At 59.9% G+C, this 57,671-nt stretch carries 45 protein-coding genes and 1 pseudogene; 26 read left to right on the top strand and 20 right to left on the bottom strand.

The window, feature by feature from the left end:
* Positions 1 to 49: 49 nt before the first annotated feature.
* Positions 50 to 1,207 carry a formimidoylglutamase gene (locus tag JKL48_RS14570; RefSeq protein WP_201983702.1) on the bottom strand — a complete coding sequence of 386 codons (1,158 nt, stop codon included), beginning with the start codon at positions 1,205 to 1,207 and terminating at the stop codon, positions 50 to 52.
* Positions 1,208 to 1,406: 199 nt separating this feature from the next.
* On the opposite strand from JKL48_RS14570, the gene JKL48_RS14565 reads away from it, so the two are divergent.
* The 7 genes and pseudogenes from JKL48_RS14565 to JKL48_RS23775 all read left to right on the top strand — a co-directional run.
* Positions 1,407 to 3,206 carry an AMP-dependent synthetase/ligase gene (locus JKL48_RS14565; RefSeq protein WP_201983700.1) on the top strand — a complete coding sequence of 600 codons (1,800 nt, stop codon included), beginning with the start codon at positions 1,407 to 1,409 and terminating at the stop codon, positions 3,204 to 3,206.
* Positions 3,207 to 3,341: 135 nt separating this feature from the next.
* Positions 3,342 to 3,821 (top strand): MarR family winged helix-turn-helix transcriptional regulator, encoded by a 480-nt coding sequence (locus JKL48_RS14560; protein ID WP_201983699.1) that lies wholly within the window; start codon positions 3,342 to 3,344, stop codon positions 3,819 to 3,821.
* 150 nt (positions 3,822 to 3,971) lie between these two features.
* Positions 3,972 to 6,377, top strand: coding sequence for a 3-hydroxyacyl-CoA dehydrogenase/enoyl-CoA hydratase family protein (locus tag JKL48_RS14555; RefSeq protein WP_201983697.1), 2,406 nt, complete (start codon positions 3,972 to 3,974; stop codon positions 6,375 to 6,377).
* A gap of 364 nt (positions 6,378 to 6,741) precedes the next feature.
* Positions 6,742 to 7,926: a thiolase family protein gene (locus tag JKL48_RS14550; protein ID WP_201983696.1), complete on the top strand. Its 1,185-nt coding sequence runs from the start codon at positions 6,742 to 6,744 to the stop codon at positions 7,924 to 7,926.
* 92 nt (positions 7,927 to 8,018) lie between these two features.
* Entirely contained in the window at positions 8,019 to 8,327 is a 309-nt protein-coding gene (locus tag JKL48_RS14545) for a hypothetical protein (RefSeq protein ID WP_201983695.1), read from the top strand.
* Between the two features lie 155 nt (positions 8,328 to 8,482).
* Positions 8,483 to 10,273, top strand: coding sequence for an acyl-CoA dehydrogenase family protein (locus JKL48_RS14540; protein ID WP_201983694.1), 1,791 nt, complete (start codon positions 8,483 to 8,485; stop codon positions 10,271 to 10,273).
* 257 nt (positions 10,274 to 10,530) lie between these two features.
* Positions 10,531 to 10,797 (top strand): annotated as a pseudogene (locus JKL48_RS23775) (fibronectin type III domain-containing protein); the annotation flags it as partial.
* 2 nt (positions 10,798 to 10,799) lie between these two features.
* Here JKL48_RS23775 and JKL48_RS23170 read toward each other — a convergent pair.
* A complete protein-coding gene (locus tag JKL48_RS23170) occupies positions 10,800 to 10,955 on the bottom strand; it encodes a hypothetical protein (RefSeq protein ID WP_236668814.1) in 156 nt (51 codons plus the stop codon).
* Between the two features lie 163 nt (positions 10,956 to 11,118).
* On the opposite strand from JKL48_RS23170, the gene JKL48_RS23165 reads away from it, so the two are divergent.
* Positions 11,119 to 11,727 (top strand): fibronectin type III domain-containing protein, encoded by a 609-nt coding sequence (locus JKL48_RS23165; protein ID WP_236668813.1) that lies wholly within the window; start codon positions 11,119 to 11,121, stop codon positions 11,725 to 11,727.
* A gap of 74 nt (positions 11,728 to 11,801) precedes the next feature.
* Here the strand turns inward: JKL48_RS23165 and JKL48_RS14530 are convergent, their stop codons facing one another.
* Positions 11,802 to 13,247: a hypothetical protein gene (locus tag JKL48_RS14530; protein ID WP_201983688.1), complete on the bottom strand. Its 1,446-nt coding sequence runs from the start codon at positions 13,245 to 13,247 to the stop codon at positions 11,802 to 11,804.
* A 355-nt stretch (positions 13,248 to 13,602) separates the two neighbouring features.
* Here JKL48_RS14530 and JKL48_RS14525 point away from each other — a divergent pair, with 355 nt between their 5' ends.
* A complete protein-coding gene (locus tag JKL48_RS14525) occupies positions 13,603 to 13,821 on the top strand; it encodes a hypothetical protein (protein ID WP_201983687.1) in 219 nt (72 codons plus the stop codon).
* A 68-nt stretch (positions 13,822 to 13,889) separates the two neighbouring features.
* Here JKL48_RS14525 and recG read toward each other — a convergent pair whose 3' ends face one another.
* From recG to mutY, 4 genes are all read right to left on the bottom strand, one after another.
* On the bottom strand, positions 13,890 to 15,989 hold the full coding sequence (gene recG, locus JKL48_RS14520; protein WP_201983686.1) for an ATP-dependent DNA helicase RecG: 2,100 nt from the start codon (positions 15,987 to 15,989) through the stop codon (positions 13,890 to 13,892).
* Between the two features lie 97 nt (positions 15,990 to 16,086).
* On the bottom strand, positions 16,087 to 16,647 hold the full coding sequence (gene gldD / locus JKL48_RS14515) for a gliding motility lipoprotein GldD (RefSeq protein WP_201983786.1): 561 nt from the start codon (positions 16,645 to 16,647) through the stop codon (positions 16,087 to 16,089).
* A gap of 168 nt (positions 16,648 to 16,815) precedes the next feature.
* On the bottom strand, positions 16,816 to 17,250 hold the full coding sequence (locus tag JKL48_RS14510) for a single-stranded DNA-binding protein (RefSeq protein WP_201983685.1): 435 nt from the start codon (positions 17,248 to 17,250) through the stop codon (positions 16,816 to 16,818).
* A 142-nt stretch (positions 17,251 to 17,392) separates the two neighbouring features.
* Positions 17,393 to 18,475 (bottom strand): A/G-specific adenine glycosylase, encoded by a 1,083-nt coding sequence (gene mutY, locus JKL48_RS14505; protein WP_201983682.1) that lies wholly within the window; start codon positions 18,473 to 18,475, stop codon positions 17,393 to 17,395.
* A gap of 189 nt (positions 18,476 to 18,664) precedes the next feature.
* On the opposite strand from mutY, the gene JKL48_RS14500 reads away from it, so the two are divergent.
* From JKL48_RS14500 to JKL48_RS14490, 3 genes are all read left to right on the top strand, one after another.
* Positions 18,665 to 18,973 carry an HU family DNA-binding protein gene (locus JKL48_RS14500; RefSeq protein ID WP_190928317.1) on the top strand — a complete coding sequence of 103 codons (309 nt, stop codon included), beginning with the start codon at positions 18,665 to 18,667 and terminating at the stop codon, positions 18,971 to 18,973.
* A gap of 157 nt (positions 18,974 to 19,130) precedes the next feature.
* On the top strand, positions 19,131 to 20,057 hold the full coding sequence (locus JKL48_RS14495) for a tetratricopeptide repeat protein (RefSeq protein WP_201983680.1): 927 nt from the start codon (positions 19,131 to 19,133) through the stop codon (positions 20,055 to 20,057).
* Positions 20,058 to 20,399: 342 nt separating this feature from the next.
* Positions 20,400 to 22,007: an Rne/Rng family ribonuclease gene (locus JKL48_RS14490; protein ID WP_201983676.1), complete on the top strand. Its 1,608-nt coding sequence runs from the start codon at positions 20,400 to 20,402 to the stop codon at positions 22,005 to 22,007.
* 128 nt (positions 22,008 to 22,135) lie between these two features.
* On the opposite strand, the gene JKL48_RS14485 is transcribed toward JKL48_RS14490, so the two are convergent.
* Positions 22,136 to 22,810, bottom strand: coding sequence for a porin family protein (locus tag JKL48_RS14485; protein ID WP_201983675.1), 675 nt, complete (start codon positions 22,808 to 22,810; stop codon positions 22,136 to 22,138).
* A 76-nt stretch (positions 22,811 to 22,886) separates the two neighbouring features.
* Between JKL48_RS14485 and JKL48_RS14480 the strand changes: the two genes are divergently transcribed.
* On the top strand, positions 22,887 to 23,909 hold the full coding sequence (locus tag JKL48_RS14480; protein ID WP_449555694.1) for a gliding motility protein GldB-related protein: 1,023 nt from the start codon (positions 22,887 to 22,889) through the stop codon (positions 23,907 to 23,909).
* Positions 23,910 to 24,003: 94 nt separating this feature from the next.
* Positions 24,004 to 25,206 (top strand): glycosyltransferase family 4 protein, encoded by a 1,203-nt coding sequence (locus JKL48_RS14475; RefSeq protein ID WP_201983672.1) that lies wholly within the window; start codon positions 24,004 to 24,006, stop codon positions 25,204 to 25,206.
* 95 nt (positions 25,207 to 25,301) lie between these two features.
* On the opposite strand, the gene nth is transcribed toward JKL48_RS14475, so the two are convergent.
* Positions 25,302 to 25,979 carry an endonuclease III gene (gene nth / locus JKL48_RS14470; RefSeq protein ID WP_201983670.1) on the bottom strand — a complete coding sequence of 226 codons (678 nt, stop codon included), beginning with the start codon at positions 25,977 to 25,979 and terminating at the stop codon, positions 25,302 to 25,304.
* Between the two features lie 375 nt (positions 25,980 to 26,354).
* Positions 26,355 to 26,990: an RNA polymerase sigma factor gene (locus JKL48_RS14465; protein WP_201983669.1), complete on the bottom strand. Its 636-nt coding sequence runs from the start codon at positions 26,988 to 26,990 to the stop codon at positions 26,355 to 26,357.
* Positions 26,991 to 27,368: 378 nt separating this feature from the next.
* On the opposite strand from JKL48_RS14465, the gene JKL48_RS14460 reads away from it, so the two are divergent.
* Positions 27,369 to 28,658 (top strand): MFS transporter, encoded by a 1,290-nt coding sequence (locus tag JKL48_RS14460; RefSeq protein ID WP_201983668.1) that lies wholly within the window; start codon positions 27,369 to 27,371, stop codon positions 28,656 to 28,658.
* Between the two features lie 71 nt (positions 28,659 to 28,729).
* Here the strand turns inward: JKL48_RS14460 and JKL48_RS14455 are convergent, their stop codons facing one another.
* From JKL48_RS14455 to JKL48_RS14430, 6 genes are all read right to left on the bottom strand, one after another.
* Positions 28,730 to 29,893 (bottom strand): alpha/beta hydrolase family protein, encoded by a 1,164-nt coding sequence (locus tag JKL48_RS14455; protein ID WP_201983667.1) that lies wholly within the window; start codon positions 29,891 to 29,893, stop codon positions 28,730 to 28,732.
* A 36-nt stretch (positions 29,894 to 29,929) separates the two neighbouring features.
* Positions 29,930 to 32,800: a TonB-dependent receptor gene (locus JKL48_RS14450; RefSeq protein ID WP_201983666.1), complete on the bottom strand. Its 2,871-nt coding sequence runs from the start codon at positions 32,798 to 32,800 to the stop codon at positions 29,930 to 29,932.
* 140 nt (positions 32,801 to 32,940) lie between these two features.
* Entirely contained in the window at positions 32,941 to 33,603 is a 663-nt protein-coding gene (locus tag JKL48_RS14445; RefSeq protein ID WP_201983665.1) for a nucleotidyltransferase family protein, read from the bottom strand.
* A gap of 139 nt (positions 33,604 to 33,742) precedes the next feature.
* Positions 33,743 to 36,073 carry a xanthine dehydrogenase family protein molybdopterin-binding subunit gene (locus JKL48_RS14440; protein ID WP_201983664.1) on the bottom strand — a complete coding sequence of 777 codons (2,331 nt, stop codon included), beginning with the start codon at positions 36,071 to 36,073 and terminating at the stop codon, positions 33,743 to 33,745.
* Positions 36,074 to 36,209: 136 nt separating this feature from the next.
* Positions 36,210 to 37,193 carry an FAD binding domain-containing protein gene (locus tag JKL48_RS14435; RefSeq protein WP_201983663.1) on the bottom strand — a complete coding sequence of 328 codons (984 nt, stop codon included), beginning with the start codon at positions 37,191 to 37,193 and terminating at the stop codon, positions 36,210 to 36,212.
* 124 nt (positions 37,194 to 37,317) lie between these two features.
* On the bottom strand, positions 37,318 to 37,956 hold the full coding sequence (locus JKL48_RS14430; protein WP_201983661.1) for a (2Fe-2S)-binding protein: 639 nt from the start codon (positions 37,954 to 37,956) through the stop codon (positions 37,318 to 37,320).
* Positions 37,957 to 38,231: 275 nt separating this feature from the next.
* On the opposite strand from JKL48_RS14430, the gene JKL48_RS14425 reads away from it, so the two are divergent.
* A complete protein-coding gene (locus JKL48_RS14425; RefSeq protein WP_201983659.1) occupies positions 38,232 to 40,070 on the top strand; it encodes a tetratricopeptide repeat-containing sensor histidine kinase in 1,839 nt (612 codons plus the stop codon).
* 175 nt (positions 40,071 to 40,245) lie between these two features.
* On the opposite strand, the gene JKL48_RS14420 is transcribed toward JKL48_RS14425, so the two are convergent.
* From JKL48_RS14420 to JKL48_RS14410, 3 genes are all read right to left on the bottom strand, one after another.
* Complete coding sequence (locus tag JKL48_RS14420) at positions 40,246 to 41,292, bottom strand: ComEA family DNA-binding protein (RefSeq protein ID WP_201983658.1); 1,047 nt, start codon at positions 41,290 to 41,292, stop codon at positions 40,246 to 40,248.
* A gap of 143 nt (positions 41,293 to 41,435) precedes the next feature.
* Entirely contained in the window at positions 41,436 to 42,920 is a 1,485-nt protein-coding gene (locus tag JKL48_RS14415) for an alpha/beta hydrolase family protein (RefSeq protein WP_201983655.1), read from the bottom strand.
* 155 nt (positions 42,921 to 43,075) lie between these two features.
* Entirely contained in the window at positions 43,076 to 44,476 is a 1,401-nt protein-coding gene (locus JKL48_RS14410; protein WP_201983654.1) for an alpha/beta hydrolase family protein, read from the bottom strand.
* A gap of 385 nt (positions 44,477 to 44,861) precedes the next feature.
* Here JKL48_RS14410 and JKL48_RS14405 point away from each other — a divergent pair, with 385 nt between their 5' ends.
* The 9 genes from JKL48_RS14405 to JKL48_RS14365 all read left to right on the top strand — a co-directional run bounded on the left by JKL48_RS14405 (position 44,862) and on the right by JKL48_RS14365 (position 54,287).
* Positions 44,862 to 45,110, top strand: coding sequence for an AbrB/MazE/SpoVT family DNA-binding domain-containing protein (locus JKL48_RS14405; protein ID WP_201983652.1), 249 nt, complete (start codon positions 44,862 to 44,864; stop codon positions 45,108 to 45,110).
* Positions 45,104 to 45,439 (top strand): type II toxin-antitoxin system PemK/MazF family toxin, encoded by a 336-nt coding sequence (locus tag JKL48_RS14400; RefSeq protein ID WP_201983650.1) that lies wholly within the window; start codon positions 45,104 to 45,106, stop codon positions 45,437 to 45,439. Before JKL48_RS14405 ends, JKL48_RS14400 begins: the two co-directional genes overlap by 7 nt.
* A 27-nt stretch (positions 45,440 to 45,466) precedes the next feature.
* Positions 45,467 to 46,051, top strand: a complete 585-nt coding sequence (locus tag JKL48_RS14395; RefSeq protein WP_201983648.1) for a hypothetical protein — start codon at positions 45,467 to 45,469, stop codon at positions 46,049 to 46,051.
* Positions 46,052 to 46,153: 102 nt separating this feature from the next.
* A complete protein-coding gene (gene uvrA, locus JKL48_RS14390) occupies positions 46,154 to 49,048 on the top strand; it encodes an excinuclease ABC subunit UvrA (RefSeq protein ID WP_201983645.1) in 2,895 nt (964 codons plus the stop codon).
* Between the two features lie 125 nt (positions 49,049 to 49,173).
* Positions 49,174 to 50,052: a hypothetical protein gene (locus JKL48_RS14385; RefSeq protein WP_201983644.1), complete on the top strand. Its 879-nt coding sequence runs from the start codon at positions 49,174 to 49,176 to the stop codon at positions 50,050 to 50,052.
* 78 nt (positions 50,053 to 50,130) lie between these two features.
* Positions 50,131 to 50,898: a triose-phosphate isomerase gene (gene tpiA / locus JKL48_RS14380; RefSeq protein ID WP_201983643.1), complete on the top strand. Its 768-nt coding sequence runs from the start codon at positions 50,131 to 50,133 to the stop codon at positions 50,896 to 50,898.
* A gap of 82 nt (positions 50,899 to 50,980) precedes the next feature.
* Entirely contained in the window at positions 50,981 to 51,367 is a 387-nt protein-coding gene (locus JKL48_RS14375; RefSeq protein WP_201983642.1) for a hypothetical protein, read from the top strand.
* A gap of 125 nt (positions 51,368 to 51,492) precedes the next feature.
* A complete protein-coding gene (gene prmA, locus JKL48_RS14370; RefSeq protein ID WP_201983640.1) occupies positions 51,493 to 52,323 on the top strand; it encodes a 50S ribosomal protein L11 methyltransferase in 831 nt (276 codons plus the stop codon).
* Between the two features lie 176 nt (positions 52,324 to 52,499).
* The gene (locus JKL48_RS14365) at positions 52,500 to 54,287 is read left to right on the top strand and encodes a T9SS type A sorting domain-containing protein (protein ID WP_201983638.1); all 1,788 of its coding nucleotides are present in this window, start codon (positions 52,500 to 52,502) and stop codon (positions 54,285 to 54,287) included.
* Positions 54,288 to 54,417: 130 nt separating this feature from the next.
* Here JKL48_RS14365 and JKL48_RS14360 read toward each other — a convergent pair whose 3' ends face one another.
* Entirely contained in the window at positions 54,418 to 55,449 is a 1,032-nt protein-coding gene (locus tag JKL48_RS14360) for a LacI family DNA-binding transcriptional regulator (protein WP_201983632.1), read from the bottom strand.
* Positions 55,450 to 55,843: 394 nt separating this feature from the next.
* On the opposite strand from JKL48_RS14360, the gene JKL48_RS14355 reads away from it, so the two are divergent.
* A partial coding sequence (locus tag JKL48_RS14355; protein ID WP_394368859.1) for an MG2 domain-containing protein occupies positions 55,844 to 57,671 on the top strand: 1,828 nt, incomplete at its 3' end.

Raw genomic sequence — 57,671 nt, 5'->3', positions numbered from 1 at the left:
TGCTTCGCTGCGCTCCGCATGACGTTCTGGATAATCTTTCCAACAAAATCTAACTCAGCAGTGCCTGCAAGCGAATCCAGCGCTGGGGCAGGTCGCCCTGCGAGGCGTTCAGGTAATCTTCGTAGGTGCACGGCACTACGCGCTTGGTGGCGTTGTCGCCGAGGCGCTCTACTTCCATCCACCACTTTTCGGCGCGGCGCGACTTGTAGAACACCAGCTTGTCGGGGTTGCCAGGTAGTACCACGGTGTAAGTAAGGAAGCGGAAGGTGCCGAAGCCGGTTTCGGGCCGGCGGTGGTAGAAGCCTTCCACGAAATACCAGAGCATGGTGGCAATGGTGGCGGCCGCCAGCCCATTCGGGTCCACGTCGGCGCGGTAGCCGTAGAGGCCGAAGGAGCTGAGCTGCTCGTTGTGGCCGGCGTACCAGCACAGTTGCGTGGCTTCCTCGTTGCCCAAGCCGAAGGGGTTGGCCGGGTAGTAGCCCGGCGAGTCCTGCCAGCGAATGGCGGCAATGTCGACGCTCATAAAGTCGGCCTGGCGCACCAGCGGCTCGGCCAGGCGGCGGTCGGCGCGCACCTCGCCCACGCTCATGGTGTCGAAGTGCAGCTTTTCGAGGACCACCATTACCTCGGGTGGCGTGAGGTACTGCTGGTGGCCGAGGTGGGCCAGGCTGAACACAATGTTGGGCTCGTGCACCAGCAGGCGGCGCAGGTGGCTTTCTTCGGGCGGCGTGCCGGGGCCGGGCTCGGCCATGTCGGGCCGCGAGTCCACCACGGTCACGTTCACGGTGCGGTTCTGCACCTCGTAGGCGAGGAATTGGCCGTAGTCTAGGTCGTGGCTGCCACCCAGCAGGATGGGCACCGTATTTTCTTCCAGCAGCGCCCCAATGATTTCGCGCAGGCGCTGGTAGGTGTCTTCCAGCGTGAGGCCGGGGCGCAGGTTGCCCAAGTCGACCAAACGGAGCAATCCACTGCCTTTTTGCAGCTGGTAGAAACGCTGGCGCACTTCGTTGGGGCCGTGGCGGCGGGCGTTGGGCGGGCCGGCCGCGCTGCCACGCCACTCGTCGAGGCCGATGAGGGCCAGGTCGGCGGTGCGCCAGTCGGGGAAGGTTTCGGTGAAGCGGGTGGCGTAGGCGGCCAGCGTGGTAGGCGCGGGCGCTGCTTCGGTCAGCGTTTCCGGCAGCGGGTCAAAAAACAGGGCCAGATTCATTGGGAGCGAGAATGCAAGGGGCCAAAATTACGTAGGAAACAGCCGGGTTTTCGGGGTTTTTGACCGTTTTCGCTACGCATTTGGTTTTTACCCGTAGGAAGCACGCTACCGTTCGGGTTGACCCCCTGTGGCCCAGCCCCGAAAAAAGCGCTTTATTTAAGCACAAATTCCCCCGCAACGCCTTACCCCACCCCACCCAATGGACGTTCGTCGCGCCTTCGATATCCTTCCGCATCAAATTGCCACCGCGCCCAAACCCGACGCCCTGGCCTCCAAAATTGATGGTCAATGGGTGCCCATCAGCAGCCAGCAACTGCTCGACCAAGCCAACCTGGTTTCGCTCGGCCTCGTGGCGCTCGGCCTCAAGCGCGGCGATAAAGTGGCCATTATCAGCATGAACCGCCCCGAGTGGATGCTGGCCGACTTCGGCATCTCCCAAATCGGGGCCACCAGCGTGCCGATGTACCCGAGCATCACGGTGGAGGACTACAAGTATATTTTCACCGACGCCGGCGTGCGGGCCGTTTTCGTGGCCGATAAAAAGCTGTTCGACAAGGTAAAAGAGGCTACGCAGGGCCTCGACATTCCGGCCGAAAATATCTTCACCTTCGATAAGATTGAGGGCGCCCGCCATTTCAGCGAGCTGCTGGAAATCGGTAAAAAAGGCAACGCGGCGGATTTGGAGCCGCTAAAAGCCGCCGTTGAGCCCGACGATTTGCTTACGCTCATCTACACCAGCGGCACCACCGGGCAGCCCAAGGGCGTGATGCTCACGCACGATAACATCTTGAGCAACTGCCGCAACTCGCAGCGCTTCGTGCCCGTCACGAAAAACGACAAGGCCCTGAGCTTCCTGCCGCTCTGCCACATTTTCGAGCGCATGGTGACCTACCTGTACATGATAAACAGCGTGAGCATCTACTACGCCGAAAACATGGACGTCATCGCCGACAACCTGCGCGAGGTGAAGCCCGAGATTTTCACCACCGTGCCGCGCTTGCTGGAAAAAGTGTATGACAAAATCGTGGCGAAAGGCCACGAACTGGACGGCATCAAGAAAAACCTGTTCTTCTGGGCCTTGGATTTGGGCCTGAAATACGACACCCAGAAGGACCAGGGCTTCTTCTATAACACGCAGCTGGCGTTGGCCAATAAACTTATTTTCAATAAGTGGCGTGAGGCGCTGGGCGGCAACCTGCGTTGCATTGTGAGCGGCGGCGGGGCCTTGCAGCCGCGGCTGGCGCGGGTGTTCTGGGCGGCCGGCATCCGGGTGATGGAGGGCTATGGCCTGACGGAAACCTCGCCCGTGATTGCCGTGGGCGGCTACGAGCCGGAAAACAACATGATTGGCACGGTGGGCCCGCTCATCGACAACATGCAGGTGAAAATCGCCCCCGACGGCGAAATCCTCACCAAATCGGCTTCCGTGATGAAGGGCTACTACAACCAGCCCGAACTCACGGCCAAGGAGTTTGACGAGGAGGGCTGGTTCCACACCGGCGACATTGGCGAGCTGGTGAACGGCAAGTTCCTGAAAATCACCGACCGCAAGAAGGAGATGTTCAAGACCTCGGGCGGCAAGTACATTGCTCCGCAGGTCATCGAGGGCAAGCTGAAGGAAGACCCGCTCATCGAACAGGCCATGGTGGTGGGGGCCGACCAGAAGTTCGCCTCCGCGCTGGTCGTCCCGTCCTTCCCCGACCTAAAAGGCTGGTGCAAGCGCAACGGCGTGCCCGATGCATCCAACGAGGAGCTGGTGAAGAATGAGAAGGTAGTGAAGCTCTACAAAGACCTGATTGAGAAGTATAACAAAGGCTTTGCGCAGTGGGAGCAGGTGAAGCGGCACGTGCTGCTGCCCACGCAGTGGACCGTAGAAAGCGGCGAAATGACGCCCACCATGAAGGTGAAACGCAAGGTCATCACCGAGCACAACAAGGACCTGATTGCCGACATCTACGAGCGGGCCGAGAAGGAGCCGCACGAGCGCGCGGCGCACTAAGTCAGCGGTAGCGCGGACTTTTAGTCCGCGAGTGGCACCATCCATTCGCGGACTAAAAGTCCGCGCTACTTTTTTGCTAACTGTTATGCAAGCCTAATATATTTTTCGTAAGTTTACCGCACTTACCCCCTGCCCATGAAACCCGAAGAAACCGTCGATTATAACATCAAAGTAGCCTGGCATGCCATCTCGCGGATGTATAACACGCAGGCGGCGCAGAACGACATTACCACGAGCATCGGCTTCGTGCTGCTGAACATCGACCAGGAGAAAGGCACGCCGGCCACTAAAATTGCCCCGCTGCTGGGCCTCGAAACGCGCAGCCTGACGCGCATTTTGCGCAGCATGGAGGAGAAAGGCCTCATCTACAAGCAGGCCGACTCGGTGGACAAACGCTCGGTCCGCATTTTCCTGACACCGCTGGGCCTGGAGAAAAAGGAGGTTTCGCGCCAGACGGTGCGGCACTTTAATTTGAAAATCCGCGAGAAAATCCCGCAGAATCAATTGGATGTCTTCTTCAAGGTAGCGGCTCAGATTACGAGCATGATTGAAGGGAAGACCTTGTTTGAAGAATTCGTGCTCAAGCCGTTGCGGACGGAAGCGTCAGCTTCCTGAGCTTCTGTTAAATCGTTGTCATGCTGACGAAGGAAGCATCTTATCACGGCTGCTTTCGTCAGATTCATTATTCACTACGGTGCGGACGTGATAAGGTCCTTCGTCGCCGCTTCATCCGCGGAATGCTCAGGATGACAGTTTAAAACCACTATGAACCGAACCATCAAGAAAGTGGCCGTGCTCGGCTCCGGCGTTATGGGCTCGCGCATTGCCTGCCACTTCGCCAACATCGGCGTGCAGGTGCTGCTGCTCGACATCGCCCCCAAAGAGCTGCTGCCCGACGAAGAGAAAAAGGGCCTGAAACTGGATGCCCCGGCCGTGCGCAACCGCATTGTGAATGCTGCGCTGCAAGCCGCAATCGTTGCCAATCCCTCGCCGCTCTACCGCAAGGCCGATGCGGCCAAAATCAAAACCGGCAACTTTGATGATAATCTCAAGGATATCGCCACCTGCGATTGGACGATTGAGGTGGTTATCGAGCGGCTCGACATCAAAAAGAGCCTCTACGAGCGGGTGGAGCAGTTCCGCAAGAAGGGTACGCTGATTACCAGCAACACCAGCGGCATCCCGATTCACCTGCTGGCCGAGGGTCGTTCGGAAGATTTTAAGCAGCATTTTGCCGGCACGCACTTCTTCAACCCGCCGCGCTATTTGAAGCTGCTGGAAATTATCCCGACGCCGGACACCAAGCCGGACGTGCTGGATTTCCTGCAACACTACGGCGACCTGTACCTGGGCAAAACCGTGGTTTTGGCCAAGGACACGCCCGGCTTCATTGCCAACCGCGTGGGCGTGTGGGCCCTGCTCGACGCCATGCAGACCATGCAGAAGCTGGGCCTGACCGTGGAGGAAACCGACAAGCTGACCGGCCCGGTAATTGGCCACGCGAAATCGGCCACGCTGCGCACTTCCGACGTGGTGGGCCTGGATACGACCATCAATGTGGCCAACGGCCTGGCCCAGGGCCTGCCGGATGACGAGGCCAAGGACGTATTCGTGCTGCCCGATTTCGTGAAGAAAATGGGCGAGAGCAAGTGGCTGGGCGACAAAACCGGCCAGGGCTTCTACAAGAAAGTGAAAGGCGAGGGCGGTAAGTCGGAAATCCACGCGCTGGACCTTAACACGCTGGAATATAAGCCGAGCCAGAAGGTGAAATTCGCCACGCTGGAAATGACCAAAACCATCGAGAAGCTGGCTGACCGCTTCAAGGTGCTGGTTTCAGGCAAGGACAAGGCTGGCGAGTTTTACCGCCTGAGCTTCGGCGGGTTGTTTGCCTACGTAAGCAACCGGGTGCCGGAAATCTCCGACCAACTCTACAAAATTGATGACGCGCTGCGCGCCGGTTTCGGCTGGGAACTGGGCCCGTTTGAAACCTGGGACGCGCTGGGCGTGCAGGCTGGGGTTGACCTAGCCAAAGCTGCCGGCCGCACCGTGGCTGCGTGGGTGGAGGAAATGCTGGCCGCCGGCAATGCGACCTTTTATAAGGTAGAAGACGGCGTGCGGAAGTTCTACGACCAAGCCAGCAAGAGCTATCAGGCCATTCCGGGTGTAGAGAATTTCATTATTCTCGACAACCTACGGGCCAGCGGCAAAGTGCTGTGGAAAAACTCGGGCGCGTCAGTTATCGACCTCGGCGACGGCATTCTGAACGTGGAGTTCCATTCCAAGATGAACTCATTGGGCACCGACGTTATCCAAGGCCTGTTGAAAGGCGTGGAGATGGCCGAAGCCGGCTACCGCGGCCTCGTGGTGGGCAACGACGCGCCGAACTTCTCGGCCGGCGCCAACCTGGGCCTCGTGTACATGCAGGCGCTCGACCAGGATTTTGACGAGCTGAACATGATGATTCAGCAGTTCCAGCAGGCCATGATGCGGATGCGCTACAGCAGCATTCCGGTGGTGGGCACCCCGCACGGCCTCACGCTGGGCGGCGGTTGCGAGCTAAACCTGCACTGCGACCGCGTGGTAGCAGCCGCCGAATCCTACATCGGCCTCGTAGAATTCGGCGTGGGTCTGATTCCCGGCGGCGGCGGTACCAAGGAAATGACCCTGCGCACCGCCCTCAAATACGAAGACGGTGAGCCCGAATTCAATCTGCTGCGCAACACTTATATGACCATCAGCACGGCTAAAGTCTCGACCTCGGCCGCTGAGGCCTTCGACCTGGGCTTCCTGCGTCGGGGTGATGAAGTGGTGCTGAACAGCAACCGCGTAATTGCCGCCGCGAAATCGGCTGCTCTCGACCTGGCCGATGCCGGCTACACTCAGCCGATGCAGAAAACCAACATCAAGGTGCACGGCAAAGGCGCGCTGGCCATGTTTAAGACCGGCGTGTATGCCATGCAGCAGGGCAACTACATCTCGACCCACGACCAGCTCATTGCTGATAAACTGGCCTACGTGATGTGCGGCGGGGACTTGTCGTCGCCCACCGAAGTGAGTGAGCAGTACCTGCTGGATTTGGAGCGCGAGGCGTTCCTGTCGCTCTGCGGCGAGCGCAAGACGCTGGAGCGGATTCAGTCGATTCTGACCACGGGCAAGCCGCTGCGCAACTAGCCGTTTGTCATGCTGACGAAGGAAGCATCTTTTTACGCCAAATCAACTTAGCCAAAAGCTATGGGTACGAATAAGCACCGGGGCGGTAAAGATTACCTCGCCATGTATCCTAAGCTTCAAAAGTGGCTTCAGCAATGCCGGTTCTGCCAAAGCGAAGGATACAAGCCCGAAATGCCTGATTTGATTGGTGTGAGTCCGTTTGCCCCGGCAAACATTCGAAGCATGTTTCCTCCGCTGGCACTTGATGAAGAAGGCATCTGCGACCAGTGCCGCGCTGCTCAAATAAATCATTAACACTCAATTTGACCGAAGCTGTGGACGTGATAAGGTCCTTCGCTACGCTCAGGATGACAATAAAAAGACCATGTCTAACACCGCATATATCGTAGCAGGCTACCGCACGGCCGTGGGCAAAGCCCCCCGTGGCGGCCTCCGTTTCACCCGGCCCGACGACCTCGCTGCTGCCGTTATTAAACACCTCGTAGCCCAGGTGCCGGCCCTTGACCCCACGCGCATTGACGATGTAATCGTCGGCAATGCCGTGCCCGAGGCGGAACAGGGCCTGCAAATGGGCCGCCTGATTTCGCTGCTGGCGCTGCCCATCAACGTATCCGGCCTCATCGTGAACCGCTACTGCGGCTCCGGCGTCGAAACCATCGCCATGGCGGTGGGCAAAATCTCTTCGGGCATGGCCGACTGCATCATCGCGGGCGGCACCGAGAGCATGAGCATGGTGCCCACCGTGGGCTGGAAAACCGTGCCCAACTACAAGCTGGCGATGGCGCATCCCGACTACTACATGGGCATGGGCCTCACCGCCGAAGCCGTGGCCAACGACTACAAAATCAGCCGCCAGGACCAGGACGAATTCTCTTACAACTCGCACCAGAAGGCCATCAAAGCCATTGCCGCCGGCAAGTTTGCCAAGAGCATTGTGCCCATCACGGTAGAGGAAACTTACGTGGACCAAGCCACCGGCAAGAAGAAAAACCGCTCCTACGTGGTGGATACCGACGAAGGCCCCCGCGCCGATACCTCGGTGGAAGCCCTGGGCAAACTGCGCCCCGTGTTCGCCGCCAACGGCACCGTCACGGCCGGCAACTCGTCCCAGACGTCCGACGGCGCGGCCTTCGTGCTCGTGATGTCGGAGCGCATGGTGAAGGAGCTGAACCTGGAGCCCATTGCCCGCATGGTGAACTACGCCACCGAAGGCGTCGACCCGCGCATCATGGGCATGGGCCCCATCAAAGCCGTGCCGAAAGTCCTCAAGCAAGCCGGCCTGAAACTCGAAGACATCGACCTGTTTGAGTTGAACGAAGCCTTCGCCTCGCAGTCGCTGGCCGTAGTGCGCGAGCTAGGCATCGACCCCGAGAAGCTGAACGTGAACGGCGGCGCCATTGCCCTCGGCCACCCGCTGGGCTGCTCCGGCGCCAAGCTCAGCATCCAGCTCTTCGACGAGCTGCGTGAGCGCGGCAAGAAGTACGGCATCGTCACGGCCTGCGTGGGCGGCGGCCAGGGCGTCGCCGGCATCTATGAGTTGCTGAAGTAGCGGTGAAGTGGTCGGACGAATTGCCCGAAGGGCTTCGTCCCACCACTCTTGCCAAATAGAAGAAGTGAGTAAAGTTGACAAATAGTACAACCGTGAAAAACTCTGTCTTCGAACTTCTTAATGATATTAGAAAGCGGCCTCCTATGTACTTAGGAAAGCCATCAATACATCACTTGCGATGTTTTCTAAGCGGCTGGTTCCACGGTAATTCGAGTCAGGTAAAAGACGCAGCTTTGTTTGATGAATTTGCTTCTTGGATAGCAAAAAAGCATAAAGTCAAATCAACCCAGGGCTGGGCAAAAATTATTGAGTTTTGGAGTGCTGATGAGATTGATGCTTTAAAGCAATTTTTTGTTCACTTAGATGAGTTCCAAGCTTCTTTAAACAAACAGACTAAGTAAAATAAAGCCCCGCCCCGCCGGGGTTTTCTTTCGCTGATATAGTAGGCGTGCCTAACATTTTTTCTTAACTTGCAACACTAAACCGCTAGCCTCGTTGTTTCTCTAACTAGTAGGCTAGCCTAATACTTTTCAACTCCACACCCACCCCAACCGACATGGAAACCACGCAGCAAGCCAGCCTGAAGGGCGGCGAATTCATCATCAAGCCGACCGATGCCCAGAACGTGTTCACGCCGGCCGACTTCACCGAGGAGCAGAACTACATGCACCAAACCTGTCTCGATTTCGTGCAGGCCGAAGTGCAGCCGCTGCTCGAGCGCCTCGACAACCATGAGGAAGGCCTCATGCGCGGCCTGATGGAGAAAGCCGGCCAGCTCGGCTTGTTCGGCGTGAGCATTCCGGAGCAGTACGGCGGGCTGGACATGGACTTCACCACGGCCCTGCGCGTGACCGAGGGCGTGGGCGGCGGCCACTCGTTCCCGGTGGCATTTGCGGCGCACACGGGCATCGCCATGCTGCCCATTCTGTACTTCGGCAACGACGAGCAGAAGGCCAAGTACCTGCCCGGCCTCACCAGCGGCGAGCTGATGGGCGCCTACTGCCTCACCGAGCCCGGCTCCGGCTCCGACGCGCTGGGCGCCAAGACCAAGGCCGTGCTCAACGCTGAAGGCACGCACTACGTGCTGAATGGTCAGAAAATGTGGATTACGAACGCCGGCTTTGCCGATGTGTTCATCGTGTTTGCCCAGATTGACGGCGACAAGTTCACCGGTTTCATCGTGGAGAAAAACACGCCCGGCCTGAGCCTCGGCAACGAGGAGCACAAGATGGGCATCAAGGGCTCTTCGACCCGCCAGGTGTTCCTGACCGATGCGCAGGTGCCGAAGGAGAACGTGCTGGGCGAGATTGGCAAAGGCCACCTCATCGCCTTCAACGTGCTGAACATTGGCCGCATCAAGCTGGCCGCGGCCTGCCTGGGCGCTACCAAAATGGCCGCTGATTTGAGCGTGAAATATGCCAACGAGCGGGTGCAGTTCAAAATGCCCATCTCGAAGTTTGGCGCGATTCGCTACAAGCTGGCGCAGCAGGCCATCCGCATCTACGCCGTGGAATCGGCCATTTACCGCGCGGGTTCCGACATCTACCGCATGGAGCAGCAGCTCATCGCCGAAGGCAAAGGCGCTAACGAGGCGCTGCTGGGCGCGGCCCGCGAGTTTGCCGTGGAGTGCGCCATTCTGAAAGTAGAAGGTTCGGAAGTGCTCGACTACGTGGTGGACGAGGGCGTGCAGATTTACGGCGGCTACGGCTTCTCGGCCGACTACCCGATGGACCGCGCCTACCGCGACTCGCGCATCAACCGCATTTTCGAAGGCACCAACGAAATCAACCGTCTGCTGGCCGTTGACATGATTCTGAAGAAAGGCCTGAAGGGCGAAATCGACCTGATGGGCCCCGCCCAGGCCGTGCAGCAGGAGTTGATGAGCATTCCGAGCCTGAGCCAGGACGAGGAAACCGGCCTGTTCAGCAAGGAATACAAGACCATTGCCAACCTGAAAAAAGCGGTGCTGATGGTGGCCGGCTCGGCCGTGCAGAAGTTCACCGCCACCCTGGCCAAGGAGCAAGAGCTGCTGATGAACATCGCCGACATGGCCATCAAGGTGTACATCGCCGAGAGCACCCTGCTGCGCGTGGAGAAGGAAGCCGCCGCAAAGGGCGAAGAGGCTATGGCTGTAGAAGCTGACATCGCCCGCGTGTACCTGGCCGACGCCGTGGACATCGTGGAGAAGGCCGGCAAAGACGCCATCGGCAGCATGGCCGAGGGCGACGAGCAACGCCTGCTGCTCATGGGCCTGAAGCGCTTCACCAAAACCGAGCTGCTGAACGTGAAAGAGTCGCGCCGCCGCATCGCCGCCAAGCTGATTGAGGCGAATGAGTACGCCGTCTGAATCACGGATTTTTCGGATTCGGTAGATTAGTCGGATGCGGTGAATAATTGAGAAAGGCCGTCCCTGTATTCAGGGGCGGCTTTTCTGTTTATAACCGAATTGGATGAACACTGGGTCGCTGGTTTATAGATAGATAGCCACTTGCTAAGAAAAATAAATAAGTACGGCAGCCTTTTGCTGCTGGGGCCTGTCTGGAAGAAAAGCACGGCGCGGCCGCCCGGCTTCGGATTCCTTCACCTCTTTTCTCATCAGTATTTATGAAAACCGTTACTTTTCTCTTTGCCATTCTGATGGCAGTGCTATCCTGGCATGTACCAAGTGCGCAAGCCCAAACATGCGCTGCCCCGACCAATGTGACGGTTAGCAATATAACGGCTTCAAGTGTGGTGGTCAATTTCGTGCCGTCCGCCTCCGCCGTTAGCTATACGGTTCGTTTTTACTCCACCGACAGCACGGCCGCAGGGATTACCAGCGTGAATGCCGGTGGGGCGCCGGTTGCGCTCACAGGATTGGTTGCCGGGCGTTATCACCGGGTATCGGTCGTGAGCAACTGCGCAGGCGGCGCTACCGCTTCCTCGGCTTGGGTAGGTTTCGTGACGAGTGGCAGCAGCAACCCGACTAATTGCTCTCCGCCAACCGGAGCGAGGGTTTCGGCTCTCACCACCACGTCGGCTACCATCACGTTCTCGACAGTGAATGGGGGCGGCAGCTACCGGGCCGTTTATTATGCAGTCGGCGACAGCCTCCACGCCATTACGCAAACTGTGGCAGGCTCTCCGGCGCTACTCAGCGGGTTGCTGCCAAATACGTCATACGTTGTGCGTCTCTACACTAATTGCAGCGGGATGACGTCCACGGCAACACTCGTCACATTCCGCACCCTGGCTGTTCCAACTGTTTGCGGTGCGGTCACCAATGTGGTGGTCACGGGCACCAGCGCCACCAGCGCCACCGTCACCTTCACGCCGGGCGCGGGCAATACGAGTTTTCACATTACGTATTATATCCTGAACGACTCCACTCGCTGGGTAAATACAACTTCCTCGCCGGCCACCTTAACCGGCCTGGTTCCGGGGCAGACCTATTACATCCAGGTCACGAGCGTGTGCGGAACGGGCACCACGGTTGTCTACACTGGAGGCGGTCAGATTACTTTCTCCTTCCGGGGGGCTTTGGCAGCGCGCGATGCTCTTGGAGCAGGTGCCGTCAGCATCTATCCGAATCCGGCACACCGTGCCGCTGGTTTGGTGCTGCCGGCCGTGCCGGGTGTGGCGCAGGCCAGCCTCGGACTGTTCAATGCCGTAGGCCAGCAGGTTCGCGCTGCGGTCGTTCCCTTGGCCTCCGGCCTGGAAACGCGTACCCAACTCGACTTGTCGGGCATTGCTCCTGGCCTCTACACACTGCGGGTGCAGGCCGGCAGCCAGGTAGCCAGCCAACGGCTGTCGGTGGAATAATGTAGCCGCCGCCGCAAGGAAAAAGGTGAACCCCACCCGGGTTCGCCTTTTTCGTTGCGGCGGCTATAAGCAAGCTACTTTAGCACCACTTTGTCCAGTTCCAACGCTGCTGACTTCTTACTGGGCCGGCTCACGCCGATGATGGTTTTCTCGTTCAGCCAAGCCGTAAAATCCTTCACGTAAGCCAGCTGCTGGTCATCGGCTACGTTCAGCTTCAGGCGTTCGGGTGGGCTAACCACGCCACTCAGCGCGTTGACACGCCGCAGGTACAGGTCTGATTTTTTGTCGATGGTTTCCATGGTGACCAACTGTACCGTGCCGCCAAACACTGCGGCTCGAAATCCGATGCCCGTGTACGAGTCCACGGCCGGCGCTACCTGGTCTTTGGCCACGATGCTGTGCCAGGCAGGAGCCCCAAACTCATTGTAGCCGAACAAGTGCAACTCACGGGCGTGCACCGGAGCCTCGCTGCCGCCTTCTTCAAAATGCTTTTCTGCTACTACCACCAGCTGCTTTTCGCTAGTGAGTAAGAGCTCACCCAGGTACACATCGTCCAAGCGCTTTACCTCAGTGCCGCTGGCTTTGCTAATCTCGGCTAAGTAAGCCGGCGTAAAACGGAATTCGGGAGAGAACTTCATGTCGCCGGTGCCGCTGAAATCGTACTTCACCACTTTCAAGCTGTAGTATTCGCCCGTGGCATAGTCGGCGCATAGGGCAGCCGCATACAAGCTGCCGTCGTTCAGTACCGTGAATTTGGTGTCGCGAATGGTCACGGTTTTGCCGCCGAATATGCCACCTACCGGCACGCCCAGCACGTTGATTTCCGTGGAGGTGCCGGCAGGGTACCGGCGCACCGTCAGCTTCTTCATGCCCTCGCTGATGAGTGTCACGTACTGCGTGCCGTCGTTAGCCACATGCACCGCCGGTGAGAAGAAATCGGTCAGGTCGCGGAAATCATAGGTTTTTTCTTCCAGCTGCCCCAGATTTTGGTCGAACAGTGTGGCCGCAATGCTTGTCACCTGCTGCCCGCGGGTAAGGTAGCGGAAGGCCAACAGCCGCGAGCCTTCGGGCGAGATGGAAACCCCCGGCCGCCGGTCGCGTGGCGCGGCCGTCATCACCACTTTGGCAGGACTGCGCTGTCCGCTTTGCATGTTCACGGCTACCACGGCCAGGTTTTGCCCATTGTCGTCTTTGTGGTGTATCACCACCAAGGCTTGTTGTGGGCCGCGTCCAAAGGCTTCCAGCGTTTCGTCGGGGGCCACCGGTATGGGGGTGCTCCACTGTTTTTTCAGGTCGGCATCGTAGCGCTCCACGGCATAGCCGCCGGCACTTTGGTGCGCCAGAATCACAAAACCGGTGCCGTCGGCCAGGGGCAGGGTCTTGCGGGGCACGCGCATATCGTACCGGTCAGCGCCTTGCTCGGGCAGATAGCTAAAGGGGGTCGACTTCACTTTCTGGGCCGCGACCGAGCCCAAAAGCCCGCAGCCCAACAGCCCGGTTAGCAAAGCGCGTTTCAACATAACTTTTTGGTGTTGTCGAGACATAAGAATTTTTTTTATGACCGTAGAGCCTGCTCAAAATTACCCTTTCTAAGCGTTAAGATGATGTTTTGAATCTGATGAGCCTTCGGTTGAAGGGTGGTTGCTAACAAAAAAGTGTTTTAACCATAACACTTGCATGCGCTCTTTCGTACAGGGGACCCGTTAACTTTGTGTACGGTAAAAGTGCCCAATCGGGGCACTTCCCCCAACATTACACTACCCTGCATCACCAACCAATTGCAAACCCAAGCGGATGTGAAATTGGCAGATTAGGGGTTTGCATAGCACAGTCCATAGTTCTGCCTTAGCTTTACACCTGCAATATCTACTATATATGAAATCATTACTTAAGTTCTCGCTCTTAACGGCGCTTATTATCAGTGGCAAGCTTGCCAAGCAGGCCGCTCCTGCTACTGTAGCGCAAACTGTTAAGCCTCAAAAGCCTGCTCAATCTTCTGTCGTTCTCGTAAATCAGGTTTATAACGCTGAACTAGCCAAGCCCACTCAGCCGTCACAGCGGAGCGGAAGCGGGTTCATAACCGAGATGTACTAGCTAAAAATGACCAACGACTTTTCAGAAGGTCGTTTTTTTTTGCCCAAGCCGATAAACACAGCGCTGTTTTAACTAATCCGACTCCAATTCACCGCCGTAGCCGGCAGGCTCTCGATGTGCCGCCGAATGTTGGCATTGTCGGGGTGCGCAAGGTTGGGGTCTTCGGTTAGCAGGGCTTGGGCGGCGGCGCGGCTTTCGGTCAGAATGCGGCCATCCTTGGCCAGGTCGGCAATCAGCAGGTCGAGCACGCCGCTTTGCTGGGTGCCCATTAGGTCGCCGGGGCCGCGCAGCTTGAGGTCGATGTCGGCAATTTCGAAGCCGTTGTTGGTGCGAACCATCGTTTCGAGGCGGGTGCGGGCGTCCTTGCTCAGCTTGAAGCCCGTCATTAGGATGCAGTAGCTCTGGTCGGCGCCGCGGCCCACGCGGCCCCGCAACTGGTGCAGCTGTGAAAGCCCGAACCGCTCGGCTGATTCTATCACCATCACCGAGGCATTGGGCACGTTCACGCCCACCTCAATCACGGTGGTCGCCACCATTATCTGGGTTTCGCGCTTGATGAAGCGCTGCATCTCGTAATCCTTTTCCTCGGCCTTCATGCGCCCGTGCACAATGCTGATTTGCATCTCCGGGAAGGCCCGGGCCACGCTCTCGTAGCCGTCGGTCAGGTCCTTGTAGTCCATCGTTTCCGACTCCTCAATCAGCGGATACACGATGTACACCTGCCGCCCCAGCTTCACCTGGTCCCGGATAAACTCGAACACTTTCAGGCGGTTGGCGTCGAAGCGGTGCACCGTCACGATGGGCTTGCGGCCGGCCGGCAGCTCGTCAATCACGCTCACGTCCAAGTCACCATAAAGCGTCATGGCCAGCGTGCGCGGAATGGGCGTGGCCGTCATCACCAGCACGTGGGGGATGATGTGCGGATTCTTCTGCCACAGCTTCGAGCGTTGCGCCACCCCAAAGCGGTGCTGCTCGTCCATAATGGTCAGCCCCAGGTTGCGGAACTGCACCACATCCTCCAGCAGCGCATGGGTGCCCACCAGCATGTGCATGGTGCCGTTGCGTAGTTCCTCGTGCAGCACGCGCCGCTCCGAAGTTCGGGTGCTGCCCGTGAGCTTGCCGATTTTAATGCCCAGCGCATCCGCGTATACTTTCAGCCCCACGTAATGCTGGTCGGCCAGGATTTCGGTGGGCGCCATCAGGCAGCTCTGTGCGCCATTGTCGGCGGCCATCAGCATCGAGATGAAGGCCACAATGGTCTTGCCCGAGCCCACGTCGCCCTGCAGCAGGCGGTTCATCTGCTTGCCCGCGCAGAAGTCCTTGTAAATGTCGTGGATAACGCGTTTTTGCGCGCCGGTCAGGTCGAAGGTGAGGTGGTTTTTATAGAAATCTACCAGCGTGGGCACCTCCTTAAAAATCTGGCCGGCCAGCGTCACCTTGCGTTGGTCGCGCTGCCGCAGCAGCTTGAGCTGCACGTAAAACAACTCTTCAAACTTCAGCCGAAACTTGGCGGCCGCCAGCAATTCCGGGCTCTGCGGGAAGTGAATCTGCTGCAGGGCCTGCGCCTTGGGCATCAGCCCGTACTGCTGAATCAGGGCCGGCGACAGCGATTCCTCCACGTGCGGCAAGGCCAGCTTCAGCAGCTCCGCTACCATGCGCATAATGGCCTTGCTGTCGACGCGGTGGTAGTTCTTCAGCTTTTCCGAGGTGTTGTATACCGGTTGCAAAAAGCTCTGGCCCGGCTTGCTCTCGCTCATTTCCTCCAGCTCCGGGTGCGCCATCTGGGGCCGGCCGTTGAACATCGTCGGCTTGCCAAAAACAATGTATTCCTGATTGTTTTTAGCAACCTGCTGCACCCACTTGATGCCCTTGAACCATACAAGTTCCAGTTCGCCGGTGCCGTCGCCCACCTTAGCGGTCAGGCGCTGCTTTGGCCCTTCGCCCACCAATTCTTTGCCGCGGAGCATGCCGCGCACCTGCACATACGGCAGGTCGTCGTTCAAATCGGCAACGCGGTACACCTGTGTCCGGTCGAGGTAGCGGAAGGGGTAGCGCTGAATCAGGTCGCCGTACGTAAACAGGCCCAACTCTTTGCCCAGCAGCTGTGCCCGCTGGGTGCTGCCCACCGAGCGCAAAAACTCCAGCCGGGTATTGAAGAAGTTACTCATTAAATCAGGCTGTCATGCTGAGCTTGCGAAGCATCTTATCACGTTTGCGAAAATAGATTCAACCGTGAAAAGATGCTTCGCAAGCTCAGCATGACAGTTATTTATACTTAAGCGTATTCAGCATGCGCACCATGTCCGTCTTCACGTACTCAATCACCGGGGCCAGCGAATCGTTCGCGGTGGCCGTGCGGAAGTACAGAGCGCCGCGCAGGAAGTGGCGGGTGCTGTCGGTGGTATAAAACTGAAACTGGCTGGGTACCTCGCCCTGCAGCTCAAACACCGAAGCCCGCATGCCGCTGGGCGTCTTCAGAATCCGCTCATCGATGGCCGTGGCTTTGATTTCGTGCTTGCCGGTGAGCTTGCGCGCATCCTCCATCATCTTGTTGTAGAGGCGCCGGTCGCGCTGCACGTCCATGTAGGTAATCTGCACGTTGGCGTGCAGCTTGGGGTAATACACGTTAATCCAGTGCGGCTGCGCCATGTACGACGAGTCGCGCTTTATCACCGCTTCCTTGGAGTATTCAAACTCATACGGGTGGCCACCGCCCAGCATTTGGTAGCGGTGCGCCGGCAAGTCAATGCGGTTGTAGCCCTTGGGTTTGGGCGTAAAGTCCGGGGCCGACGAACAGGCCGCCAATAGGGCCAGCGCCGCCAGCATCGGAAGTTTTTTCAGTATCGACACTACGTGAGGTTGGTTGCTAAAATATCGGCGCCGCAATACAAGCTGCGGCTCAGGCATCAAAGGTAGCCGTTGGCCGGTGCCAGTGGCAACGAAAAAAGCCCCGGCCAAGTGCCGGGGCTTCTCCTGAAAATTATCGGACCGCAGCTAAAACGGTAGCTGGTCCAGCTCGGGCTCTTGGCGAAAAGTGTGCCCGGCCTCGGCCGGAGCTGCGCCATTTGCTTCGTTCGGCGTGGTGCCGGGGCCCTGCGGCCGGCCGCCCAGCATCGAAATCTCATCGGCGATGATTTCGGTGATGTAGCGCGTCTGCTGGTCCTTGTCCTGGTACTGGCGGGTGCGCAGCTTGCCTTCGATGTACACCTGCTGGCCCTTTTTGAGGTACTTATCCGCCATGTCGGCCAGGCCGCGCCACGCCGAGATGTTGTGCCACTCGGTCCGTTCCACGCGGTTGCCTTGCTTGTCCTTGTAGTAGTCGTTAGTAGCGAGGGTAAAGTGAGCCACGCTCACACCGCCTTCCAAATGGCGCACTTCGGGGTCTTTCCCCAGGTTGCCTACCAAAATCACCTTGTTCACTCCGGCCATATTATTGCACGTTAGGAAATACAGAATCGAGCAAACCACCCGGCCTGCTCTTGCCTCAAAGATAATAGCTTGAATCGGGGAAGCAAAATATTTTGCTAATATTTTTTGCTGAAAAATCTAAAAATATTGGTCAATGAAGTTATCACCTGTTTTGCTCAACATAATTAGCAATCAGCACGGGCTTTGGCAGCGTTTCAATCTCGGCTAGCGAATAAGCACGCAAGCCTAAATCGCGCAATGTAGCCTCGGGCAACGGTTTTGCCAGCGCCATCGGGTGGAAGCGCACCTCCAGTTTCTGGTGGCTTAGCACGTGCCGGTAGGCGGCGCTGGGCTCAGCGGCTTGGCTGGTGTCCAAGGTAGCGCCTAGTGCGTTGAGGTGGCGTCCCAACTCGGCGGCCGGTAGCTCCGGCACGGTGGTTTCGGCCAAAGCAAAATCGTAGAGGCCTTGCCAGATGTCTTTCTCGCGCCGCTCCCGCAGATAGGTTTGCTCGCCGTGGCGCAGCACGAAGTAGTGGAAGTAGCGCGTGCGCGCCGCCTTGGCCTTGCTCTTCACCGGCAGCAGCGCCACCTGCCCATGCTGAAACGCCCAGCAAGTGCTTTGCAGCGGGCAAAACAGGCAGTCGGGCTTGGCCGGTGTGCACTGAATGGCCCCAAACTCCATAATGGCCTGGTTGAAGTCGGCCGGCGCGGTGGCGGGAATGTGCTGGTCGGCCACGGCCTGGAATTCTTTGCGCGAGCTAGGGGCCGCGATATCTGAATGCAGCCCAAAAATGCGCGCTAGCACCCGGTACACATTGCCATCGAGCACGGCCACCGCCTCATCAAAGGCAAAGGAGGCAATAGCCGCGGCCGTATACGGACCGATACCGCGCAGCTTCAGCAATTCCGCGTACGAATCGGGAAACTTGCCGCCGTATTCTGCCACCACCTGCTGGGCGGTGCGGTGCATGTTGCGGGCCCGGGAGTAATAGCCCAGGCCCTGCCAGTAGCGTAGCACTTCGGCCTCGGGCGCCGCAGCCAGGTCCTGCACCGTGGGATAAGCCGCCAGGAAGGTGTCGTAGTAGGGTAGGCCCTGAGCCACACGGGTTTGCTGCAAAATCACCTCCGATAGCCAGATGGCGTACGGGTCGCGGGTATGGCGCCAGGGAAGGTCGCGGTGGTGGCGCGGATACCACGCCAAGAGGGCCGAAGCCAGAAAGGAAGGATGGGAGCGTGTTTTTGTCAAAATTTTGAAAGAGAATAATTTGGACCTGCCCTTTGTTTAGGAGGGTAGATTGGTAAAACAAAAAAATGGGGTTACCTTTGTGGCCCCAATTCGAGGGCGAACCGCCTACCAGGCAAAGGCTTACGCTGGAATTCGGGATTTTTTTGCCTAAAAACGTAATTTTTTCAACCACCTAAGTACCATACCAACGTGACTAAAGCTGAGGTAATCGCCGAAATCTCCACGAAGACCGGCATCGAGAAAGCTGATGTATTGATGACTGTTGAAGCTTTCTTCAAAGTCGTGAAAGATTCAATGACGGAAGGCAACAACATTTATGTTCGTGGCTTCGGCTCGTTCGTCAACAAGAAGCGCGCCCGGAAAGTCGCTCGCAACATCTCGAAAAATACGTCGCTCATCATCGAAGAGCACTACATCCCGAGCTTCAAGCCGTCGAAAACCTTCGTGGCCAAAATCAAGAACAGCAAGAAGGTAAAAGCCACTGCTGCCAAAGCCTAGTTCTTTCGGTAGACCGCATTAGGTAACCAATAGCCAGCGCTTTGTTTTAAGCTGGCTAACAAGTACCGAATACTGCATACCTAAAAATGAAAATGCCGGCCGTGCCGCCGGTGTCTTTTCCGCGAGGGAAAGCCCGGCGGCCGGCTTTTTTCAGCCCATGGCTACTACGTCCCGTTCCGCTACGCATCAATTGGTTGTCCTCGCTGCCGCGCTCGCGCTGGTCGGAGGGCTTTTTGTGTTGCCGAAAGGCATCATGAAGCCCAAGGAGAGCCGCTCGGAACTGAGCAAGGACGCGGCCGCGACGGCCAACCGCGACGGGGGCGGCTCCGCCACCAACGGGTCTAAAACGGAGGCTTCCTCCGGCCCCGTACCGGCCACTGCCACCGAGAACAACGGCCCGAACTCTGCCGCTCCGCACACCACGGCCACCGCTACTCAGCGGCAGGAGCTAACCCGCCTGCTGAAGGAGTACAACGCCGCGCCCAATGCTGCTGCCAAAGCCACGGTGGCTACCACCCTGGCCCGCCGCTACAACAGCGTAGAGCGGTTCGACAGCGCCGGTTACTACCTGGAGCAAGTGGCCCTGGCCAAGCCTACTGCCGCCAATTGGCAGCATGCCGCCGATGCTTACTTCCAGGCGTTCAGCTTCGCGTCTTCTGATGAGCGGGTGAAACTGCTCGGCGGCAAAGCACGGGAGCTGTACGCCAAGGTGCTAAAGGAGCAACCCGGCAACCTCGATGCCAAAACCAACCTCGGCATGGCCTATATGGCTTCCGAAAATCCCGTGCAGGGCATTTCGCTGCTGCGCGAAGTGCTGGAAGCCGACCCGCGCAACGAGAAAGCCCTGTACAACATGGGCATTCTGGCGGTGCAGAGCAATCAGTACGACAAGGCCGTGCAGCGTTTCAAGGAATTGGTGAAAGTCAATCCGAAAAATGTGAACGGCCAGTTTTACCTCGGCGTAACTTTGGCCCGCACCGGCGCCAAAGAAGAAGCCAAACAGGCGTTCCTAGCCGCCAAAAGCCTCAGCAACGACCCGGCGCTGGCGGCTTCGGTAGAGGAGGAAATTGCCAAATTGAAATAGTCAAGACACAATCAATCACTAACTTAACCCCCAAGCATCATGCCCTGCGGTAAAAAAAGAAAGCGTCATAAGATTGCCACTCACAAGCGCAAGAAGCGCCTGCGCAAGAACCGCCACAAGAAGAAGTAAGCCTCACGGGGCGTAGCGGCGGCCGGCAGTTTTCCTAACGGGAAAGGAGCCAGCCGTCTATCTCTCACGTAGCCTCCTGGGTGTGGCCGCGTTGGGCGCTTTTCCCGTGGCTCGCGAGGGAAGCCAGAACTTATGGTTCTGGCTTCCCTTTGCCGGTTTCGGGGTAGTGCTGCGGCGGCATTGCAGGCAGGTTACTTTAACTAAATCAAGGCTTTGAGTAATGAATTAGTCATTAATTCTACTCAGGAAGGCGAGCGGATTGCGTTGTTGCAAGACAAGCGGCTGATTGAATACCATTTCGACCGCAACGACACCAATTACTCAGTAGGCGACATCTTCCTGGGCACCGTGAAAAAGGTGATGCCCGGCCTGAACGCAGCGTTCGTAGACATTGGCTACGAAAAAGACGCGTTTTTGCATTACGGCGACCTCGGCGAGCAGTACAACTCGTTCACGAAGTGGGCGCGCACCGTGCAAAGCGGCCGCGCCGCCACCGCCGGCCTCGAAAAATTCACGTTTGAGCCCGTCCTCGACAAAGTGGGCAAGGCCGAAAACGTGTTTAAGAAGGGCCAGCAAATTGTGGTTCAGATTATCAAGGAGCCCATCTCGACGAAGGGCCCGCGCGTGAGCACCGACATTTCGATGGCGGGGCGCTACCTCGTGCTGATGCCGTTTTCGAACACCATCAGCGTGAGCAAAAAAATAGTGAGCAAAGCGGAGCGGGACCGGCTCAAGCGGCTCATTGCCAGCATCAAGCCGGATAACTTCGGTGTCATCATCCGCACCGTGGCCGAAGGGCGCGAGGTGGCTGAGCTGGACAAGGACATGCAGGACATGGTGGCGAAGTGGGAGCAGTTGTATACCACGCTGCGTACCGCCAAGCCCAACGACAAAGTGCTCGGCGAGCTCGGCCGGACTTCCTCCATGCTCCGCGACATGCTGAACGAATCCTTCGACAGCATCATGGTCGACGCGCCGACGATGTACGAAGAGATGCGCGACTACCTACAGAAGATTGCGCCCGATAAGCTGGGCTTGCTGAAGCTGCACAACTCGAAGATTAAAATCTTCGAGCAAACCGGCATCGAGAAGCAGCTGAAAACGCTGTTTGGCAAGACCGTGACTGTGCCCGGCGGCGGCTACCTCGTCATCGAACACACCGAAGCTCTGCACGTTATCGACGTGAACTCGGGCAGCAAGAGCAACCAGGAAAACGACCAGGAAGCGACGGCCTTGATGATTAACATGCTGGCGGCCAAAGAAGTGGCCCGGCAGCTACGGCTGCGCGACATGGGCGGCATCATTGTGGTCGACTTTATTGACATGCGCTCGGCCGAAAGCCGCAAGAAGGTGGAAGACGCCGTGCGCGACGTGATGAAGCACGACAAGGCCAAGTTCACGGTGCTGCCCATCACTAAGTTCGGGCTGCTGCAAATCACGCGTCAGCGGGTGCGGCCGGCCGAAAACATCGTGACCGGCGAGGTGTGCCCCACCTGCGGCGGTACGGGCAAGATTTCGGCCTCCATCCAAGTGACGGACGACATCGACAACAGCATCGACGACCTGCTGGTGAATCAGAACCAGTCGGGCATCACGCTGTCGGTGCACCCGTTCCTGTACGCTTACTACACTAAAGGCCTGATTTCACGCCAGATGAAGTGGTATCTCAAGTATTACAAATGGGTGAAAGTGGTGAACGACAGCAGCCTGGGCCTCACCGACTACCGCATCGAAGACGAGCGGGGCGAGGAAATCCAACTGCGTTCGTCGGCCGCCGCCATGAGCCGTTTGCAGGACCGTGAGGTGGAAATTGTGGACTAGGCTCGATAATGGCTTGGTCTCCGGTTTACCCGATTTGCAACAAAAAGCCCCGGTTCCAGAAAGGAGCCGGGGCTTTTTGTTGCAAGGGTTTCTCGAAAATAGCAGCAACAGTTGCTACTCGCGAATGGCTAAAATTTCATGCCCAAGTCTAAGCCAAAGCCGCTGTTCTTGATGGTTACATCTTTAAAATCGCGCTTGCGTTCAAAATAATGGTCGATGTCGACCAAGCCCCGGTTGTAGCACACGCCGGCAAAAACCTTGGTGCTTTTGCCCAATTGGTATTCAACGCCGACGGAAGCCAAGGCGTCAGCATCGATGAAATAAACGTACTCGCTGGCTTTGTTTTCGGCGCCCGTGGCTGGGTCTATGTAGTATTTACTGTCATTGACACGCGAGCCGATGGGCACATTCAGTGAGCCACCGACCTGGAAGTACAAGCGCGTAGCGGGCGCTACTTCATTGGTAAAGAGCTTCACCGTGATAGGCAGCGCCAGGTATTGCATGGTAAGTTTCTGACTGATAGCAAGCCCGCTTAGCGATGGGTCCCGGTATGTGTAGGAGCCTCCTTTGCCCGTTAGCAATAAGCCGGTGCTGAAAGCGTAATTTTCTCCAAAAAAATAATCAACTACCAGTCCACCGCCTAAGCTGAGTTTGCTGCCGTCGGTGGCAAACGCGTTGACGGTAGAAGATTCAGCCCGCAGGCTGGTGATAGCAGGCGTTATTTTTAAGCCGATTTCAACCTGAGCCGTGGCGGTGGTGATAGAAGCTGCCAGAGCGAGCAGGAACAGAAGAGACTTTTTCATAGAAACAGGCAGGGCAAAGTGATGGTCGGCAGTAGCGCCGGTTTGTTTTGGCTAATTTTGCATCAAAGTAACGAGCGTGAATACGAATAATTTTGCCTGGCGGTGCTGGCTGCCGTTGTTTTTAGGAATTGCGCTGAGCCTGACTGCCTGCAAAAAAGGCCCGGCCGCGGGTTGCCGGGTCGATGCAGCCGAGGATGCGGCTGCAGTGCCTGTGCACGTGAAGCACCTGGAACCTGTCTTTTTCAGGATAAAAACGCCGGCTGATGCTCAGCAGTTTATGGATGCGAATCCGGCCTTTGCTCGGTTCTACCTGCAACGCCAGCCGGCCACGGAAAAAGACCTGCAAAGCAGCTTGGTGCATTTGGCTACCAATGATGCCTTGCAGCAACTGGGCCGCGAAACGACGGCGGCATTTCCGGACACGGCTGCGCTCACGCACGAATTAGGGGAAATGTTTCGGCGGGTGCACTATTACTTTCCTGATTTTCAGGCGCCTCCGGCCGTGACGTACGTGAGCGGTTTTCTGGCGAAAGACATTTTTGTGAACGATAAGCTGTTGGTGCTCAGTTTGGATTGGTTTGCCGGGCCTAAAGCCAGCAAGCGGCCCGACCTGCCGCAGTACATGCTGCGCCGCTACACGCCGGCCGGCTTGCTCCCGCTGCTCACCCAGAACGTTTCGACCAAGTACAACCGCCACGAACTGACGGCCAATACCATGCTCGATGCCATGGTGCACGAAGGCAAGGCACTGTACTTTGCCAGCCAAATGCTGCCCTGCACGCCCGATTCGCTGTTGCTGGGCTATACCACGCGCGAAATGATTGGGCTGGAAGCCAACGAAGGCCGCGTGTGGGGTCATTTTCTGGAGCACAATTTGTTGTATTCGACCACGCCCTTTTTGTTGCAGAAATACGTGGGGGAACGGCCTAATGTGCCGGAAATTGATAAAACATGCCCTGGCCGGGTGGGGCAGTGGGTGGGCCTGCAAATCGTTCGCAAGTACGTAGCCGAACACCCTGGCATCAGCCTGGGCCGGCTGATGGCCGAGAAAAACGCCCAGCGCATCCTGAACGACTCGCACTACCGGCCCAAACGGTAGGTTAATGAAGAATGAGGAATGAAAGAATGAAGAATTGGCCATGGGCAGGGATTCTCATTCTTCATTCCTTCATTCCTCATGCTTCATTGAACCCATGCACATTGCCGTTTTCAGCCAGTACCATACCAACCCCGACTGCCCGGCCACCAGCCGGCACTACACGCTGCTGGCGCACTTGGCTAAAACCCACCGGGTAACGTTGCTGACGACCCCGGCCTGGAGAAGCCAGCGGCTTACGCACGAGTTTCCGTGGGTGCCGCCTGGTGTGGAAATCCGTGAAGCCCAGGTGCCATATGAAAACAAGATGGGGCCTGCGAGGCGGGCCCTGGCCTTTGCCCGCTATGCTGCTTGGGCTGTGCGCGAGGGGCTCCGAATGGATAAGCCGGACGTAATCTGGGGGATTAGCACGCCGCTGACGGCGGCGTGGGCGGCGGCGCAGGTGGCCCGGCGGCGGCAAGTGCCCTGGGTGTTTGAAGTGCAGGACTTGTGGCCGGCGTTTCCCATTGCCATGGGTGCGGTGCCCACAGCGCTGGCCCGGCAGCAGCTGTACCGCATGGAAAAACGGCTTTACCAAAGTGCCCGGCACATTTTGCCGCTTTCGCCGGACATGGCGCGCTATGTAACGAATTTAGGCATCGCACCATCCAACGTAACTACCGTGCTCAACGGCACCGACCTCGACTTGGCCGCCTGCGCTACTCCCGAGGCAGTAGCGGCGTTGCAACAAAAGCACGGTTTGGCTGGAAAGCACGTGATTTTGTATGCGGGCACCTTCGGCCGCGCCAACGACATTCCCACCCTGGTGGCTGCCGCCGAAACGATGGCTGCAAAAGAGTTAGAAGTAGTGTGGCTGTTTTTGGGCCACGGTTTTTTTGAGCCGCTGATTGCGGATGCGGCAGGGCGCTGGCCCGGCCGCATCCGGCTAATGGGCGGCCAGGCTCGGCACGAGGTTTTTAGCTGGTTTGCCCTGGCTGCGGTTTCGCTGGTGTCGTTTCTTAACTTGCCGGTGCTGGATTCCAATTCGCCGGCCAAGCTCTACGACTCGCTGGCGGTGGGCACGCCGGTTATTGTCACGAACCAAGGATGGACGAAAGCGCTGGTGGAAGAGTATGGCTGCGGCTGGTACGTGCCGGCGGGCAACGCCGAAGCGCTAGCAGCTAAGCTCCGTATACTACTAGCAAATCCGCAACTGATGGCGAATGCTGGCCGGAAAGGCCGCCACCTAGCTACCCAGGCGTTCGACCGCCAAACACTGGCTGGGGTAATTGAGCGGATATTAGAAAAAGCAGGCGAATGATTTTTGTGCGGTTAAGCTTGTGTTTTGTGCTGGCTTGTGCCTGAAATGGAACTTTGTATACCAAATGCGGCGAATTTTGCTGCCATACAGCACGTTTATTCGTCTGGTAGCGGCTCATACGCAGCAGCTTTGCCAAAATGCTTTTCAAAATAAGCGCAACTGGGAGCCAGCGGGCAGATGCTGCACTTGGGTGAGCGCGCTACGCAGATGTAGCGGCCATGCAAAATCAGCCAGTGATGCGCTTTGTTGATAAGCTCCTCCGGAATATATTTTACCAAGGCTTTTTCCACGGCTAGCGGCGTGGAAGCGGTTTTGGGCACTAGGCCAAGGCGATGCGATACCCGGAAAACGTGGGTATCCACGGCCATGGCGGGCAGGTTGTAGATGACGGAGGCCACCACATTGGCCGTTTTGCGGCCCACGCCGGGCAGGCGCTGGAGCTCGGTAATCTGGCTGGGCACTTCGCCGGCAAAATCCTCCGTGAGCATGCGGCCCAGGCCGGCGAGGTGCTTGGCCTTGTTGTTGGGGTAAGAAACGCTGCGGATAAAGGGGAAAATGTCGTCGGCGGAGGCCGCGCCCAGGTGCGCAGCGGTAGGAAACTGCGCCAGCAGCGGCGGCATCACCAGGTTCACGCGCTTGTCGGTGCACTGCGCGCTCAGCACCACGGCCACAATCAATTCGTAGGGGTTGTGGTAGGCCAGCTCGGTTTTCGGCTCCGGGAAATTGGTGATGAAGTAGTCGAGAAAGTAGGTAAATCGGTCGGCGCGGCGCATGAAGTGAGTAGGAGTACAAAAAGAGAAACGGTCATGCTGAGCTTGTCGAAGCAACTCTCCCGCAATACTATTCCTTTTGATTGGATTTAGTGTTGCGGGAGAGTTGCTTCGACAAGCTCAGCATGACCGTGCTGGCTATTTGGATAACCCGTGCTACCGCCGGCCACGCATAGCGTAGAACGGCCGCCACAGGAAATCGAAGGGGCTCAGGACTTGCTCAAGAAAGTGCGCGAGTAGCGCAAAATGGCCTCGGAAGTTTCGGGCCGCGGCTCGCGACGTACGCCGTCGAGAGCCCGCTGGGCCAAAAGGAGGTCGGCGCAGGTAGCGGCCAAGTCCGGGTCGTGCTGCATTGCCTCCTCTACTTCGCGCTGCCTTTCAACCGGCAATTCGTTGTACACATACTGTAGCAGTGTCGAATGGGGTAAGGTTTGAATCATAATCGAGGGAATTTGCGGTCATTTTCTTCCGCAGGTTTATCAGCGCGTAGCGCATGCGGCCCAAGGCCGTGTTGATGCTCACGCCGGTTGCGTCGGCAATTTCCTGGAAACTCATGTCGCCGTAGTGGCGCATCAGCAGCACCTCCTTCTGGGCGGCGGGCAGTTCCTGGATTAACGCCCGAAGGCGGTTGTGGGTTTCTTCGCGGGCCAGAATATCGTCCGGTCCGTCATCGGCAATGGTGAGGGTATTGGCCAGCCGGTCGTTGTCAGTCAGGCTAACGTGGGGCGTCCGCTTGCCCCGCCGGAACGAATCGATGGCCAGGTTGTGGGCAATGCGGCAAATCCAGGGAGCAAACTTGCCCTCTTCGTTGTAGCGCCCGCTTTTCAGGGTGTGAATGGCTTTGATGAACGTATCCTGCAAGAGGTCCTCGGCCACGTCCTCGTCGCGCACGATGAGGAGGATGGTCGTGAACACACGGCTGCGATAGCGCTCCAGCAGGATGGCGAAAGCAGATTCCTGGCCGGCCAGGTAGAGCGAGATGAGCGCAGAGTCGCTCGGTTGCAAGAGGTCCATAAAGGGCTACGGAATAAGGGAACGTAGAGCTTTAGGCCATAGTATGCAGTTACCGAGAAAAAAAATGGGGAGCGACTTTCAGCCGGCGATTTCGCCCGCTAGAATCGTTTCAAATGTAGAGAAATGAAATGCACTCGCGCAAGAGGTAAAAGAATAAAAATGCCAAAATCTTTTTGCGAAAAATACGCAACCTTCCTAAAAACTTCATCCAGGCCCTTTTTGCGACCAACGGCGTAGTAAAAAAAGATTAAAAAAGTTTCACATTCCTGAAAAAGTTGTGCTCCGGGTTCACGCAAGCTGGTGCAGCCGCCTTCTTCGTAGGGGTAAGCCGGCGCCTACCTTTGCGCTCGCCCGCCGCATTGGCGGCTTTTGTGCCTTATGCTTCCAACTGCCGACGCTTCTCCCACTCACGACCCGTACGCGGCCCTGCGCGTTTCTGATTTTCGCCGCTTATTATCGGCTCGGGTCCTGTTCACCATTGCCAGCCAGATTCAGGGCGTGGTGGTGGGCTGGCAGATTTACGAGCTGACCAACAACCCCCTGGCGCTGGGCCTTATTGGGCTGGCCGAGGCCATTCCGAGCATCACGGTATCGCTCTACGCCGGGCACGTGGCCGATTCGGTGCCGCGCAAGCGCATCATCGTGCCCATGATGGTGGTGCTGTTTTTGTGTTCGCTGAGCTTGTTTTTGCTCACCAAGCCAGCCGGTATGGCGCTGTTTGCTAACCAGCGGGTGGCGGCTTTTCCACTCTATGTGGTGATGCTGTACGTGGTGCTGTTTGTGAGCGGCATCGCGCGCGGCTTTTTGGGGCCGGCGGTGTTTTCGTTTATGCCGCAGCTGCTGCCGGAGCGTAGCCTGCTCTCGAATGCCGTGACGTGGAATTCGAGCAGCTGGCAGGCGGCGGCGGTGCTGGGGCCGGCCATCGGCGGGCTACTGTTTGCGAAGATGGGCAAGGGCTTTGCCTACGGCGTCGACGCCAGCCTGATGCTGGTGTCGCTGCTGCTGTTTGTGAGCATTGCTAGCCGGGCGCTGCCCGTGCGCGAGGGCGAGCGGCTGAGCCTGGGCGAGAGCATTCTGAGTGGCGTGCGCTTTATTTTCGGCAACCAGATTGTGCTGGCGGCGCTGTCGCTGGACCTGTTTGCGGTGCTGTTTGGGGGCGCGGTGGCGCTGCTGCCCATCTTCGCCAAAGACATTCTGCACACCGGCCCCGATGGGCTGGGCTACCTGCGGGCCGCCCCGGCCGTGGGCTCGGTGCTGATGGCCGTGTGGCTCACCTATTCTCCGCTGCGCAAAGGAGCGGGGCGCAAACTGCTGTGGGCCGTGGCGGGCTTTGGGCTGGCCACCATTGGCTTTGCGTTGTCGAAAAGCTTCTACCTGTCGCTGTTTCTCTTGTTCCTGACGGGCGTTTTTGACTCCGTTTCGGTCATTGTGCGCTCCACGCTCATTCATACCTACACGCCGGAGTACATGAAAGGGAGGGTGTCGGCGGTGAACAACATCTTTATCGGCTCCAGCAACGAGATTGGCGGCTTCGAGAGCGGCGCGGCGGCCAAGTTGATGGGCACCGTTACCAGTGTGGTTTTCGGTGGAACCATGACGCTGCTGGTCGTAGCTACCACGGCCTGGAAAGCGGATAAGCTCCGCAAATTGGAGTCGGGCACGAAGTAGCCGGGCAAAGACATCGAAAAGGCCACCCTGTCGAGGTGGCCTTGGTAGTGGAAGAGGTGCGACAGAACCGCTTACCGAGCAGTTTGGCGGCGAAGCCAGCTCGTGAGCGCCATTATGGCCGTTGGGGCTATGACGGGGCGGGCCTGCCCCTCGATGATGGGCCATTGCTTCGGGTCGGGCTGGAGTAAGTGGTTCACGCCGGACAGTTTCACGGCCGTCACGCTACGGTTGTTGCGCAGGCCTTTTTGCAGGGCCGTCGCGTTGATGTCGGCATCGACTTGCTCATCGACAGTGCCATTGAGCAGCAGCACGGGGCACTTCACTTGGCCGAGCTGGGGCTGCGGGTCGAAGTCGAGGAAGGAGCGGTAGGCTGGGGTCAGCATCTGGGCGGCGCTGGCCTGCGCGGTGGCCACGTCCATACCGGGCGAGTCCTGGCGCAGCATGTTGGCCACAATGGCTTGCGTCTGGGCCTTGTCGGTCATGTTGCTGATGATGGCCAGCATGTCGCGCTGGCGGCGGGCAGTGGCGTCTACTTGCGCGGCATCGGCGCCCAGGCTGCGCAGCAAGGCAGCATTTTGCTGCACCAGGGCTTCGCGCACCGGCACGCCGTAGCCAGCCAGGGCCACCACAAAATTGGGCGGCAGTGGGCCGGCGGCGGCCAGCAGCGCCACGTTGGCGCCTTGGCCGTGGCCCAACAGCCCGAGGCGGGTGGGGTCTATGTCGGGGCGGGTTTGCAGAAAGTTGAGGCCGGCCTGGGCATCGGTGGCGAGGTCGGGCGGGGTGGCGCTGGGCAGGCTGCCGGTGCTTTGGCCCACGCCGCGGTCGTCGTAGCGCAACACGGCGAAGCCGGCTTTGGTGAGGCCATCGGCCAGCTCGGCAAAGAAGCGGTAGTTGTCGTACACCGCGTCGCGGTCTTGCGCGCCCTGGTCCGACAGCAACAGCACCGCCGGAAACGGGCCTTTGCCCACCGGCAAGGTCAGCGTGCCGGCCAGCAGCAGTCCTGCTTTGCTGCTGGTTCCGGCACTAGCCGTCGCCCCTGCCGTAGCCGCTGCGTTGGCAAAATGGACTTGCTCAGACAGGTAAGGCGGCCCCTGAACGGGGGCCGCCACCAAGGCCGACGGGTGCAGGGCGCGGGCCTGCTTAGGAGAAGCGTCCGAAAGGGTGGCGCGAGGGCTGGCCGGCACGATTCCCACGGCGCTGCCCAGCAAAAGGGCGGTCAGGAGGTAGGTTTTCATGGCTTTCGCAGAAGTAAGAAAAGGTCGCACGGCCGCCTACAAACCCAGGGTGTAGGCGGCTTTCAGGTAAAAGAAAGCGCCGTTGAAGCCCATCTGCACGGCTTCGTAGGGAATGGTATCGAAGTCGTAGGGCATGAACAGCGACCCGTGACGGGCGCGGAAAGCCGACTCGAACTGCGCCACCGTGGTGGTGGGCGTGTTGTAGGCCGCGTCGGGAATGTGGCCGTTGGCGGCGGCCTGCTTTTTGTTGTCGGGCAGAACGTTGAACACGTTGTTGGCGCCCACCGTCAGCATGAATGCTTTGCTGGGGTGGTAGCTCACGATGAGGTCGGTGACGTACTTCGGGGTGAAGCGCAGGAAGTAGCCGCCTTCTTCCAGCAGGCCGAAGTTGTTGTCGTAGTAGGCCACTTCGCCGAAGCGCGTGAGGCGGGGCTGCACCGTGAGCTTGCCCATTTCGAGCGAAGCCGAGGCGAAGATTTTCGACTTGGGGTTGCCGGTTTGCAGCATCGAGAGCGGGCGCTGGTCCACGAAGTTTTCGTCCCAGAGCTTGTCGTTCTGAATGTCCTGAAACTGCTTTGGCACGTTGACATTCACGGAGGCGCGGTTGAAGTTGGCGGCCAGGCTCAGCAGCAGCTTGCCGCGGCCCACCGGCCGGTTGTAGCGGGCCACCAGGTCGATGCCCTCGTTGCGGGTATCGGCGGCGTTGGCGAAAAACTGCGCCGCGTAGGCCTTGTCGTCCACCAGATACTCCCGGAAAGGCTCGTCGGCGGGCTTGCCATCGAAGGCATCGGCCACAAACAAACCCGAGAGCAGAATCCGGTCCTTCACGTCGATGCGGTAGAAATCGGCGCTCAGCGTCAGGTCGGGGGTGGGGGTGAGCACCAGGCCGCCGGTGTAGCTGGTCGAGGTTTCGGGCTTCAGGGCCGGCATGCCGATTTCGGTGCGCACGTCCTCGTTGCTGGGGATGACGCGAGCGTTGAGCTTGCCGGCCGGTGACGAATACACCGTGGTTTGCTCATAAAACTGCTGCTGAATGGACGGTGCCCGGAAGCCAGTGTTGAAGCCGCCGCGCAGGGCCAGCCAGGGCGCCACCCGGATGCGGGTATTCACCTTGTAGGTGAAGGCCGACTGGCTGAAGTCGGAGTACCGCTCGTAGCGCACGGCCCCGCCCACGGTCCAGTTTTTCACAATGTCGGCTTCCACGTCCACGAAGCCGGCGGTGTTGGTGCGGCGCCGGCTCACGGTGTTGTCGAAGCTGCGCAGGCCCTGCGCGCCCGAATTGGCCGGCAGGGCCGACGGCGTGGGGAAGGCGGGGTTGTTTTGCGCTACCAGGCCTTGCGCGTTGCCGGCCGCGTCGCCCTGCACCGTGTTGAACACGTCGGTCCGAAATTCGCCCCCGAACGCCACGTTCACACCCGCCATGGCTTTGTCGAACAGGCGCGTGACCGTGCCGTTGGTCACGTTTTGCAGAAATGACACCGAGCCCAAATCGAAGCTGGTGGGTGTGGCCGCGCCCAGCGACGGATTCACCGACTCGCTCAGGCCCAGCTTCATTTTGTTGAAGCCCACGGCGTTGCTCACGTCGAGGCTCCACGCGCCCAGGGCCTGCGTGATGCCCACCACGGCCGTGGCGTCGTTTATCTTGTTGCTTTGCACGGGCTGGTAGCCCAGCGCCGACAGCTTGCCGGGCACCACGTCGTTGGGCGTGGCCAGGGCCGTGGTCCACTGCTGGCGCGACTGGCCGTCGCGGTACGTGTAGCCGCCGAAGGAGTACAGGCGCGTGGCCTTGGCCAGCTGCACCCCGGCGTTGTACACAAAGCGGTAGTTGGTGCTGCGGGCGTTGCCGTTTATCTGGTCGAAGTTGCCACCGTTGGCCGCGGTGCGGGCGTCTTCCTCGGCCTGCGAGGCCCGGCTGAAAATCGGGTGCGACTCAAAGTCGCGGTGCGGCTTGCCGGGTACGTAGCGCGAGGTGCTGCCGCGGTAGTCTACTTCGCCGGTCAGGTTGAGGAAGCCTTTTTCGCCCAGCTTGAGGCCTTTGTTCAGGCTCAGCGTCGTGTTGAGGCCGTCGCCGGCCCGGGTCAGTCCGCTGCCGACGAAGACGTTGCCGCCGCTGTTGTCGCTTTTCAGGGTGAAGTTCATCACGCCGGCAATGGCGTCGGAGCCGTACTGGGCCGCCGCGCCGTCGCGCAGCACTTCCACCCGGTCCAGGGCGTTGGCCGAGAGAATGTTGACGTCGGTGCCGGAGCTGCCCACGCCGCGCGTGCCCAGCAGGTACAGCCCGGCCATGTTGTGAAAGCGCTTGCCGTTCACGAGCACCAGCATCTGGTCGACGCCCATGCCGCGCAGCGAGCTGGGGTCCTGGTGGTCGGCAATGTCCGAAACGTTTTGGCGCGTCGAGTTGAAGGACGGCACCACGTAGTTCAGGATTTGGCCGATGTCGGTGCCGGGTGCCGTCAGGGCCAGCTCGCTCATGTCCACCACGTCCACGGGCGAGAGGGCGTCGGCCGCGCTGCGGTCGGCGCGGCGCGTGCCCACGGCCACCACGTCGGGCACCAGCACGAAGTCGATGGTAATGGTTTTGTTGGCGCTCAAGAAGAGGTTGGTGGTGACGCGCGGCCGAAAGCCGGGCTGCGTAACCTGCAGCGCATACGGGCCACCCAGCAACAGCTGTGGCAGCGAAAAGGCGCCGTTTTCGTCGGTTGTGATGCGGCGCCGAATGCCCGACGGCAAGTGAATGGCCACCACGCTCACGCCGTAAATTGGATTGCCCGCTTCGGAGCGCACCGCGCCTTTGATGGTGCCCGACATGGTAGGCGTCACTACTTCGGACGGCGATACCTGCGCCTGGGCAGCAATGGGCAAGCCGGCAATAAGCCAAAAAGGCAATGCATGGTAAATCTTGTTCATTATCAGCTTTGATTTAATCAGGAATCAAACATTCCATCAAAGCTAGCCGGAGGCTTTCGCGGGCATTTTTACAGTTCGACCAATGCGGGTATCAGCGCGCCAAGCGCGGGTATTTGGCCAATGGAAGGAAATGCGAATCGTTACGCGGTAAAACGATTATCCGGTCTGGAAACTGATGCCGAGGAATTGAGCCGTGCGTATTGTTCCGGTGTGTCCACATCGAGCAGGCCTGCCGCAAAAGCCACCCGTCCCACGGCCGCGCCCAGACTAGCAATGAGCCGGCCCGCGCCCTGCTGCCCCTGCAGCTGTAGCAGCTCAGGTAATAGTATTGAGCTAAAAACGGCGGGCACGCCCAGCGTATCGCCATAGGCGGCCGTTACGGCCGGAGCCTGAGTTTGCTGTTGTTGCCGCACCAGCTGCTGCAGCAGCTCCGAAGTCACCAGTGGCTGGTCGGTGAGCATGATGAGGACGGCGGCCGGCTGGGTACCGGCAAGGGCGGTGAGCCCGGCACGGATGGAGGACGCCATGCCGGTTTCCCACTCGACATTGCGCACGGCTTGGATGGGCAGGCCCACTGTTTCCGGTAGCAATTCTTCGTGCAGTGCTCCGGTTACCAGTATGATGGGTGCGCAGCCGCTGGCTACAGCGGTTTCGGCTGCGTGGCGCAGGAGGGTGCGGCCGTGGTAGGGCAGCAACTGTTTGGGCTGGCCCATGCGGGTAGATGCGCCAGCGGCCAGCAACAGCAGCGCCACCGGCCCGGCCGAAGCTGGAGCGGTGGCGCTGGAAGTTGAAACGTCAGTCATTGAAACTGATTTGGATGGAAATAATATGTCATGCTGAGCGCAGCGAAGGACCTTATCATATCTGCAATGAATATGTTGTTACGGATTGTTTAGCGGTGATAAGGTCCTTCGCTGCGCTCAGGATGACAACTGGAACTTGCTAAACCGCCTTCGTGCCCAGGATTTTATCCGGCGTGATGGGCAGGTCGCGCACGCGCTTGCCGGTGGCGTGGAACACGGCGTTGGCCACGGCAGCGGCCACGCCCACCATCGAAATTTCGCCAATGCCCTTCACGCCCATGGCGTTGATGTAGGGGTCGTGCTCATCAATAAATTCTACGGTCATGTCCGGAATGTCAGCATTCACCGGAATGTGGTAGTCGCCCAAGTCGGCGTTGACGTAGCGGGCGTAGTGCGGGTCGCGGGCGGTGGCTTCCATCAGGGCCGCGCCGATGCCGAAAATGGAGCCGCCGATAATCTGGCTGCGGGCTGTTTTGGCGTTGAGAATGCGGCCGGCGCCGTGCACGCTCACCCAGCGCGTAACGCGCACCGTACCCAAGTCGGGGTCGACGTGCACTTCGCAAAAATGTGCCCCAAAGGAGTGCATAGAATGTTTGCCGGCCTCGTCCTGATGCCCCGAGCCGGCCGGGTTAGCCGCCTGGCCGGTTTCGTAGCCCGCGCCATATTTGCCCTGGCCACTGCCTTCGATGTCGTCCATGCCGGCCCTTTTCATGAGGACCATGAAATCTTCGCCTTTCGACGGGTTCGCTTTGAGTTGAAGGCGGCCTTTGTCCACCATCACCTCATCTGGCTTTGCCTTGAAAAGAGGGGATTTCGGGTCCTTTATCGCCGTTTTGGTGAGTCGTTCCCACACATCCTGAGCCGCCATGTAGACGGAGGACGACACTGTGCCCGCTGCTACTGAGCCGCCGGAGTTAGGCGCGGTGGGCAGCTTGGTATCGCCAAGCTCGAAGCGGATTTTTTCGGGCGGCAAGCCTAGCGAATCGGCTGCTACCTGCGTCATCACCGTGTAGGTGCCGGTGCCGAGGTCGGTGGCACCGGCCTGCACCACGGCATGGCCATCGGCATACAGCCGGACGCGGGCCGTGCCTTGCGAGTTGTGCACCGGGTAGCTGGCCGTGGCCATGCCCCAGCCCACCAGCGTGCGGCCCTCGCGGGTGACGCCGTTTTTGGGGTTGCGCTTGCTCCAACCAAACAGCTCGGCCCCGCGGGCGTAGCATTGGCGCAGACTTTTGCTGCTCCAGGCCTGGCCGGTGCTGGGGTCTTTCTCAGCGTAGTTGCGCAGGCGAATTTCGATAGGGTCAAGCCCCAGGCGGTAGGCCAAATCGTCCATCGAGCACTCAATGGCAAACGAGCCGGGAGCCTCGCCGGGGGCGCGGGTGAAGGTCGACGTCATCACGTTGCCTCGCGCCAGCTCGTAGTGCGATTCGAAGGTAGGGCACTCATACAGCAGATTAATAATTTTGCTGTTTGCCTCGGCGTAGTTGTCCCAGGGCGAGGTAGTGGAGGTTTTTTCGTGAATCAGGGCCGTGAGCTTGCCTTCGGCGGTGGCGCCTAGCGTCAGGGTCTGGGTTTGGTCTTCGCGGTGGCCCATGCTGGTAAATTGCTGCGGACGGGTGAGCACCAATTTCACCGGTCGGCCCACGCCCTTGGCTGCCTGCGCCGTGAGCACGGTGTGCGGCCAGCATGAGCCCTTGCAGCCAAAGCCGCCGCCAATAAACTTGGTTATGACCCGTACCTGGTCTTGCGGCAAGCCCAGGTAGGCCGCCAGCGACTTCTGGGTGCGCGTCACGCCCTGGGTCGATTCGTAGACTGTAAGGCGGTCGGGCGCTTCCCACACGGCCGTGGTCGAGCCCGGCTCCATGGGGTTGTGGTGGTTGATGGCGTGGGTGTAAACGGCCGTCATCTTCACCGCTGAGCTGGCCAGGGCCGCCTGGGCATCGCCGCGCCGGGTGTAGCCATCGGCCTTGCCGTCCTGAATTTTTTCGGGGTTGAAGCGCGTGGCCTTGGGGTCGGTATAGGCCGCAATGGGCTGCTCGGTGAGGTAGCGCACCTGTACCAGTGTAGCCGCGTAGGTAGCGCGCTCAAAGGTGTCGGCCACTACCAGGGCCACGGGCTGAGCAGCGTAGTGAATTACATCCGACGTTAGCGGCAGGAACCCCATGGGCGCGCCAATGGCTTTTTTGCCGTCGGCGTCGTTGGGGGTTTTGGCCAGGCTGGGCAGGTTGAGGTGGGTGAACACGGCCAGCACGCCCGGTGCCTTGGCCGCCGCGCTGGTGTCGATGCTTTGAATTTTGCCCTTGGCGATGTCGCTGGTTTTGAGCACGCCATACGTGAGGCCGGGCAGCGGGTACTCGGCCGAATATTTGGCCCGACCCATCACTTTGTCGCGCCCGTCCACGCGGTTCAGCGGCTTGCCGACGACGCCCGGCGTGGGGGAGGTTTCGAAGAAAGAAGGTTCGTTTTCCATGGCAAAAAAGTCGGGTGAATGGGCGGTCATGCAGAGCGCAGCGAATCATCTTGCGTGCTACTACTAATCAAATAATCAAGACGATTGAATTGCTACCACAAGCGAGATGCTTTGCTGCGCTCTGCATGACGTTCTTTTAAGCTGCCGATAACTCCAGCAGAGCCCGTACCAGCGTGTTTTGGGCCAGTTCTACTTTGAAGCGGTTTTGTTCGCGGGGCTGCGCCTCGCGTACGGCCGCCGCGGCGGCGGCCCGAAACGTGGCTTCGGTAGCGGGGGCACCCGTCAGCACCTTTTCGGCGGCCACCGAGCGCCAGGGCTTGGTGCCCACGCCGCCCAGCGCCACCCGCGCCGAGCGCACCTGCCCGCCCTGCACATCTAGGCCCACGGCCGCCGAGGCCAGCGCAAAAGCATACGAAGCCCGGTCGCGGACTTTCAAATACATCGACTTGCGGGCATGGGCCGCCGCCGGAATGGTGACGGAGACAATCAATTCGCCGGGCTCAATAACGGTTTCGCGCTGCGGCGTGGTGCCGGGCAGCACGTGGAAATCGACCAGTGGCACGCGGCGCTGCTTGCCTTTGGCATTTTCGAGCAACAGCACGGCATCCAGCGCCACGAGGGCCACGGCGAAGTCGCCGGGATAAGTGGCAATGCACGTCTGACTACCACCCAAGATGGCGAGGTTGCGGTTTTCGCCGGTTTGGGCCGGGCAGCCGGAGCCGGGTGCCCGCTTGTTGCACGGAAAGGCCGTATCGCGGAAGTAGCCGCAACGGGTGCGCTGCAAAATGTTGCCCCCAATGCTGGCCATGTTGCGCAATTGAGGCGAGGCCGCCAGCAGCAGCGACTGCGACACCACGGGGTAGTTCTGCACCACCAATGGGTGCTCACCCACGTCGCTCATGCGTTCCAATGCACCGATGCGCAAACCGTCGGCCGTCTGCTCCACTCCTTTAAATGCGAGGTTGTTGATGTCAACCAACTGGCCGTGGTTTTCCACGTTCAGCTTCATCAAGTCGAGCAGGGTGGTTCCGCCGGCAATGAAAGCGGCGTCCTTGTTGTCGCGCACGGCAGCCGTGGCATCTTTGGCCTGGGTAGCTTGCAGGTAGGTAAAGTCGTTCATTGTCTGGTGTTTTGAAAGAACGTCATGCTGAGCGCAGTCGAAGCATCTTGCTTGCTTCCGTTGTGGAAGTAAATAATTACTGCAGCACGCGAGATGTCTCGGCTGCGCTCGACATGACGTTCTGTTAACCTTTAAAACCGCTTTGCTCGACCTGCCGGATGGCGGCCACAATGTTGGGATAAGCGCCGCAGCGGCAGAGGTTGCCGCTCATCCATTCGCGCACGTCGCCGTCGGTTTTGGCGTGGCCTTCCTTGATGCAGGCTACGCCCGACATCAGCTGACCCGGCGTACAGTAGCCGCACTGGAAGCCGTCGTGCTCGATGAAGGCGGCTTGCAGCGGGTGCAGCTCTTCGCCTTTGGCCAGGCCTTCTACCGTAGTTATCTCCTTGCCTTGTGCCATCACCGCCAGCGTCAGGCAACTGTTCACGCGGCGGCCATCCACCAGCACGGTGCAGGCACCGCACTGCCCGTGGTCGCACCCTTTTTTCGAGCCGGTCAGGTCAAGCTTTTCGCGCAGGGCGTCGAGCAGCGTCACCCGCGGCTCGGCCTGAAAGGTGCGCAGGGTGCCGTTCACCTTGAGGCGCATTTCGCTCACGCCTTCCACCTTCTTGGACAGAGCCGTGAGGCGCTCGGCTTGGCTAACGAGTGGCGGGGCCAGGGCCAGGCCCAGCAAGCCGGTGGCCTGCTTAAGGAACGAGCGGCGGCCGTCGTTGGGCGCGGGGCTTTCAGTGCCGGGGAAAATGGAAGGGGAGTCGTCAGTCATAGCGCAGGTGATTAGCCGGGTTACTATTACTCAATTCCGCCGATAATTGTTGGCGGAAAGCCTCCACAATTTTACCGAATAAACCGCTCCGTAATGCTGATACATAGCTTTATATAGGCTGATGATGCTTAATTGTTGGCTGGTGCTGACTGCCGCAGCCGCGGTGCCCGTTGGGCCTTGCAGGCAAGAGGCCGGCCGCTCAGCCGCCGGCACTGTTCAGGCAAATGCTCGCCGATTTCTGTAACCTTGCCGCTTCTTTTCCCGATTCTGCCTCCATGCAGTCATTTTTAAAGGGGGTGTTAGCAGGCAGTGTAGGGGTAATGTGCAGCGTTTCGGTCTTGGGACAGCAGGGCGGGCGTACCCTACCTCCGGCGGCCTCCGCGCCTCTCGATTCCCTGCGGGCCGCGCTGCACCGCCCCGGCCTGCCCGATACGGCGCGGGTGCTCCAGCTGGTGGCCATCAGCAAGCGCTACATGGCCACAGACCTGGACAGTGCCCGCTGGTATAGCGAGCAAGGCTTGGCACTGGCCCGGCGGTGTGGTTTTGGACGGGGCGAGGTGAAGGCGCTCAACAACCTGGCCGCCGCGGCCTTCTACAGCTCCGACTATCCAACGGCGCAGCACACCTTCGAAGCCGAGCTGCGGGCCGCCCAGCGCGCCCACGACCAGGAAAACATTGGCCACGCCTACCTGGGCCTGGGCAACGTGGCCTCGGTGCTGAAAAACGAAGCCCAGGCGCGGGCCTACTTCATGCAGGCCCGCGAAGCGTACGCGGCCTGCCGGCCCCGCAACATCCGCGGCGAGCTGCTGGTGCTGCACAACCTGGCCAACGGCTACCTCTCGGCCACCGCTACACCGCGCCAACTGGCTCGGGTAAGGATGTTCGTGAACCAAGGCCTGCGCCTGTCGAACCAGGCGAATTCGCCGCAGACCACGAAGCTAAAACTTGTGTTGGGCACCGTTCAAGCGCTATCGCACCAGCCGGACTCGGCCACCGCGACGTGGCAAAATGTGCTACGGGTTTGTCATGCCCACGCCGACTTTTCGACGGAAGGCGAAGCGTGGCTGCATTTGGCCGATTTGGCCCAAAGCCAGAACCAGCCCGAACTGGCCCTGCTGCGTGCCCAGCAAGCCGCCAAGCTGTTTCGCCAGCTGAAGGATGATAATTTGTTAGCCCAAATCCTGGACATGAAAGCGTCCCTGCTGGCTGCCCTGCACCGGCCCGAAGCCTACGACACCCTGCGCCGCTACACTGAGCTGCGCGACACCCTGCTCAGCCGCGAGCGCCTGGAGGCCGTGGCCACCGCCCAGGCCCAGTTCAAGCAAACCGAGCAGCAGGCCCGCATTCGGGCGCTGGAGCAGGAACGCCGCATTGCCGAGCTGGAAGCAGGCCAGCGCACGGTTCGGACCCGCTTGCTGCTGGGCGGCCTGGCCCTGGGCGGCCTGCTGCTGGCCGGGGCCGGAATGGGCACCTATCGGCGGCGTCAGCAACGCCGCGAAGCCGCCCTGCGCAATCAATTGGCCGCCGACCTGCACGACGACGTGGGCTCGCTGCTGACTCAGATTTCGATGCAAACCGACCTGCTTCAGGAGGGGCTGGTGCCGCTTGGCGCCCAGCCTGCGCTCTGGGCCGGGTTGGCCGAGAACAGCCGCGCGGCCTTGCGCCAGCTCAACGACGTGGTCTGGAACCTGGATGCGCAGAATGACTCGGTACCCGACCTGCTGAACCGCTTGCGCGACTACGCCCACGAGGTGTTGGTGCCTACGGGCCGCGACGTGCGCTTCGTGACCGATAAGGTGTGGGAGAGTCCGGCGCTGTCGGCCACGGTGCGCCGCCACCTCTACTTTATCTACAAAGAAGTGATGCACAACATCCTGAAATATGCCCCGGCTACTGCCACCGTCACCGTGGCGCTGCACTGCCAGATGCCCTTGCTGGTGCTGGAAGTAGTAAACGACGGTCCGGTGCTCAGCGCCCCGGCCGAATCGGGACGCAGCTCCGGGCACGGGCTGCGCAACATTCGGGCGCGGGCCCAGGCCATGGGCGGCAGCGCCACGGCCGGCGCGCAAGCCACGGGCGGCTTTGCCGTGCGGGTGCAGGTGCCGGTAAGCTAAATAGAAATAGAAAGTGAGTTTTTTGCGCATCTGTCATCCTGAGCGCCGCGAAGGACCTTATTACGGTTGAACGAATTGTTCTGGCTTGATAAGGTCCTTCGCGGCGCTCAGGATGACAATGATTTTGACTTGTTGAACAAATCCACGAGCCGAAATTTCGGGGTATTCTACCTGCTTACTCGCAGCGCAGATAAGGGCGCATCTTTTCCCAGTCGGCGGGTTTTAGAATGGGAATCTGCTTGAGGTCTTCCACGGTTTTGAACGGGCCGTGCTGCTGCCGGTACGCTACAATGAGACGAGCGCGCGGCTTGCCAATGTAGGGGTGCAGGTACATTTCATCGAAGGTGGCGGTGTTGACATTCACCGTTTTGGGGGCGTATCCGGGCGTTACGAAGGTGTATTTCTTCAGGCTGTCGCGCAGGTCGGGGGCATCGCGCAGTACAAATACTTCGTCCAGCTGGTCTTCGCGCAGGTAGCCGCCCAGCTGGTTGCGGTAGCGCACCACCCACTTGGCCCGCCCCGCCCCAATGCCCCGAATCTGCATCAGTTGCGTGGTGTCGGCCGTGTTCAGGTCGAAAGGCTGGAGGCTGCGGGGCTTGCGCGGGAACTTGCCGGCCGGGGCGTCGGAGCTGCCAAAGGGAGGAAATTTTCCGTCGACCCCCGGCTTGGTGGCGGCGTAGTCGCGCTTGGGCGCTTCCTCGGGCAGTTGCAGAAAGGGCGCCAGCCGCTGATACACCGAGTCTTCCAGCCCGTACATTTTCTTCAGCTGCGCTTTGGACTTGAAGCCACCCGCCGCCTCGCGGTACTTCACAATGCGGGCGGCCACGAAGTGCGGCACGCCCCGTGCCTCCCAGCCCTCGGCCGAAAGCGCATTGGGGTCGAAGGGGGCAAGGGCAACCTGGGCCACCGCCGGATAGCGCGAACCGCCTGCATCGAACTTTTTGTAGTCGCGCTTCGGGTAGCGGGAGGCGTAGCCTGACTCGACCGTGCGGTGCTCTTTGAGCTGCGCCGCCAGCTGATTTAGCTGTACTTGGTCAGTTGCGGGTAGGTAAGCCGGCAGCTCCGGCCGCAGCAAAATGGGCGCTACAATGGTAGCCAGCATAATGGCCAGCAGCACCATCAGCCCCCGCGCTTCGCCCCGCGAATAGCCAAAATAGCGCCTTACCCAGCGCATGGGGGCCCAATCATCCCAGGACCGACGGGGCGGAGGCGTAGAAGCCATGAGCAAGATGGGCCGGGTGAGGGCCAAAACGGTAGAAGGGAATTTTATAAATGGCCCCGGCTAACGGCCACTGCACAATGATAGGAATAAATCTATCGTGCATCACATCTACCACATGCAACTGGGCGAGCCTATGCTATGGCCTAGCTACGGGTCCGGTTCGTGCTGGGCGTCCGGTTCACTTTGCGGGTGGGGCCGGGGCGCTTCACGGTCACGGGCTGGGGCCCGCCGGGCGGCTGGGTTTCCATAGCTATCCAGCTGTGAACGAGCTTGAGCGCCTCGGGCGAAAAAGTGGCCTGCTGCACCCCGTTCACCATGGGCCACTGGGCCGGCGCGGCCTGAAACAAGTGGTTCACCCCATCGAGCTTGTAGGACGTGGCGGTGCGGTTGGCGTGGCGCAGGGCCTTGTAGAGCGGCGTCATGTTGCGGCGGGCCGACACTTGCAAATCGGCGGTGCCGTTGAGCAGCAGCACCGAGCATTGCACCTTGCTCAACTGGGCCTGCGGGTCAAAATCGAAGAAATAACGCGACCACGGCGTGGTGAGCTGCACGGCGCGGGCGCGGGCCATGCTGGCGTCGAGGCCCATGTTGGCGCCGGCCAGCAGGCCCGCCACTTTGGTGCGGGCCGTGGCGTTGTCGGAGGTTTGGCGAATGACGCTCACCGTGCGCTGGTACACCTCCTGAGCAGCTTTCACCTGCGCGGGGTCGGCCCCGATGAGGCGCATGATTTCGCCCTGCTGGCGCAGCAGCACATCATAACCCGTTTGCCCGTAGCCAGCCAGCGACACCACAAAGGCCGGGGCCCGGCTCGGTGCGGCTGCGGCCAGCAGGGCCACGTTGGCGCCTTCGCCGTGCCCCAGCAAGCCCACGCGGTGCGCCGACACCAGCGGCCGGGTGCGCAAGTAGGCCAGCGCCGCCTGGGCATCGGTCACCAGGTCGGCGGTGGTGGCGTTGGCGTAGGTACCGTTCGATTTGCCCACGCCCCGGTCATCGAAGCGCAGCACGGCCACGCCGTGGCGGGTGAGGTAGTCGGCCAGTTGCCCAAACATGCGGTAGCCCGTCACTTCCACGTCGCGGCTCTGCGGTCCCGAATCGGACAGCAGCACCACGGCGGCAAAAGGGCCTTCGCCAGCCGGCACGGTGAGGGTGCCGCCCAAGCGGTTTTTGGTCACGGGGTTAGTAAAGCTCACGTCTGTCTGCCGGTAAGGCGGCGTGGCCTTGAACTTGGTAACGGCTTGGGTAGAAGCGGCGGCCCGCCGGAGCACCATCGGGGCCGTCACGCCGGGCTGTTTCCAGGTACCGCTGAGCGTGGCGCCCTCGTCCTGCACCTTGCCCACGAAGCTGCTGCCGGCCTGCTCAATGCGCAGGGTCAGGTTGTCGTCCTTCAGCTCCACATCTACCGGCATGCGGCTGATGCGCTGCTGCGGCGCGTCGAGGGCGGCGTAGTAGGTGCCGTTGGTGAGCGGCACAATGGTGATGACGATGGAAATTTCCCCGCCCAGTAGTTTCAGCGGGCCTTTCCATTGGCCGTTGAGCGGGGCGGGTGGGGTAGCTGGCGTCGCCTGCACCGGCAGCGAAGAACTAACTAAACCAAGCAGAAGGAACGTTACTAGTAAAAAACGAATCATGAAATTGTTTTATAATTAGTGGCCAATATGGCATATTAATGAATACAAGAGCTGAAAAGTACAACGAATATACTTTGGCAGCAAGCCCCGCAAATACAAATGGCCGACCCATCGGGCCGGCCATTCAAGAAAAAATCAAGGAAAACAGAGGCTGGCTATTTGCGGGTATGCTGCGCCAGCCAGTCGCCAATTGTTGCCAGCGCGGCTGGGGCAAACGTCTCTTCAATGGTACCATACTCGTCAGGCCCGCCAGTCTTAGCGGTCTGGAACAAGTGGTTGAGGCCGGGTAATTCCTTCGCGGTTACGTCGTGGTTGCCGGCGGCCTTCAGCCCGGCCGTGGTGGCCGCGAGGTTGCGCGTGGCCGGTACCTGCACGTCTTTGCTGCCACCCAACGCCAGCACCGGGCAGTGCACTTTGGTTAGGGTTTGGGCGGGGCGGTCGGCCAGCAGATGGCGGTAGAACGGCGAAGTCATTACTGCATATTGGGGTTCCAGCGCCGCAGCGGTGTTCGGCTCGTTGGTGGGGTTGTAGAGCGCGCTGAGCAGCTTGCGCGTCTGGGCATCATCGGGCGTTTTCTGAATAATCTGCGTCATGCTGCGCTGCTGCTTTTCAAGGGCTGCGAGCTGAACGGGGTCGCTGATTTGCAGGCGGGCCAGGGCCAGCGACTGCTGCACAATCAGCTCATCACCAGCAATGCCCGGTGCCGCCAGTAGCACCAGAAAATCGGGCCCCTCTGGCTGGCCGGCCGCCCCAATGGCTGCCGTGCCGCCCTCACTGTGCCCAATGGCGCCCACCTGGTTTTTGCGGATGCCCGGCTGGGAACGCAGCCAGGCCAGCGCGGCCTGGGCGTCGGTGGTATAGTCGGCGCTGGTCATGCCCTTTTGGGTGCCGCTGCTCTGGCCCACGCCCCGGTCGTCGAACCGCAATACCGCGATGCCGTGACGGGTAAGGTAATCGGCCAGCACGGCAAAGGGCTGGTGGCCCAGAATGGTTTCGTTGCGGTCTTCGGGCCCCGAGCCGGTGAGCAGCACCACGGCTGGAAACGGGCCTTTGTCGGCGGGCACGGTGTAGGTGCCGGCCAGGGTGATGCCGGCTTTCTCGTTGCGGAAAGTCACATCGGCCGACTGGTAGGGGAAGGGCGCCTGCGGCGTCTGGGGGCGCTTGGGACCGGCGGGCTTGGCAGCGCTGCCCGCGCGGTTAAACGTGAGCGGAAACGAGCGCAGGCCCTGCTGCCATTCGCCCACTAACTGCTGCCCGTCGGCCGAGCGGCGGCCAGCAAACTGCGCCGCCACGGGCTGGCGCAGGCGCAAATACACGCTGTCGGCCGGCGCCGTGAACTGCAGCACCAGCCCGTTGGCGTGCTGGGCCGGAATATCCAGCGTAGCCGTGCGCGGCCCGCCGGCCGCGTCGGTGAGGTGGGCTGTGAATTCCAGCGGGCCGAGCGTGCCGGTCCAGTCGCCGGTGAGGCTGGGTTGGGCCGTTTGGGCGCAGGCACTGGGGAGACTGAGCAGCGCGGCAGCGGCCGAGCCGAGGAACTGGCGGGTAAAAGTGGGCATAGGAAAGAGGTGGTTAGATGACGCTGCAATGGTACGAAGATAATTAGGCAAATTTCTAATTATTGGGGTGTTTTTTTGCTGTATAGGACTTACGCAGTTGAAGCCCCAGCGGGGCGGCACATTGGTAGTAAGTTATTCATTATGCAATGGCAAAGCCCCGGCGGGGCGACACTCGCCAAGCACTCAACCGAGTGTCGCCCCGCTGGGGCTTTCTCCCCAACATCAGCCAGTTACTATCGAGATGGCGCCCCGCTGGGGCTGCAACTGCGTAAGTCCTAGCTGTAATATTCTGCTACGTGGTTTTCTATTTGAAGAGCAATAAAAACCCCGCTCGTTGTGTTATACCTTTGTTATAACAATTTGGTCAGCTTTTTTGACAAATATCATGATTCAGTCAATCCGAAAAATCGGTAATTCCAGCGGCATCCTACTGCCTAAATCCATGCTATTGGCGTGCGGTATTACCACGGAAGTGGAAATTGAGGTGCACGATAAGACAATCATGTTGCGGCCGGTTCAACCGGCCCGCGCCGGCTGGGAGGCCGCCTTTGCAGCGGCAATAGTGGGAGGCGACGAGCCGGAAGGCGACCTGTTTGAAGGCATGCAAAACCAGTTCGACCAAGCCGAATGGTAACCCCTGCGCATCCGCGCCGATTCGAGGTATGGCTGGTGAGCCTGGACCCCACGGTGGGCAGCGAAATTGCCAAAACCCGTCCGTGCGTGGTAGTATCTCCCGATGCGGCGAATAAATTCCTGCACACCGTGCTGGTGGCACCGCTCACGCATACCCAAAAACGTTACCCTACCCGCGTTGATTGCCAGTTCCAGCAGCAACCCGGGCAGGTTGCCCTCGACCAGATGCGTGCCGTCGATACGGTGCGGCTGGTGAAGCGGCTAGGGGCGCTGGACGAAGCTACCGGTCGCGCCGTGTGCACCGTGCTGGGCGAAATGTTTGCGTGGTAATACGCTTTTAAAGATGAAAAAATCGGATTGATACTGCTGGCCTGTCTAATGCTGGTCTTGCAAGCCATCGCACAAGCGCCGGAAAAGGCTGTGGCCGATGACTTAGCCGTAACGGCTGAGATAATAGGCCACAGTTATAAGCCTGTCAAAAGCTCTGGAATTAAGCCCCAACTTATCCTGTATGTGCGGCTAAATGTTCGCAACCAGACCAGTAGCCCCCGAGAAATTACTTTTTATTCGTGTGGCTGGGATGCATCCTGGATTCAGAAAGGAGCAGCTGGTTTCGATGCTTGGGGCTGTAACAAAAATTACTTGGGTACGCTGCCCATTCCTGCTGGTCAGTCAATTGTTTTCTACGGGCCAGTCCGGGTGCGTAGGGACGGCGACGAGCCGACACGCTTTGCGCTGGGCTTTGTCGATTTCACAGAAACGGATTTTGGGTCTAAGATTTTTCATAAGAAGTTCAAAAAGAAAAGATGGGACAAGCTTTTAAAAACCAAAGCAGTGTATTGGAGCAATGAACTAGACGGCGGTATTGACCCAGCCACCACACCGGAAATAACGGGCAGCGCCCGATACCCTGATTATTCTCTGCCGGAAACTGGGAAGTAGGCTTTGCTACTTCCGTCGCCCTCCGCCCCGGCCGTACCTTCGTACTCGCAGCAACTGCCTACGGCCGAAACCTTCCGGCCCCTCCTCGCTGTTAGTTCGTTTATGCCCAAAAAAGACGCTTTGCAAGTTTCGGCCCCCGCCGACAATGCCATTGACAACCTCGACCCGCGCGAATTCATCCTCATCAAAAACGCCCGGGTTCACAACCTCAAAAACCTCAGCGTAGCCCTGCCGCGCAACCAGTTCATCGTCGTGACGGGCCTCTCGGGCTCGGGCAAATCCAGCCTCGCCTTCGATACGCTGTATGCTGAAGGCCAGCGCATGTACGTGGAAAGCCTGAGCAGCTACGCCCGCCAGTTTCTGGGCCGCATGGACAAGCCCGACGTGGACTACATCCGCGGCATTTCGCCGGCCATTGCCATCGAGCAGAAGGTCAGCATCAAGAACAACCGCTCGACGGTGGGCACCAGCACCGAGATTTACGACTACCTCAAGCTGCTGTTTGCGCGGGTGGGCAAAACGTATTCGCCCGTTAGTGGCGAGCAGGTGCGCAAAGACAACGTGGCCGACGTGGTGGATTTCCTGGCCGCGCAGCCCGAGGGTACCCGCGCCATGATTCTGGCCCCGCTGCACCGCCCCGACCCCACGCGCCCCATGAGCAAAGAGCTGGATTTATTGCTCCAGAAAGGCTACAGCCGCGTGGTGGTCGATGGTGAAACCTCGCAAATCGAGGACCTGATAGGGGAGGGGCAGCCCGAGGTGAAGGGCGAAGTATTCATCATGATTGACCGCGCCGTGCTGCGGCCCGACGACGAGGACCTGCTCTTCCGCCTGTCCGATTCGGTGCAAACTGCCTTTTTCGAAGGCCACGGAAGCTTAGTTGTCCGGTGTCAGTTGCCCGTTGTCAGTGAAGAAGGTCAAAGCCTGACAACTGACAACCAACAACTAACAACTAATAGGACCTTTTCCGACAAATTCGAGCTTGACGGCATCACCTTCGAGGAGCCCAGCGTTAACTTCTTCTCCTTCAACAACCCCTACGGCGCCTGCCAGACCTGCGAGGGCTTCGGCTCGGTGCTGGGCATCGACGAGGATTTGGTGATTCCGGACAAGAGCCTGACCGTGTACGAGGGCGCGATTGCGCCCTGGCGCACCGAGAAGCAGGGCGAGTGGCTGAAGCCGCTGCTGAAAAACGGCATCCGCTTCGATTTCCCCATTCACCGGCCCTACAACGAGCTGAGCGAGGCCGAGCAGCGCCTGCTCTGGACCGGCAACAAGCACTTCCAGGGCCTCGATTCCTACTTCAAGTGGGTGAGCGAGCAAACCCACAAAATCCAGTACCGCGTGCTGCAAAGCCGCTACCGGGGCCGCACCACCTGCCCCGACTGCCGCGGCACCCGCCTGCGCAAAGACGCGCAATACGTCCGCATCGACGGCCGCAGCATTGCCGACATCGTGCTGCTGCCCATCTCGGAGGCCCTGAAATTCTTCGAGAACATGAGTTTGAGCGAGCACGACGCCAAAGTGGCCGAGCGCCTCGTGACCGAAATCACCAACCGCCTCGGCTACCTCAACCGCGTGGGCCTGGGCTACCTGACCCTGAACCGCCTGAGCAACACGCTGAGCGGCGGCGAAAGCCAGCGCATCTCGCTGGCCACCTCACTGGGCTCGGCGCTGGTGGGCTCGATGTACGTACTCGATGAACCTTCAATCGGCCTGCACCCGAAGGATGCCGAGCAGCTCATTGGCGTGCTGCGCTCCCTGCAGCAGCTCGGCAACACCGTGGTGGTGGTGGAGCACGAAGAGAAGATGATGGAGGCCGCCGACCAGATTATCGACATCGGCCCCGAAGCCGGCAGCGGCGGCGGCAACCTGATGTTTCAGGGCACCATGGACGCGCTGCTGCAGGACACGACCACCTACACCGGCCAGTACCTGAGCGGCCGCATGGAAGTGCCCGTGCCCAAAGTGCGCCGCCCCTGGCGCAACGCCCTGGAGCTGACCGGAGCGCGCGAAAACAACCTCAAAAACGTGAGTGTGAAGCTGCCGCTGGGCGTGATGACCGTGGTAACCGGCGTGTCGGGCTCGGGCAAGTCCACGCTTATCAAGCGAATTCTGGCGCCGGCCCTGATGAAGATGCTGGGTGGTGGCGCAGGCGAAAGCACTGGCAAGTTCGACCGCCTGACGGGCGTGAACGGGCAGGTGACGCACGTCGAGTTTGTCGACCAGAACCCCATCGGCAAGTCGTCGCGCTCCAACCCGGTGACTTACGTGAAGGCCTACGACCAGATTCGGACGCTGTTTTCGGAGCAGCCGCTGGCCAAGGCGCGCGGCCTCAAACCCTCTCACTTCAGCTTCAACGTGGACGGCGGGCGCTGCGAGGTGTGTCAGGGCGAGGGCCAGGTAAAAATCGAGATGCAGTTCATGGCCGACATTTATTTGACCTGCGAAGGCTGCGGCGGCCACAAATTCAAGCAGGACATTCTGGAAATTAAATACCAGGACAAGAGCATTGACGAAGTGCTGGAAATGACGGTGACGGATGCCGTACAGTTCTTCAAAGCCCAGCCCAAAGTGGCCGAGCGCCTCAAGCCGCTGGAGGACGTGGGCCTGGGCTACATCCGCCTCGGGCAGTCGGCCAACACGCTGAGTGGGGGCGAAGCCCAGCGCGTGAAATTGGCTTCGTTTCTCACTAAAGGTGCTACGCTTCAGCAGGATAAGATTCTGTTCATCTTCGATGAACCCAGCACCGGCCTGCACTTCCACGACATTGCCAAGCTACTGGGCGCGCTTAATGCCCTCATCGAGCAAGGCAACTCGGTACTCATTATCGAGCACAATGTCGACATCATCAAGTGCGCCGACTGGCTTATCGACCTCGGCCCCGAAGGGGGGCTGAATGGCGGGCACCTGCTGTTTGAAGGTACCCCGGAGGACATGGTGAAACTGAAAGATACCAACCACACGGCGCGCTTTCTAGCCGAAAAAGTAGGATAGGTTTGGAAATGATGTGCGGATGAAGTTCGTAATTGCGAAAATTTTGGAGCGTCAGAGAAGCCTGATTAATCCAAATTGCGTCCTACTTACGTACACCTATCCCCCTGTCTTTTCATCTCTGCGTCATGGTTCCTACTGCAGTTCCCGATAAAGTGCATCATCATAGCAGGTTATCAGGTCTTGATTGGGGGTGGCGTTGGGTGGCGGCCTTGGCAGTGGGGGCAAGCATTTTCCTGAACTACTACGCCAATACGCACCCGTTTCATGGGCAAACCATGGGGCAGGTTTCGGCTAAATACCCCACGCTGCTCACGCCTGCCGGGTATGCTTTTGGTATTTGGGGCATTATTTTTCTGACGCTGGCCATGTACGCGTTTTGGCAACTGCTGCCCGCGCAGCAGGAGCAGACGGTGGCCGATGCGGTAGCCAAGCCCCTGACCCTCGCCAGCATTGCAACCGGTGCTTGGGTTGTCCTCTTTGCTTACGAACTGATACTGCCCAGCTTGGGCGTTATGCTGCTTATCCTCGGTTGCCTCATTGCGGCTTATGGCCGGGTGCGGCGGCGCATATTTGCCGAAGCCGCTCCGGCGCTGGTGGGGGTGCCTTTCTCATTGTATCTGGGCTGGATTTCGGTGGCAGCAGTTATCAACATCACCATTGCCCTTCGGCAGCTGGGGTGGGTGCCTGCCGAAGGCGCTTCCGTTACCCTGACGCTGGTATTAATTCTGGCAGTGGTAGCGTTGGCCCTGATAATGAGCCGGGTATTTCGGGATATGGTGTTTCCGCTGGCGGTGGCCTGGGCCTTGGTTGCCGTGTGGGTGGCGCGCCTGAGCACCGTGCCCGAACTGGGCTGGGCCGCGCTGGCCGGCGCCACGGCGGCGGCCATTGGCGGGGTCATGCTTTCGCGGCTGGGCGGCCGCAAAACCCCTTGGCAGCTGCGCGACGAAGCGGCGGCGGCGATTGAAGCCGAAATCGCGGCCCGCAAAGCGGCCCGTGGCGAATAAGTCGGGGTTCGGGAGCCGAGCATTCTTTTGGGGCTTAGCTTTGTGCGCAGTACCTCACCTTACTCGCTTCGCTTGATTATGCGCCAAAACCTCGTCGCCGGCAACTGGAAAATGAACCTGACTTATCCCGAAGGCGTGGCCTTGGTAAGTGAAATCACCCGCTTGGCGGCTGAAGCGGCGGCCGGTGCCAATGCGCCGGAAATCGTTATTTGCCCCCCGTTTCCGCTTCTGCATGGGGTAGGTGAGCAATTACCCAAGGCATCGAAGTTTCATCTGGGTGCCCAAAACTGCCACCAGAAGGAGAGCGGCGCGTTCACCGGCGAGGTATCGGCCAAGGTACTGGCTTCGGTGGGTTGCGAATACGTCATTCTGGGCCACTCGGAGCGCCGCCAATACTTCGGCGAAACCGATGAGCTGCTGAGCCAGAAGCTGAAAGCCGCCCTCGCCGCCGGCCTCAAACCCATCTTCTGCGTGGGCGAGTCGCTCGACACCCGCGAGGCGGACGAAACGTTTGATTTCATTGGGCAGCAGTTGGCTTCGGGCCTGTTTCATCTTAGCAACGAGGAGTTTGCCCAGGTCGTGATTGCCTACGAGCCTATTTGGGCTATTGGTACTGGCCGCACGGCTACCAGCGCCCAGGCGCAGGAAGTGCACGCCTTCATCCGCGAGCAGATTGCCCGCGCTTACGACGCGCAGGCGGCCCTCGATACCACCATTTTGTACGGCGGCTCGGCCAATGCCCAGAATGCGCGGGAGCTTTTCTCGCAGCCCGACGTTGACGGGGGACTCATTGGCGGGGCTTCGCTGAAAGCCGTCGATTTCACGGCCATTATTCAGTCGTTCTAAGCGCGGTCTGGCACCGTTGTTGGATGCCGGCTGGCCGCATTAGCCTGACGTCATTCTGCGCTTTTCACCCGTTGCTTCAGCTATGTTCTTCTCGTTTTTGCTCAGTGGATTATTGGCGTTTGCGCCGGCAGCGCGGCCCTTGGTACCAACGTCGGTAGCCACGCTGGCGCGCGCCACGGGGCCGTTGGAGCCGTGCAAAATATTCGGCTCGGTGTACCTCGAAACCGACGTCAGCCGGCGCAGCTACTGCTTTGGCACAGTATACATAGAGCCGGAGGAAGCCTTTGCCGACGTGCTGATTTTCAAGGAGAACAATAAGCTGTTTGCGGATAAAGCCGGACTGTGGGCCGATGCGCCCGCCCGTGACTTTGCCGACTACGTGCTGCTGGTTGTAAAAGACCGCAGCCGCGCCGACTTCAGCATTCACTACACTACCGTGCGCTCGTTTGCGGGCTGCAAAACCAATTAGGTGAATTAGGAATTCAAAATTACGGGTTATGAATTGATACAATTTTTGTTTCACTGCATTCTTATCAGTTCATAGCCAGCGGTTTCAATTCATGATTCATCATTTTTAATTCCTAATTACACGAAGTGGATTTTATTGAACTAACCGTGGAAGCCCCCCGGGAACTGGCCGATATTCTGGTGGCCGAACTGGCCGAAGTGGGTTTCGACACCTTCGAAGACAACGACGCGGGCTTCTGTGCCTACACCACCGAGGAGGCGTTCAACCCCGATGCGGTGACCGAAATCATGAGCCGCTACGAGGCCATTGGCGAGCTCAATCATTCGCACCGCGTCATAACCCGCCAAAACTGGAACGCAGAGTGGGAGAAAAACTTTCAGCCGCTCGTCATTGCTGAGCGGGTTTCGGTGCGGGCGCCGTTTCACCCGGAGCCGGCGGGGGTCGACTACGACATCGTCATCATGCCGCGGATGTCCTTTGGCACGGGCCACCACGAAACGACGGCCTTGATGATTGAAAATCAATTGGACGTAGACCACAAAGGGCTGCGCGTGCTGGATATGGGCACCGGTACCGGCATTCTGGCCATTATGGCCGAGATGCTGGGCGCCCGCCAGGTGCTGGCCGTCGACACCGAACCCTGGACCGTGGAAAATGCCCGCGACAACGCCGCCGAAAACCAGTGCCGCACCATTGAGTGCCGTTTGGGCGGGGTCGAAACCCTGGCCCATGAAGAACCCTTCGACCTGATTCTGGCCAACATCAACCGCAACGTGCTGCTGGAAGACATGCACGAGTACGCCCGCCTGCTGCCCAGCGGCCGGCCCATTTTGTTCAGCGGTTTTTACGAGGAAGACCTCGCCAAAATCACGGCCGAGGCGAGCAAGCACGGCCTCCGCTACCAGCGCCACCGCACCTTGCGCAGCTGGGTGTCGGCCATCTTCGATAAGGAGTAGGTGAATTGCCAATGATGGCATCGTTCCCGGCAACGATTGCGCGAATAAAGTAGGAGTTCGCAGCTCATTGGGGCAAATAGAGGCGTAATATTAGATTAGAATGGCTGGGTAGCAGCAGCTGAATAAGCCGGCTTATCCGCAGTTGTTCCCTATTGCATTCCCAACTATTCGCCCTTATGACGTCATTTTCCTCCCGGGTTATTTCATGGTTTACGTTTCCCCACCGCGCCGCCCGTGCGGGCGCTGGCTTGTTGGTTGCGGCGGCTGGTTTGCTGGCGGCAGCCCCTGCGCACGCGCAGCTACTGGCTTTTCCGGGGGTAGAGGGCGCCGGGCGCTTCGTGAGCGGCGGCCGGGGCCGGGCCGCAACGCCCACCACGGTGTATGAAGTAACGAGCTTGTCGGACGCCAACACGGTGGGGACGCTGCGCTACGCGTGCAGCCAGTCGGCTACGGTCGCGCCTTACCGCACCATTGTGTTCCGGGTGTGCGGCACCATCCGTTTGGCCACGCGGCTAAGTATTCCGCGCAATACCACCATTGCGGGCCAGACAGCTCCAGGGGACGGCATTTGCATTGCTGACCGGCAGGTGCAGGTAAGCGGTGACAACGTCATTATTCGGTTTGTGCGCTTCCGCCTCGGCGACTACTACCCCCAAACCAGCGGCGGTGGCATGGTGGACGGCAATGGCGGCGAAGATGCGCTGGACGGCACCGACCACAAAAACATTGTCATCGACCACTGCACCATGAGCTGGAGCGAGGACGAGGCCTTCACCTTCTACGGGGCCGCCTGCGACTCGATGACCCTGCAGTGGAACCTCATTTCGGAGCCGCTGAACTACTCCTACCACTTCGAGGCCGGCGACACCGACTACGAGCGCCACGGCTACGGCGGCATCTGGGGCGGCAAGCGGGCTTCGTTTCACCACAACCTGTTTGCCCACTGCAACAACCGCACCCCGCGCTGGAACGGCACGCGCTACGGCGCGGCCATTGGCTCGGAAAACTGCGATTTCCGCAACAACGTCATTTATGACTGGGGCGGCAATAACGCCTACGGCGGCGAGGGCGGCAATTACAACATGGTGAACAACTACTACAAGTACGGTCCGTCCAGCGGCACCAGCACCAGCGGCCGCTCCCGCGTAATGAACCCCTACAAGCAAACCACCGCGCCGGTGTTGCCTTATGCACAGGTGTACCTGGCTGGTAACTACGTAGATGGCAATACGGCCGTAACCAACCGCAACTGGCTGGGCGTGACCATGCAGGGCGGCACCCTGGCCGACACCGTTCAGTCAAAAGTGAGCACCCCGTTCAACATTGCACCCCTCAACACCCAAACGGCCCAGGCGGCTTATGCGTCGGTGCTGCAAAAAGTGGGCTGCGTGCTTCCGGTGCGCGATGCCGTGGATGCGCGCATCATCACGGAAGTGCAAAACCGCACCGGTGGACTGATTGATGTGCAAGGCGGCTACCCAGCCCACGTCACGCCCTACAGCGTGTCGCAGGCGGCTTGGCCGGTGCTCACGTGCGGCCCTGCGCCGGCCGATTCTGACCACGACGGCATGACCGACGCCTACGAGCTGGCCAACGGCCTCAACCCCAACAATGCCACCGACCGCCAGGGCATTGCTGCCAACGGCTACACCAACCTCGAAAACTACCTCAACGGCCTTGTAGCCAGTACCGTGACCGGCACCAAAGCATCGGGTACTGTAACCGAGCCGCTGCACGTATTTCCGAACCCTGCCAGCGAACAGCTGACCGTGGAACACCCCCGGGCCACGGCTTCGGCCCGCCTCACCGTCTACAATTTTGTGGGCCAGCGCGTGGCTTCGTTCGAGCCGGCCATCGGGGGCGTTTCTACGCCGGTTAACGTGAGCGGCTTGGCCAAGGGCAACTACCTGCTGGTGTACACGGATGCCAACGTGAGCCTGACGGCGAAATGCACGCGGGAATAGCGTTACGAGAGAAGTTAAAGAAGCAAAAAGCCCGCCTGAATCATCAGGCGGGCTTTTTGCTTTGGAGCGGTTTCGCACTACTGCTGTTGCTTCTGACTGTACACGGATGCCAAAATTGCCTTAACTTCTTTTACATCACCAGCTTGGGCAGCGGGCGCGACGACTCGCGCACCACCAGCGTGGTGGGCAGTTTCATGGTGCTGGGGCCCGTGCTTTTGTGTTTGCGCTCGATAAGCTCGATGAGACGCTCGGCGGCGAGCTGGCCAATTTCCTGGGCCGGCTGGGTCACGGTGCTCAGGGGCGGGTTCAGCAGGTGGGCCGACTGCGAGTTGGTGAAGCTGAGCAGCGCCACTTGGCCGGGGACATCGACGCCCCGTTTGTGAAGGGCGCCTAAGCAGCCCAGGGCCAGGCGGTCGCTGGCCGTAAAAAAGGCATCGGGTGGAGGCGAAAGGGCCAGCAGCTCATCCACCAGCGGGCCGGCCTCGTCGGGGCCGAAGGTGCCGTAGCGCACCAGGTTTTCATCGAAAGGCACCCCGTATTGCTCCAGAGCCGCGCGGTAGCCGGCCAGGCGCTCCTGCGTGATGCTGAGGTAGGGCGGAATGGTGAGGTGGGCAATGCGCCGCCGGCCGGTTTGGAGCAGGTGAGAAGTGGCCGCGTAGGCCCCGCCAAAATTATCGGCCACCACCTGGGTCACGGGCAACTCGCCGGCCACGCGGTCGAACAGCACCAGGGGCATGCCCTGGTCAATCAGCGCCTTCAGGTGCGAAACATCGGACGTTTCGCTCGAAAGCGAGAGCAGCAGGCCGTCGACGCGGCGCGACACAGCTTGCTGCACGTTGGCTACTTCGCGCTCGTAAGACTCGTGCGTTTGAAAGATAATAACGTGGTAGCCACGGTTGTAGGCAATGGCCTCGATGCCGTTGATGGCCTGCGAAAAGAAGTTGTTCGCAATCTGGGGCACGATGACGGCCAGCGCCTTGCTGCTGCTGCCCTTCAGGCTGAGGGCGATGGGATTGGGACGGTAGTTGAGCCGCTCGGCGTACTCCATCACCAGCCGCTTGGTTTCGGGACTGATTTCGTAGCTGTCGCGCAAGGCCCTGGACACCGTCGAGGTCGACAGGTTGAGGGCGTGCGCAATATCCTTGATGGTGACGGGGTCCAAGCGCGTAGAATAAGTAACGTAGAATAAATAGCCGTCGGCCGGCCCGGTTAAACTACCAGAATTCCGGCCCAAATGGTTCCTGCAAGCAAGCGGCGGCTTCACTACTGTGCTGCTTACTTACAGCAGTGCGCCCCCGCAAAATGGCGGCTTAGCGCAACCGTTTGCAACCTCAGGTACCCTTCATAAGGCCAAAGCTATGACAAGTGCGGCAAAATCCGGTCGGCGGGCCTGGCCGGGATGCAGGAAAATGCCCGCCGCCGCAGGCTTTTTAAACGCTGGAGCCTGCTTTTACGGGGGCAAATAATGCCCCGCCTTCATAGCATCACCATCTTTGCGCCGTAATCTAGCGGTTGGTCCCGATGCCCGGACCAACCGCTTTCGACCCCACGCTAACATGAACGCAGTGCGAACGCAAAAACGAATGCTGGTGGCAGCGCTGGCCACCGGACTGGTGCTAACGGCCTTCCGCCCGCAGCCTTTGGAGGAAGGGTTGATGCAGCGCATCGCCCGCCAACTGGGCGAATTTTACGCCACGGCGCGCCAGGAAAAAGCCTACCTGCACCTCGACCGCCCGGTGTATGGCACCGGCGAAACCATCTGGTTCAGTGCCTACGTGGTGGACGCTTCCCGCCACCAGCTTGACTCGCTCAATACCGTGCTGCACGTCGATTTGGTGGCGCCCGACCACAAGGTGGTGGCCCGCCGCACCCTGGCCCTGCATGGTGGCCGGGCCAGCGGCGACCTCGACATTGCCGATTCGTTGGCGGCCGGTACCTACGTGCTGCGCGCCTACACCAACTGGATGCGCAACACCGGCGACGAGTTTGTGTACAGCCGCCGCCTGAGCATCTGGCCCGCTTCGCCCATCGGGCCGCAGGAGCCGGCCAAGCCGGCCGCGCCTACTTCGGCTTACGGCCGCGCCCAGGCGGCGGCCGCCACCCGGGCCGACGTGCAGTTTATGCCCGAAGGCGGCTACTTGGTAGAAGGGCTGCCGGCCGTGGTTGCCTGCAAAGCCACCGATGCCAGTGGCCGGGGCCTCGATGTGCACGGCCAGATACTGAACGCCCAAAACGCCGTGGTCGTGGCCGATTTCAAGAGCCGGCATGGCGGCATGGGGCGCTTTGCCTTCGTGCCCGGCGGCGGGCAGCGCTACCACGCCCACCTCACCTTGCCCAATGGGGCCGCTTTCGATTATCCGTTGCCCGTGCCCCAGGCCAGCGGCTACACCCTGCACGTGGTAGATGGGGGCGAAAACTTTCTGGTGGAAGCCCGTTACCGGGGCGTGGCCGGGGCGCCCGCGCCCGGACCGGTGCAGCTCATGACCCAGGTGCGCGGCGTAGCCGCCTACCCAGGGCCCCGCACCCTGGCCGGCGAGGCCCCCGCCTTGTGGCGCATGCCCAAGAAAAACTACCCCAACGGCATTGTGCATTTCACTTTGTTCGACGCTGCTGGGGCGCCGCAGTGCGAGCGGCTGGCCTTTGCCCTGAATGGCCCGGCCAACCTGCGCATCAGCCTCACGCCCGACCAGCCCAGCTATGGCCCACATGCCCCGGTACAGCTGGCCGTGCGCGTAACCGATGCTGCCGGCCAGCCGGTGGCCACCAACTTTTCGGTGGGGGTGAGCGATGCCGGCCTCAGTGCCCTCGACCCCACCGCCGAAACCATTGCTTCGAACTTGCTCTTGACCTCGGACCTGGTGGGCTACGTCGAAAATCCCGGCTACTACTTCCGCGACCAGTCGGTGGGCACCGCGCAAGCGCTCGATGACCTGTTGCTGACCCAGGGCTGGCGGCGCTTTGTGTGGAAGGAAGTGCTGGCCGGCCGCCCGCCCGCGCTGCGTTTCCCGCCTGAGCAGGGCATCACGCTGGTGGGGCAGGTGGTGAGCGAGCACGGCAACCGGCCCATTCCCAACAGCCAGCTCACTTTTCTGCAAATGCGCCCCTCCCAAAACGTGGTAATGGGCACCACGGGTCCCGATGGCCGCTTCGGCTTTGCCGGCTTCCCGATACGCGACACGGCCACCATCACGCTGCAGGCACGGCGTTCGCAGGGGGGCTCCAACGTCCTGATTATTCCCGATAGAGGCCCCGCACCCGGCACCCAGCCGCTGCCGGTGCTGCCGCCGCTGTCGGCGGCGCCGGCAGGGGTGGCGGCCTTTGTGCGCCGCAGCCGCCAGGCCCAGGCCGCCGATTTAGACCTGCACCCGGAGAAAGGCATTCGCA

Origin of the sequence: Hymenobacter rubidus (assembly GCF_016734815.1) — a bacterium.
GTDB classification, from domain to species: domain Bacteria; phylum Bacteroidota; class Bacteroidia; order Cytophagales; family Hymenobacteraceae; genus Hymenobacter; species Hymenobacter rubidus.
Note: the sequence above shows the minus strand (reverse complement) of the source record. Positions and strands in the feature narration are given on the sequence as shown.

What these genes read in the sequence shown, in the direction of transcription:
- JKL48_RS14555 (WP_201983697.1), top strand. Translation starts at nt 3,972, where the DNA reads ATGAACCGAACCATCAAGAAAGTGGCCGTGCTCGGCTCCGGCGTTATG.
- JKL48_RS14415 (WP_201983655.1), bottom strand. Translation starts at nt 42,920, where the DNA reads ATGATTCGTTTTTTACTAGTAACGTTCCTTCTGCTTGGTTTAGTTAGT.
- JKL48_RS14465 (WP_201983669.1), bottom strand. Translation starts at nt 26,990, where the DNA reads ATGGACCTCTTGCAACCGAGCGACTCTGCGCTCATCTCGCTCTACCTG.
- JKL48_RS14450 (WP_201983666.1), bottom strand. Translation starts at nt 32,800, where the DNA reads ATGAACAAGATTTACCATGCATTGCCTTTTTGGCTTATTGCCGGCTTG.
- JKL48_RS23165 (WP_236668813.1), top strand. Translation starts at nt 11,119, where the DNA reads ATGACGTCCACGGCAACACTCGTCACATTCCGCACCCTGGCTGTTCCA.
- tpiA (WP_201983643.1), top strand. Translation starts at nt 50,131, where the DNA reads ATGCGCCAAAACCTCGTCGCCGGCAACTGGAAAATGAACCTGACTTAT.
- JKL48_RS14540 (WP_201983694.1), top strand. Translation starts at nt 8,483, where the DNA reads ATGGAAACCACGCAGCAAGCCAGCCTGAAGGGCGGCGAATTCATCATC.
- gldD (WP_201983786.1), bottom strand. Translation starts at nt 16,647, where the DNA reads ATGCTGGCGGCGCTGGCCCTATTGGCGGCCTGTTCGTCGGCCCCGGAC.
- JKL48_RS14375 (WP_201983642.1), top strand. Translation starts at nt 50,981, where the DNA reads ATGTTCTTCTCGTTTTTGCTCAGTGGATTATTGGCGTTTGCGCCGGCA.
- JKL48_RS14530 (WP_201983688.1), bottom strand. Translation starts at nt 13,247, where the DNA reads ATGTTGAAACGCGCTTTGCTAACCGGGCTGTTGGGCTGCGGGCTTTTG.
- JKL48_RS14455 (WP_201983667.1), bottom strand. Translation starts at nt 29,893, where the DNA reads ATGAAAACCTACCTCCTGACCGCCCTTTTGCTGGGCAGCGCCGTGGGA.
- JKL48_RS14560 (WP_201983699.1), top strand. Translation starts at nt 3,342, where the DNA reads ATGAAACCCGAAGAAACCGTCGATTATAACATCAAAGTAGCCTGGCAT.
- JKL48_RS14570 (WP_201983702.1), bottom strand. Translation starts at nt 1,207, where the DNA reads ATGAATCTGGCCCTGTTTTTTGACCCGCTGCCGGAAACGCTGACCGAA.
- JKL48_RS14445 (WP_201983665.1), bottom strand. Translation starts at nt 33,603, where the DNA reads ATGACTGACGTTTCAACTTCCAGCGCCACCGCTCCAGCTTCGGCCGGG.
- JKL48_RS14475 (WP_201983672.1), top strand. Translation starts at nt 24,004, where the DNA reads ATGCACATTGCCGTTTTCAGCCAGTACCATACCAACCCCGACTGCCCG.
- JKL48_RS14525 (WP_201983687.1), top strand. Translation starts at nt 13,603, where the DNA reads ATGAAATCATTACTTAAGTTCTCGCTCTTAACGGCGCTTATTATCAGT.
- JKL48_RS14405 (WP_201983652.1), top strand. Translation starts at nt 44,862, where the DNA reads ATGATTCAGTCAATCCGAAAAATCGGTAATTCCAGCGGCATCCTACTG.
- JKL48_RS14440 (WP_201983664.1), bottom strand. Translation starts at nt 36,073, where the DNA reads ATGGAAAACGAACCTTCTTTCTTCGAAACCTCCCCCACGCCGGGCGTC.
- JKL48_RS14365 (WP_201983638.1), top strand. Translation starts at nt 52,500, where the DNA reads ATGACGTCATTTTCCTCCCGGGTTATTTCATGGTTTACGTTTCCCCAC.
- JKL48_RS14565 (WP_201983700.1), top strand. Translation starts at nt 1,407, where the DNA reads ATGGACGTTCGTCGCGCCTTCGATATCCTTCCGCATCAAATTGCCACC.
- JKL48_RS14485 (WP_201983675.1), bottom strand. Translation starts at nt 22,810, where the DNA reads ATGAAAAAGTCTCTTCTGTTCCTGCTCGCTCTGGCAGCTTCTATCACC.
- nth (WP_201983670.1), bottom strand. Translation starts at nt 25,979, where the DNA reads ATGCGCCGCGCCGACCGATTTACCTACTTTCTCGACTACTTCATCACC.
- JKL48_RS14460 (WP_201983668.1), top strand. Translation starts at nt 27,369, where the DNA reads ATGCTTCCAACTGCCGACGCTTCTCCCACTCACGACCCGTACGCGGCC.
- JKL48_RS14410 (WP_201983654.1), bottom strand. Translation starts at nt 44,476, where the DNA reads ATGCCCACTTTTACCCGCCAGTTCCTCGGCTCGGCCGCTGCCGCGCTG.
- JKL48_RS14550 (WP_201983696.1), top strand. Translation starts at nt 6,742, where the DNA reads ATGTCTAACACCGCATATATCGTAGCAGGCTACCGCACGGCCGTGGGC.
- JKL48_RS14420 (WP_201983658.1), bottom strand. Translation starts at nt 41,292, where the DNA reads ATGGCTTCTACGCCTCCGCCCCGTCGGTCCTGGGATGATTGGGCCCCC.
- recG (WP_201983686.1), bottom strand. Translation starts at nt 15,989, where the DNA reads ATGAGTAACTTCTTCAATACCCGGCTGGAGTTTTTGCGCTCGGTGGGC.
- JKL48_RS14385 (WP_201983644.1), top strand. Translation starts at nt 49,174, where the DNA reads ATGGTTCCTACTGCAGTTCCCGATAAAGTGCATCATCATAGCAGGTTA.
- JKL48_RS14425 (WP_201983659.1), top strand. Translation starts at nt 38,232, where the DNA reads ATGCAGTCATTTTTAAAGGGGGTGTTAGCAGGCAGTGTAGGGGTAATG.
- uvrA (WP_201983645.1), top strand. Translation starts at nt 46,154, where the DNA reads ATGCCCAAAAAAGACGCTTTGCAAGTTTCGGCCCCCGCCGACAATGCC.
- JKL48_RS14510 (WP_201983685.1), bottom strand. Translation starts at nt 17,250, where the DNA reads ATGGCCGGAGTGAACAAGGTGATTTTGGTAGGCAACCTGGGGAAAGAC.
- JKL48_RS14430 (WP_201983661.1), bottom strand. Translation starts at nt 37,956, where the DNA reads ATGACTGACGACTCCCCTTCCATTTTCCCCGGCACTGAAAGCCCCGCG.
- JKL48_RS14495 (WP_201983680.1), top strand. Translation starts at nt 19,131, where the DNA reads ATGGCTACTACGTCCCGTTCCGCTACGCATCAATTGGTTGTCCTCGCT.
- JKL48_RS14435 (WP_201983663.1), bottom strand. Translation starts at nt 37,193, where the DNA reads ATGAACGACTTTACCTACCTGCAAGCTACCCAGGCCAAAGATGCCACG.
- JKL48_RS14400 (WP_201983650.1), top strand. Translation starts at nt 45,104, where the DNA reads ATGGTAACCCCTGCGCATCCGCGCCGATTCGAGGTATGGCTGGTGAGC.